Source organism: Dictyobacter kobayashii (assembly GCF_003967555.1).
Classification (GTDB): domain Bacteria; phylum Chloroflexota; class Ktedonobacteria; order Ktedonobacterales; family Ktedonobacteraceae; genus Dictyobacter; species Dictyobacter kobayashii.
The window spans coordinates 634,385-692,055 of sequence record NZ_BIFS01000002.1 but is presented as its reverse complement, the minus strand read 5'-3'; the positions used below and the strand labels follow the sequence as shown (position 1 = coordinate 692,055).

52 protein-coding genes, 3 pseudogenes and 1 riboswitch (2 of these 56 running past the window's edge) are annotated in these 57,671 nt (G+C 51.2%); of the genes and pseudogenes, 31 read left to right on the top strand and 24 right to left on the bottom strand.

The genetic code is table 11. The features are described from left to right. On the bottom strand, positions 1-220 hold the start of the coding sequence (locus tag EL645_RS29760; protein ID WP_161977803.1) for an IS4/Tn5 family transposase DNA-binding protein. It extends 746 nt beyond the left edge of the window; 220 of the gene's 966 nt are visible here — the first part of the coding sequence; it begins with the start codon at positions 218-220; the stop codon falls past the left edge of the window. Positions 221-681: 461 nt separating this feature from the next. Between EL645_RS29760 and EL645_RS29755 the strand changes: the two genes are divergently transcribed. The 4 genes and pseudogenes from EL645_RS29755 (at position 682) to EL645_RS29740 (ending at position 5,518) form a co-directional block, all read left to right on the top strand. Continuing rightward, positions 682-2,448 (top strand): MFS transporter, encoded by a 1,767-nt coding sequence (locus EL645_RS29755; RefSeq protein ID WP_126555510.1) that lies wholly within the window; start codon positions 682-684, stop codon positions 2,446-2,448. Between the two features lie 417 nt (positions 2,449-2,865). Continuing rightward, positions 2,866-3,653, top strand: a pseudogene (locus EL645_RS29750) (SDR family NAD(P)-dependent oxidoreductase). Positions 3,654-3,685: 32 nt separating this feature from the next. Beyond that, positions 3,686-4,678, top strand: coding sequence for a sugar phosphate isomerase/epimerase family protein (locus tag EL645_RS29745; RefSeq protein WP_126555507.1), 993 nt, complete (start codon positions 3,686-3,688; stop codon positions 4,676-4,678). A gap of 54 nt (positions 4,679-4,732) precedes the next feature. Beyond that, positions 4,733-5,518 carry an SDR family NAD(P)-dependent oxidoreductase gene (locus EL645_RS29740; RefSeq protein ID WP_126555504.1) on the top strand — a complete coding sequence of 262 codons (786 nt, stop codon included), beginning with the start codon at positions 4,733-4,735 and terminating at the stop codon, positions 5,516-5,518. Positions 5,519-5,922: 404 nt separating this feature from the next. Here EL645_RS29740 and EL645_RS29735 read toward each other — a convergent pair whose 3' ends face one another. From EL645_RS29735 to EL645_RS29725, 3 genes are all read right to left on the bottom strand, one after another. Then, entirely contained in the window at positions 5,923-6,771 is an 849-nt protein-coding gene (locus tag EL645_RS29735; protein WP_126555501.1) for a sugar phosphate isomerase/epimerase family protein, read from the bottom strand. Positions 6,772-6,935: 164 nt separating this feature from the next. Then, positions 6,936-7,196 (bottom strand): hypothetical protein, encoded by a 261-nt coding sequence (locus tag EL645_RS29730; protein WP_126555498.1) that lies wholly within the window; start codon positions 7,194-7,196, stop codon positions 6,936-6,938. Between the two features lie 199 nt (positions 7,197-7,395). Next, a complete protein-coding gene (locus EL645_RS29725) occupies positions 7,396-8,238 on the bottom strand; it encodes an alpha/beta hydrolase (protein WP_161977802.1) in 843 nt (280 codons plus the stop codon). Positions 8,239-8,331: 93 nt separating this feature from the next. Here EL645_RS29725 and EL645_RS29720 point away from each other — a divergent pair, with 93 nt between their 5' ends. The 4 genes from EL645_RS29720 (at position 8,332) to EL645_RS29710 (ending at position 14,247) form a co-directional block, all read left to right on the top strand. Further along, positions 8,332-8,961: a GNAT family N-acetyltransferase gene (locus EL645_RS29720; protein ID WP_126555491.1), complete on the top strand. Its 630-nt coding sequence runs from the start codon at positions 8,332-8,334 to the stop codon at positions 8,959-8,961. A 362-nt stretch (positions 8,962-9,323) separates the two neighbouring features. Continuing rightward, positions 9,324-10,805, top strand: a complete 1,482-nt coding sequence (locus tag EL645_RS29715) for an AAA family ATPase (protein WP_246035626.1) — start codon at positions 9,324-9,326, stop codon at positions 10,803-10,805. Further along, complete coding sequence (locus EL645_RS43290) at positions 10,802-11,545, top strand: AAA family ATPase (protein ID WP_246035625.1); 744 nt, start codon at positions 10,802-10,804, stop codon at positions 11,543-11,545. The genes EL645_RS29715 and EL645_RS43290 overlap by 4 nt, the downstream gene beginning before the upstream one ends. Before the next feature lie 470 nt (positions 11,546-12,015). Beyond that, positions 12,016-14,247, top strand: a complete 2,232-nt coding sequence (locus EL645_RS29710) for an ATP-dependent Clp protease ATP-binding subunit (protein ID WP_126555488.1) — start codon at positions 12,016-12,018, stop codon at positions 14,245-14,247. A 248-nt stretch (positions 14,248-14,495) separates the two neighbouring features. Here EL645_RS29710 and EL645_RS29705 read toward each other — a convergent pair whose 3' ends face one another. Together EL645_RS29705 and EL645_RS29700 are read right to left on the bottom strand one after the other, a co-directional pair. Beyond that, positions 14,496-14,891: an ankyrin repeat domain-containing protein gene (locus EL645_RS29705; RefSeq protein WP_126555486.1), complete on the bottom strand. Its 396-nt coding sequence runs from the start codon at positions 14,889-14,891 to the stop codon at positions 14,496-14,498. A gap of 149 nt (positions 14,892-15,040) precedes the next feature. Then, complete coding sequence (locus EL645_RS29700; protein ID WP_126555484.1) at positions 15,041-15,520, bottom strand: hypothetical protein; 480 nt, start codon at positions 15,518-15,520, stop codon at positions 15,041-15,043. Between the two features lie 672 nt (positions 15,521-16,192). Between EL645_RS29700 and pulA the strand changes: the two genes are divergently transcribed. Next, positions 16,193-18,802 carry a type I pullulanase gene (gene pulA / locus EL645_RS29695; protein WP_161977801.1) on the top strand — a complete coding sequence of 870 codons (2,610 nt, stop codon included), beginning with the start codon at positions 16,193-16,195 and terminating at the stop codon, positions 18,800-18,802. A 427-nt stretch (positions 18,803-19,229) separates the two neighbouring features. Then, positions 19,230-19,811: a pentapeptide repeat-containing protein gene (locus EL645_RS29690; protein WP_126555479.1), complete on the top strand. Its 582-nt coding sequence runs from the start codon at positions 19,230-19,232 to the stop codon at positions 19,809-19,811. A gap of 28 nt (positions 19,812-19,839) precedes the next feature. Here EL645_RS29690 and EL645_RS29685 read toward each other — a convergent pair whose 3' ends face one another. Next, on the bottom strand, positions 19,840-21,606 hold the full coding sequence (locus EL645_RS29685; protein WP_126555476.1) for an MOSC and FAD-binding oxidoreductase domain-containing protein: 1,767 nt from the start codon (positions 21,604-21,606) through the stop codon (positions 19,840-19,842). Between the two features lie 341 nt (positions 21,607-21,947). Between EL645_RS29685 and EL645_RS45925 the strand changes: the two genes are divergently transcribed. The 8 genes from EL645_RS45925 (at position 21,948) to EL645_RS29650 (ending at position 29,203) form a co-directional block, all read left to right on the top strand. After that, positions 21,948-22,334, top strand: a complete 387-nt coding sequence (locus EL645_RS45925; protein WP_126555473.1) for a KGG domain-containing protein — start codon at positions 21,948-21,950, stop codon at positions 22,332-22,334. 324 nt (positions 22,335-22,658) lie between these two features. After that, positions 22,659-24,032 (top strand): cytochrome ubiquinol oxidase subunit I, encoded by a 1,374-nt coding sequence (locus EL645_RS29675; protein WP_246035624.1) that lies wholly within the window; start codon positions 22,659-22,661, stop codon positions 24,030-24,032. Beyond that, positions 24,029-24,901, top strand: a complete 873-nt coding sequence (locus EL645_RS29670; RefSeq protein WP_126555470.1) for a cytochrome d ubiquinol oxidase subunit II — start codon at positions 24,029-24,031, stop codon at positions 24,899-24,901. The genes EL645_RS29675 and EL645_RS29670 overlap by 4 nt, the downstream gene beginning before the upstream one ends. Next, positions 24,898-25,065: a hypothetical protein gene (locus tag EL645_RS39675; RefSeq protein WP_161977800.1), complete on the top strand. Its 168-nt coding sequence runs from the start codon at positions 24,898-24,900 to the stop codon at positions 25,063-25,065. The genes EL645_RS29670 and EL645_RS39675 overlap by 4 nt, the downstream gene beginning before the upstream one ends. A 59-nt stretch (positions 25,066-25,124) precedes the next feature. Continuing rightward, entirely contained in the window at positions 25,125-25,355 is a 231-nt protein-coding gene (locus EL645_RS29660; protein WP_126555462.1) for a hypothetical protein, read from the top strand. Between the two features lie 59 nt (positions 25,356-25,414). Further along, the gene (locus EL645_RS29655; protein WP_126555459.1) at positions 25,415-25,672 is read left to right on the top strand and encodes a hypothetical protein; all 258 of its coding nucleotides are present in this window, start codon (positions 25,415-25,417) and stop codon (positions 25,670-25,672) included. Positions 25,673-25,824: 152 nt separating this feature from the next. Beyond that, a complete protein-coding gene (locus EL645_RS39670; RefSeq protein ID WP_161977799.1) occupies positions 25,825-26,880 on the top strand; it encodes a tetratricopeptide repeat protein in 1,056 nt (351 codons plus the stop codon). Then, a complete protein-coding gene (locus tag EL645_RS29650; RefSeq protein ID WP_161977798.1) occupies positions 26,864-29,203 on the top strand; it encodes a CHAT domain-containing protein in 2,340 nt (779 codons plus the stop codon). Before EL645_RS39670 ends, EL645_RS29650 begins: the two co-directional genes overlap by 17 nt. A gap of 160 nt (positions 29,204-29,363) precedes the next feature. On the opposite strand, the gene EL645_RS29645 is transcribed toward EL645_RS29650, so the two are convergent. Then, positions 29,364-29,645, bottom strand: coding sequence for a hypothetical protein (locus tag EL645_RS29645; protein WP_126555454.1), 282 nt, complete (start codon positions 29,643-29,645; stop codon positions 29,364-29,366). Between the two features lie 275 nt (positions 29,646-29,920). Between EL645_RS29645 and EL645_RS29640 the strand changes: the two genes are divergently transcribed. Further along, a complete protein-coding gene (locus tag EL645_RS29640; protein ID WP_126555451.1) occupies positions 29,921-30,595 on the top strand; it encodes a hypothetical protein in 675 nt (224 codons plus the stop codon). 138 nt (positions 30,596-30,733) lie between these two features. Here EL645_RS29640 and EL645_RS29635 read toward each other — a convergent pair whose 3' ends face one another. Further along, complete coding sequence (locus EL645_RS29635; RefSeq protein WP_126555448.1) at positions 30,734-31,195, bottom strand: hypothetical protein; 462 nt, start codon at positions 31,193-31,195, stop codon at positions 30,734-30,736. A gap of 293 nt (positions 31,196-31,488) precedes the next feature. On the opposite strand from EL645_RS29635, the gene EL645_RS29630 reads away from it, so the two are divergent. Further along, positions 31,489-32,403, top strand: coding sequence for a helix-turn-helix domain-containing protein (locus tag EL645_RS29630; protein ID WP_126555445.1), 915 nt, complete (start codon positions 31,489-31,491; stop codon positions 32,401-32,403). A 239-nt stretch (positions 32,404-32,642) separates the two neighbouring features. Then, positions 32,643-33,386, top strand: a complete 744-nt coding sequence (locus tag EL645_RS29625) for an SDR family NAD(P)-dependent oxidoreductase (RefSeq protein WP_126555442.1) — start codon at positions 32,643-32,645, stop codon at positions 33,384-33,386. A 93-nt stretch (positions 33,387-33,479) separates the two neighbouring features. Here EL645_RS29625 and EL645_RS29620 read toward each other — a convergent pair whose 3' ends face one another. The 3 genes from EL645_RS29620 to EL645_RS29615 all read right to left on the bottom strand — a co-directional run bounded on the left by EL645_RS29620 (position 33,480) and on the right by EL645_RS29615 (position 37,114). Then, positions 33,480-34,994 carry a glycoside hydrolase family 13 protein gene (locus tag EL645_RS29620; RefSeq protein WP_218032125.1) on the bottom strand — a complete coding sequence of 505 codons (1,515 nt, stop codon included), beginning with the start codon at positions 34,992-34,994 and terminating at the stop codon, positions 33,480-33,482. Positions 34,995-35,085: 91 nt separating this feature from the next. After that, complete coding sequence (locus EL645_RS41580; RefSeq protein WP_218032124.1) at positions 35,086-35,481, bottom strand: early set domain-containing protein; 396 nt, start codon at positions 35,479-35,481, stop codon at positions 35,086-35,088. Positions 35,482-35,899: 418 nt separating this feature from the next. Next, the gene (locus EL645_RS29615; protein WP_246035309.1) at positions 35,900-37,114 is read right to left on the bottom strand and encodes an ISAs1 family transposase; all 1,215 of its coding nucleotides are present in this window, start codon (positions 37,112-37,114) and stop codon (positions 35,900-35,902) included. A gap of 206 nt (positions 37,115-37,320) precedes the next feature. Further along, positions 37,321-37,432: riboswitch (TPP riboswitch) on the top strand. Between the two features lie 147 nt (positions 37,433-37,579). On the opposite strand from EL645_RS29615, the gene EL645_RS29610 reads away from it, so the two are divergent. The 8 genes and pseudogenes from EL645_RS29610 to EL645_RS29580 all read left to right on the top strand — a co-directional run bounded on the left by EL645_RS29610 (position 37,580) and on the right by EL645_RS29580 (position 44,831). Next, positions 37,580-38,365, top strand: coding sequence for an ABC transporter ATP-binding protein (locus tag EL645_RS29610; protein ID WP_126555439.1), 786 nt, complete (start codon positions 37,580-37,582; stop codon positions 38,363-38,365). Beyond that, positions 38,362-39,132, top strand: a complete 771-nt coding sequence (locus tag EL645_RS29605; protein WP_126555436.1) for an ABC transporter permease — start codon at positions 38,362-38,364, stop codon at positions 39,130-39,132. The genes EL645_RS29610 and EL645_RS29605 overlap by 4 nt, the downstream gene beginning before the upstream one ends. Positions 39,133-39,150: 18 nt before the next feature. Then, a pseudogene (locus EL645_RS29600) lies at positions 39,151-39,893 on the top strand (ABC transporter substrate-binding protein); the annotation flags it as partial. A gap of 6 nt (positions 39,894-39,899) precedes the next feature. Continuing rightward, positions 39,900-40,199 carry a hypothetical protein gene (locus tag EL645_RS43285; protein WP_246035622.1) on the top strand — a complete coding sequence of 100 codons (300 nt, stop codon included), beginning with the start codon at positions 39,900-39,902 and terminating at the stop codon, positions 40,197-40,199. 274 nt (positions 40,200-40,473) lie between these two features. Next, on the top strand, positions 40,474-42,774 hold the full coding sequence (locus tag EL645_RS29595) for an ATP-binding protein (RefSeq protein ID WP_218032123.1): 2,301 nt from the start codon (positions 40,474-40,476) through the stop codon (positions 42,772-42,774). Between the two features lie 12 nt (positions 42,775-42,786). Continuing rightward, positions 42,787-43,230 carry a response regulator gene (locus EL645_RS29590; protein WP_126555433.1) on the top strand — a complete coding sequence of 148 codons (444 nt, stop codon included), beginning with the start codon at positions 42,787-42,789 and terminating at the stop codon, positions 43,228-43,230. A gap of 15 nt (positions 43,231-43,245) precedes the next feature. Beyond that, positions 43,246-44,742: a PAS domain-containing response regulator gene (locus EL645_RS29585; RefSeq protein WP_126555430.1), complete on the top strand. Its 1,497-nt coding sequence runs from the start codon at positions 43,246-43,248 to the stop codon at positions 44,740-44,742. Further along, on the top strand, positions 44,694-44,831 hold the full coding sequence (locus EL645_RS29580; RefSeq protein ID WP_371865784.1) for a PAS domain-containing protein: 138 nt from the start codon (positions 44,694-44,696) through the stop codon (positions 44,829-44,831). Before EL645_RS29585 ends, EL645_RS29580 begins: the two co-directional genes overlap by 49 nt. Before the next feature lie 59 nt (positions 44,832-44,890). On the opposite strand, the gene EL645_RS29575 is transcribed toward EL645_RS29580, so the two are convergent. The 9 genes from EL645_RS29575 to EL645_RS29535 form a co-directional block, all read right to left on the bottom strand. Further along, a complete protein-coding gene (locus EL645_RS29575) occupies positions 44,891-45,652 on the bottom strand; it encodes a nucleoside hydrolase (protein WP_281276432.1) in 762 nt (253 codons plus the stop codon). Continuing rightward, positions 45,625-45,798 (bottom strand): nucleoside hydrolase, encoded by a 174-nt coding sequence (locus tag EL645_RS44650; protein ID WP_281276431.1) that lies wholly within the window; start codon positions 45,796-45,798, stop codon positions 45,625-45,627. The genes EL645_RS29575 and EL645_RS44650 overlap by 28 nt, the downstream gene beginning before the upstream one ends. A 55-nt stretch (positions 45,799-45,853) precedes the next feature. Next, positions 45,854-46,045: a hypothetical protein gene (locus EL645_RS29570; protein ID WP_126555424.1), complete on the bottom strand. Its 192-nt coding sequence runs from the start codon at positions 46,043-46,045 to the stop codon at positions 45,854-45,856. Positions 46,046-46,278: 233 nt separating this feature from the next. Then, positions 46,279-47,637 (bottom strand): YyaL domain-containing protein, encoded by a 1,359-nt coding sequence (locus EL645_RS29560; RefSeq protein WP_126555419.1) that lies wholly within the window; start codon positions 47,635-47,637, stop codon positions 46,279-46,281. Continuing rightward, positions 47,625-48,218, bottom strand: a complete 594-nt coding sequence (locus EL645_RS29555; RefSeq protein ID WP_126555416.1) for a hypothetical protein — start codon at positions 48,216-48,218, stop codon at positions 47,625-47,627. The genes EL645_RS29560 and EL645_RS29555 overlap by 13 nt, the downstream gene beginning before the upstream one ends. 75 nt (positions 48,219-48,293) lie before the next feature. Further along, on the bottom strand, positions 48,294-49,187 hold the full coding sequence (locus EL645_RS29550; RefSeq protein ID WP_126555413.1) for a carbohydrate ABC transporter permease: 894 nt from the start codon (positions 49,185-49,187) through the stop codon (positions 48,294-48,296). Next, on the bottom strand, positions 49,184-50,104 hold the full coding sequence (locus EL645_RS29545; RefSeq protein ID WP_126555410.1) for a carbohydrate ABC transporter permease: 921 nt from the start codon (positions 50,102-50,104) through the stop codon (positions 49,184-49,186). Before EL645_RS29545 ends, EL645_RS29550 begins: the two co-directional genes overlap by 4 nt. Before the next feature lie 70 nt (positions 50,105-50,174). After that, positions 50,175-51,551, bottom strand: coding sequence for an extracellular solute-binding protein (locus tag EL645_RS29540; protein ID WP_126555407.1), 1,377 nt, complete (start codon positions 51,549-51,551; stop codon positions 50,175-50,177). Positions 51,552-52,027: 476 nt separating this feature from the next. Next, on the bottom strand, positions 52,028-52,990 hold the full coding sequence (locus EL645_RS29535; RefSeq protein ID WP_371865836.1) for a glycoside hydrolase family protein: 963 nt from the start codon (positions 52,988-52,990) through the stop codon (positions 52,028-52,030). A 238-nt stretch (positions 52,991-53,228) separates the two neighbouring features. Here EL645_RS29535 and EL645_RS29530 point away from each other — a divergent pair, with 238 nt between their 5' ends. Together EL645_RS29530 and EL645_RS29525 are read left to right on the top strand one after the other, a co-directional pair. After that, positions 53,229-54,488, top strand: coding sequence for a glycoside hydrolase family 1 protein (locus EL645_RS29530; RefSeq protein WP_161977796.1), 1,260 nt, complete (start codon positions 53,229-53,231; stop codon positions 54,486-54,488). Positions 54,489-54,530: 42 nt separating this feature from the next. Then, positions 54,531-55,379 carry an AraC family transcriptional regulator gene (locus tag EL645_RS29525; RefSeq protein ID WP_126555401.1) on the top strand — a complete coding sequence of 283 codons (849 nt, stop codon included), beginning with the start codon at positions 54,531-54,533 and terminating at the stop codon, positions 55,377-55,379. Between the two features lie 75 nt (positions 55,380-55,454). Here EL645_RS29525 and EL645_RS29520 read toward each other — a convergent pair whose 3' ends face one another. The 3 genes and pseudogenes from EL645_RS29520 to EL645_RS29510 form a co-directional block, all read right to left on the bottom strand. Continuing rightward, positions 55,455-56,279 carry a sugar phosphate isomerase/epimerase family protein gene (locus EL645_RS29520; protein WP_126555398.1) on the bottom strand — a complete coding sequence of 275 codons (825 nt, stop codon included), beginning with the start codon at positions 56,277-56,279 and terminating at the stop codon, positions 55,455-55,457. Continuing rightward, positions 56,279-57,450: pseudogene (locus EL645_RS29515) on the bottom strand (dihydrodipicolinate synthase family protein). Before EL645_RS29515 ends, EL645_RS29520 begins: the two are co-directional and overlap by 1 nt. Positions 57,451-57,452: 2 nt before the next feature. Then, a protein-coding gene (locus tag EL645_RS29510; RefSeq protein ID WP_126555396.1) for a Gfo/Idh/MocA family protein crosses the window boundary here: on the bottom strand, positions 57,453-57,671 show its final stretch. The gene runs 945 nt beyond the window's last position; 219 of the gene's 1,164 nt are visible here — the last part of the coding sequence; the start codon falls outside the window, past its right edge — the gene reads right to left on this strand; its stop codon occupies positions 57,453-57,455.

Sequence of the window (57,671 nt, the reverse complement as noted above, 5' to 3'; positions counted from 1 at the left end):
CCAGATGTTCATACGAGGTATGCGACGAATGCACAAATCGATAGGCCGCTTCCAAGCCCGCCGGGCTCAACACACCGGGCAGAGACGCTTGTGGATGCTGCGCAAGGTGGAACGCAAGATCGACGGCACGCTGCACACGACGTGGATCGCCCAGTTGGACCGAGCCAAAGGTGGCTTGAGCCCACTGCTGAGACGACAACAAGATTGCTGGAGACAACATCACCTTCTCCTTTCTTTTCGTTCTTGGTCGTTCCAATGGCATGTGCACCAAGAACCGTGGTTTTTCTGCTTCCACGATTCAACGACTAAAAATGTGATAAAAAGTCAGGCCGGGGTGCGGGGTGTCCCCGCCACCCCGGCAGGGAGGACCCTGCACCCCCGGTTTTAGGAGCTTTTTCAAAAGTTTGGGATGAATCATAAGAGCCCCCCATTTCCCTCTCATAGCCTAAAACGAATGAATATATAGAAAATTATATATTGGAAATTATCAATATTCAAGGGTATGCTTTAAAGAGTAACAAAAACGCACGTTTTTATTACTCCCTTCTTAATCCCGCGTTAAGCGCACAAACCAAAAAAAGTTAATTAGCTATTATCCCCTGTCTGAATGAAAAATGTGGAGGAGACACGGTGTGGTGTGGGTGATACATACAGCGTGGTATGGAGTAAAAAGGATAAAATATGTCTCAAACAATGGTCCCAAGGTCTGCTCGTCCTATTGGTCCTAACTACAAATGGATTGCGTTGTCCAATACAACGCTTGGTATGTTGATGGCCACCATCAACTCTAGTATCGTTCTGATTTCATTGCCTGCTATCTTTACAGGTGTTGGCGTCAATCCTCTGGCTCCCGGTGAAACCAATTATCTACTGTGGATGCTGATGGGGTATATGATTATCACTGCCACCCTGGTTGTAACCTTTGGTCGTATTGGTGACATTTATGGGCGCGTCAAACTGTATAATCTCGGCTTCGCCATTTTTACGCTTGGTAGTATTCTCTTATTCCTGACCCCTGGTTCTGGCGATAGCGCAATCATCTTGATGATTTTATTCCGCCTCGTACAGGGTGTGGGCGCTGGCTTCTTGATGGCTAACAGTACCGCTATTTTGACGGATGCCTTTCCCGCCCATCAACGAGGCATGGCCCTGGGTATTAACCAGATGGTAGCGATCCTGGGCTCGATCCTCGGTTTGATCGTGGGTGGTGTGCTCTCCGTGATCAGCTGGCGCTATGTCTTCCTGGTTAGCGTGCCTTTTGGTATCCTTGGTACTATCTGGGCCTATTTGAAGCTGCGCGAAACCTCGGCGATCAGCTCGAAGAAGCAGGGCATCGACTGGTTAGGAAATGTCACCTTCTTCCTGGGTCTCACTATTCTGCTAATCGGTATGACCTACGGTATCGAGCCATATGGCACCTCTGCTATGGGCTGGGGTAATCCAATGGTGATTGCTGCCCTGGTGATCGGTGTTGTGCTGCTGGCCGCCTTTATCTGGATCGAGATGCATGTTGCTGATCCGATGTTCCAGTTATCACTGTTCAAAATTCGTGCTTTTACTACCGGCAATATCAGCGGTCTTCTATCCGGACTGGCCCGTGGTGGTCTACAGTTTATCCTGATCATCTGGTTACAGGGTATCTGGCTGCCACTGCACGGCTACAACTTTGAGGACACCCCACTGTGGGCTGGCATCTACATGTTGCCGCTGATGATTGGTTTTGTGATCATGGGACCGCTGAGCGGCTGGCTCTCTGATCGCTTTGGTGCTCGCATCTTCTCTGCGGTAGGTATGTTCCTGCAGGCTATCGGTTTTGTCTTGCTTACCTTATTGCCAACAAACTTCGCATATCCCGGCTTTGCCGTCATCCTGTTTGTAATGGGTGTCGGACAGGGCATGTTCGCCTCGCCGAATACAACCGATATTATGAATAGTGTACCGGCTTCCGCCCGTGGTGCTGGATCTGGTATGCGTAGCACTTTCCAGAATGCTGCAACTGTTATCAGTATGGGTATGTTCTTCAGCATTGTAACGGCTGGCCTGGCGGCCTCACTGCCCAGCGCCCTGTTCAATGGTCTGTCGCAAGCGGGCTTACCTGCCAATGTAGCGACCGGTGTCGCGCACCTGCCACCTGTCGCGGCCCTCTTTGCAGCCTTCCTGGGTTTCAATCCAATGAAAACCATGTTGCCACCGGCAGTCCTCAATAGTCTACCCCAGGCCAGCCAGGCCAAACTATTGGGTAAGAGCTTCTTCCCGAATCTGATTTCTGGCCCCTTTGTGGATGGTTTGCATATTGCCTTCTATATCGCGGCCGCCATGTGTCTGGTTGCTGGCTGTGTCTCACTGATCCGTGCGCAGCGCGCAATGGTTAATCCCGGCCAGATCGAACATCTTGAAGTGGTTGCTCCCGAGGTTGAGGCCGTCGCGGAGCTGGCAGGAGAGCAGTAGACACCTCACTTTCTCGCTTCCTTCACGTGTGTTCGTGCTGTCTTATTGGAAGGGAGTCGCTGGAGAAATCTCCAGTGGCTCCCTTTTTTTGTTGCTGCGCAAGCATTCTACTGGCTAACATCCCTGCCTATTTATACATAAGTATAGACATTTTTTCCTTGACACCGGAAATTCCACTTATTAGACTTAACAGTACTGAATATATTTCGATGAGGAAATTGATTCAACAAGATGGTGCTTCCCTTCTGTGATGATAAATCCTCCATTGTTTCTGAGATAGACTGTGTACTATTTCCCTTGCCTGCAATTGAATTTGTGTCGATACGCTAAGCATGGATATATCCAGCTGCCCTGGCTTTTCTGGCTGAAGCACTGAAAAATTGTGCTTCAGGCGCAATAGTCTTTGCAGGTGGTGATATGAAAGGAGAAAGTCGTTCAATGTATTTAGAGACTTTTAGGCTGCAGGGGCGTGTGGCATTAGTGACTGGTGGTAATCGGGGGCTGGGCCTGGTGATGGCGCAGGCTTTAGCGGAGGCGGGCGCGGATGTGATTGTGACGAGTCGTCAGCGCGAGCGGGCCGAGGAGAGCGCCGCCCATATTGCCAGAAACTCCAGTAGCCGCGCACTGGGCCTGGCTGTGGATGTGACTCAGTCGCAAGAGGTTGAGTCGATGGTGCAGACTATTATCAAGGACTTTGGGCATATCGATATCCTGGTCAATAATGCCGGGATCAATATTCGCAAGCCCCTGGAGTCATTTGATGAGGAGAGCTGGGACCTGGTCCAGGCTACCAATCTCAAGGCTCCTTTCCTCTGTACAAAGGCTGTGGCCCCTTTTATGAAAAAGCAGCAGTATGGACGCATCGTCAATGTGGCTTCCATGCTGGGTCAGGTGGCATTGCCTGAACGGAGCGCCTACTGTTCCAGTAAAGGTGGTGTGATCCAGTTGACCAAAGTACTGGCCCTGGAGCTAGCCTCCTACAATATCACCGTCAATGCGTTATGTCCGGGACCCTTTGCCACCGAGCTGAATACGCCTGTATTGAATAATCCCGAGGCTAACCAGTTTTTTATCAACCATACGGCCCTGCATCGTTGGGGCGGCCAGAAGAATTGGGTGGAGCGATCATTTTCCTGGCCTCCGATGCTTCTAGTTTTATGACTGGCTCGGCGCTTACGGTGGATGGCGGCTGGACAGCCGAATAAGCTCTTTCAGGTACGATGAAAGCGAGGTTGGTATGCGTGTTGGACTTTCCGTTTATGGCACGACATTTAGTATGGGGGTGCATCCCGCTGCCGGGCGTCCGACGTTGCGCCCACAGCAACTGATGGATCAGGCTATCGCCCTGGACCTGCAGGGTGTTGAATTGCCCTTTGTCTTTCTGGATGGTGCCGATATTGAGGCGCTCAAACAATATGCCCAGGAGCGCCAACTCTTTATTACCCTCGACACTTATGGCTTTGACCCTGAGCATCTCGGTCAGGTACTCGAACTGGGGGCACGCTTAGGCGCCGGCACTGTGCGCACCCTGGTGGGAGGTGCCCGACTGGGAGGTGACCGTCGTGAAATGGTGGGGCATTGGCAAGATTATTTGCAGCAGGCCCTGGCAGGCTTGCGGAAGGCAACCGTTGTAGCTGAACGCCTGGGCATCAATCTGGCCGTAGAGAACCACCAGGATATTGCTTCAGAGGAGCTGCTCTGGCTATGCACCACCATTGATTCTCCACAATTTGGCATTACCTTTGATACCGGTAATCCCCTGGCCACCGCTGAGGAGCCGATAGACTTTACGCGGCGGATCGCTCCATATGTTAAACATGTGCATCTCAAAGACTATTGGATCTACCTGAGCGAAGAAGGCTATCGCCTGGTTCGCTGTCCGCTGGGGCAGGGCGTGATTGATTTTCCAGCCATGCTGGAGATTCTGGACCAGACCGGGCGTGAGATCACGAAGGTAGTCGAGCTGGGTGCCCTGGAGGGGAGGCATGTGCGCGCGCTGGCCGATGATTACTGGCTTGAATATCCACCGCGCTCCGCCTCACAATTTGCCCATGTCTGGCGCTTCGTACAGGACCATGCCCGGCCAGCAGGTGAGTGGAGGACCCCATTTGAGCGCGGCGAATCAGTGGATGCCGTGGTGGCCTACGAACAGCGCCAGTTGATCTCAAGCCTGGCCTATCTGCAAGGTGTATTTCGTATAGCTGAAAAACAGCTGGATGGGCATGCTTGATGAAGTGGGATTGAAAATGATGTCATTGTTGATAGCATGAAAGAGGTTTAACGCATGGCTGCAGAAGATCTCACAGGAAAAGTCGCCCTGGTTACCGGTTCCAGTCGTGGGCTGGGTCGCCATTATGCTCTCCACCTGGCACGTGCGGGTGCGGACGTGATTATCCACGACGTTACTACTCAGGCCGCCTCCGAGTTTGGCGAGGCGCCTTCTGGCCAGGCCGTGGTCGAGGAGATCCAGGCCCTGGGGCGCAGGTCGGCCTTCTTTACCGCGGACCTGACGGATGCCGGGCAGGTAGAAGGTTTTGTGGCCCAGGCACTGGAAAAACTGGGCCAGATTGATATCCTGGTCAATAACGCGGGTGGTGATATCGGCGCCCACACGCCGCGTCCAGAGCCCAATGATGCCCTGGATATTGATCCAGCAGATATTCGTTCGGTAGTTGAGCGCAACTTATTGACGGCGATGTTTACCTGCAAGTATGTTGGGGTCCATATGCGTGAGCGTGGCAGCGGCAAGATTATCAATGTCGGCTCGGCCGCCGGACATGTAGCGGCCCGTAGCGGAATTATTTATGCCGCGGCTAAGGCGGGTATCTCTCACTACACCCGTTGCCTGGCTGAGGAATTGCGCCCATTTGGCGTTAACGTCAACTGCCTCTCGCCGGCACCCACTTACACCGGGCGCTTCCTGGCCACACGCAGCGTTGGCAGCGAAGAAGGACTATCCAGACTACAACGTATCGCGCAGCCAGAAGACATGGCCAAAATCGTCTTATTCCTGGCCGGTTCCCAATCAGACATTTTGACCGGCGAAACCATCGTCTGCTGGTTCTCCTGATCGTTGTACGTGCGGGGCTTGTCCCAATACCGTTGAGATACGAAGCATTTGAGCTCAGAACCATGGGATTGGAGCCTGTCCCCTTTTACCCTCTCTGCACGAACAGGCAGCAAGAAAGGCGATGCGCATAGGTTCGGCCCTCAGCGGCCGATTGCCGCCCCGGTAGGGCGGCCCGGTATCCTCACCACGCGGTTGCTTATCTCTGACACCTCGGCCCACGCGGTGCCCAAGTACGGACCATGCTTTTGGGCACCGCGTGAAGGAAAGAATCCATGCCATGAGGCACCCCAGCGCTGGGATACGGGGCCGCCGGCTCTGCGGAGGGCGGCAATCGGCCGCAGAGGGCCGAACCTATACCATTCTTTTCTCTTGCTGCCTGGTTATTCAATGAAGCTTATTTGTGTTTATGGATGTATATATGGCGCTACGATCTGGCGTTCTCGGCTCAGGCCATTCCATTCGTCGGGATTGGGTCCATCATAAATGAGTGTGTAGGGACCCGAAAAGCCGGCTGCGCGGGTGATGTCCAGGCAGCGAATATAGTCGTCGCTGTCCAGTTCATCGTTGGTTGAGAAATGGGCTTTGGTGTGGCAAGACTCAGCATAAGGGGCAATGGAGGTCAGGTCCTCATACTTGGTCGGGCCAGACCAGTTGCCGAAGTCAAAGCAGAGTCCGAGGCGTCCCTCTAACTGCTCAAATACCGTGTGGATGGCGGTTGGCTGGGAAAGCAGGCCGAACCAGTTTTCCGTCATCAAGCGAACGCCCTGACCTTCGGCCGTATCTGCCAGCTGGCGCAATCCATGCACACTGGTCTGTAAATTCTCGGCTGTAGGCTCTGACTTGCCAGCGATCACACGCGATCTTTTGGCTCCCAGCTGTCCCGCTACTCCAAGCCAGGAGCGGATCCAGGCCAGGTCGCGCTCGGCATGTTGGGGATGGGTGATATCACCTGCATCTACCAGGAGCGAGAAGAGCTCAATCTTTTCATGTTCCAGCGTGGCTCGTAGTTCGCTAAGGTAGCCTGCATCCAGACTGGGTAGATGAAAGTGACAGATCTCCAGGGTTGAAATACCAAAAGCTGCCAGACGTGCTGGCAGCTCTAGCAGCGAAAGTTGTCCGTTTTTACCTACTGACTCCAAGATGGATTTTTCAGCGTCGGGACCGTAGACCGAGTAGTCTCCCAAAGTGCGATGTAAGCTCCAGGTAGAGACAGAGAAACGAAGGGGACTGATAGATTTGTCTATGGGCGTCATGCCGCATCTCCTTTGATCGATAGACTGGGAGGAAAAGTTCCTTTGCATTTCTTCTGTCATTAACTTACTGATGGGATTGAGAAAGCTTGTGAACTTTTCCCTACAATTGTTCTCTGTACCATTGTAGCTTATTCTGACACTATTTGCAGGAAGAAAGAGTCCGATCAGGGCTCATCAACTGGATTTTCTCTCTCATCCGGATCTGTATCTGGAGCGCTGGTCTCTTCGCGCAGTATTTCAGGTACCTCTTCCGTAGCATGGGCCCTGGCTGCTGCTTCGATAGTTTTTCGGTGCTGATTCAGCCAGCTGAGAAAATCAATTGCCTCATGAGGCGAGAGGGTCAGGCGACATCCTTCACCGGTGATGGCAAGCATCCCCTGGTCATGCAACTCCACCACATGCTTTCCTAAATCGCGTGTGCTCATTGCATATTCCTTTCTATCAAGAAAATATGGATGATGATCAAAGACAATCGTCAGCACCATCGTCACGGCTATCTCCAACGCTATAAAGCTACAGCGGGAAGGAAGAACGCAATGCGAAGACCGTCCTATCAATACTATATACCATGTTTCCTTATACACGTACATGCATACTCATCCGTTGCAGTATATTGTGATCTGGTTAGCGTATGTGTTCCGCTTTCAGGTGTTTGTTAAAGAAATTGAGTGTGAGCCGGTAGATGGTTTGCCAGCTGTCTGGCAGGTTGGAGTACATGTGATTTTCGCCCTCGATCGGATGCAGCGTAACCTCTGCCTGTGCCTGAGTGAGGGCCGTATAGAGCTCTTGTGCTTGATTGAATGGAACGATATCATCCTTTGTGCCATGTATAATGAGAAATGGAGGCAGCTTTCCCGGCTGAATATAGCTAATAGGATTGGCTCGTCGGGCCAGTTCTTTGTTTTCTTGTAGCGGTGCGCCAATCAAACGGGCCTCCGGTGAGCCAGGATCGTTATGTGTGCCACCCATTGTTAGCAGATTACTCGGGCCGCTCAGGTCAACCACTGCCTGCACATTGCTGGGATAGGAAAACTCGCTATCGATGCCCTCTAATTTGCGCGCGTAGGCGGATGTTCCTATAAAGGAGGCCAGGTGGCCACCGGCCGAGTGTCCCCAGACACCGATCCGTTCGGGATCGATATGATATTGGGCAGCATTGGCTCTCAGCCAGCGAATAGCGGCCTTTACATCCTGCAACTGGGCAGGAAAAATAGCCTGACCACTTAAACGGTACTGTACATTGACGGTGAAGAAGCCCTGGGCCGCTAGAAATGCATTTTCTGTTCCAGTATGATCTCCGCCCTCCCAGCCACCCCCGTGGATATATACAACCACTGGCATGAGCTCAGCGGGCAGTGGATCAGGCTGAATGATATTTAGATAGAGTGGTATACCTTCCGCACGTGTATAGAGTACGTCTGGAATGCTTTTAGTAGCATAATTGTGGGTGTATGGCTGTTCTGACATAGAATTTATCCAATCTTTACTAATAACATGCATCTGCTTTGATTGAGCTGACGTCTTTACAATTATATAAGTAGTAAACGAAAGGACGTAAGGATGCAGATGAACATTGCACTACTTCATGATTTTATCGTGCGCCCGGTTCTGCTGGAAGATGCTGAGAATGTGGTGGGTTTACTGGCCGCCATCGCGTATGCTGAAGATTCTCAGCAGCTTGAGCCGCTCGCTACGCTTGATGCTAGCTCTGAACATGCTATTGTGGCTATCCAGGCATTCTGGCATAGCCTGGACCTGGCGCATGATACGCAGGTCGTTGTGACGCCCGATGATGTGATCGTTGGCTACATTGATGTGAAAAAAGTTTTTGCCGATGCCGAGCACACAAGCCAATGTGTAAGGATTCATCATGTGTCGGGTGTGCATCCCGCGTACACCGGTCGCGGTATCGGCACCTGGTTGCTGCGCTATGCTCAGGCTTGGACACAGCAGCATGCAGGTGGTGAGCCGATGCGCATCGTGGCCTGGCTTCAGCATAATAATGAACGCGCGCGGCGCCTCTTTACACGCGAGGGTTATGTCTGCAAAGGAGATCATGCCTACGAGGCGGTACAACTGGATGTGCATGTGAACAAGCGCCTGGTCAGTCAATATGATCTCTATGGCAAAGTTATTACCCCCGATGCGCTCACCTTTCTTTGTGAAGGCACAAAGAATATAACCTTATAAAGCCTTTCCCTGAAATTTGTGAAATATAGTAGCCGCCCCGCAGCATATTTGTTTGAGGACTTACAAAAACCTTCGTTTATGATTACCGGATTAGCACTCGAGAATTAGAACTGCTAAATATGGGAATAATTGGATTCAGGAATGTGTTTTTATAAGCACTTAGCAATCTCGTCAAAAGAATGCTAAAGTCGGGAATAAAAGAACCCGAGCGATCGTTAATATAAGTGAATTAGCAGTGAAGATTTGAGAGTGCTAATGCTTTCCCGCACTGCTAAGGGAAGATCGAAAAATTCCTAAAAGGGATCCTGCAAGAGGCAGTTTCCCTGCTACATATAAATGATAAAGTTAGGAGCATACATATAATGAAATGTGAACGCTGCCAGAAAAATCCTGCCCAGGTCCGCGTTGATCAAATGGTGGAGGGGCGCCGTGAGTCTCATTTCTTTTGTCAGTCCTGTGTTGACGAACTGATGAGAGTAATGGAACAGGCTGAGGGTTTTGATGGCCCAGAGGCTTCTGGTGCTCCCTTTGGTTTTACCGCCAATAGCAATACAAATTCCTCTGCCTCTGCTGCCCGTGCCAGTACTGCAACCGCTGAGCGCCAGGAGACCCAGAGTAAAACCCCTACGTTAGATAAATATGGTCGTGACCTGACCGCCGAGGCTGCCGAGGGCAAATTAGATCCTGCCGCTGGCCGCGAGCGTGAGTTACGCCGCATGATCACCATCCTGGGACGCCGGCAGAAGAATAATCCGGTCTTGATTGGTGAGCCGGGCGTCGGTAAGACGGCGATCGTCGAAGGCCTGGCCCGTAAGATTGTCAGCGGAGATGTGCCCGCTAACCTGCGCGGCAAACGTGTCATCTCATTGAACATGGGTGGTATGATTGCCGGTGCATCTTTCCGAGGACAATTTGAGCAGCGCATCAAATCTATTCTGGAAGAGTTGCGTACAGCCCCCGAAGTGATCGTCTTTATTGATGAGTTGCATACCGTAGTTGGTACCGGTGCCGCTGAAGGCTCCGTTGGTGCCGCGGATATGATCAAGCCGGCGCTGGCCCGTGGCGAGTTGCGTTGTATCGGCGCGACGACCCTGGACGAGTACCGCAAGCACATCGAGAAGGATGCCGCCCTGGAGCGGCGCTTCCAGCCGGTCAAGGTCGATGAGCCTTCGGTGGAAGAGGCGATCCAGATGCTGCAACTGCTGCGCCCCAACTATGAGGCCCACCATGGTGTCAGCATCACCGATGAGGCGATTGAAGCGGCTGTCAAGCTCTCTGATCGCTACATCAATGATCGTTTCCTGCCTGACAAAGCCATCGACGTGATGGATGAAGCCGGTTCTGCCCTGGTGCTCGAAGCCAGCGACAAAGGATTAGTCAATCCCTCGATCTTGGAGAAAGAACTGGCAGACCTGCAGCAGCAGAAAGAGGCCGCTGCGGAGGCCGAAGATTACGAGAAGGCTGCCCAACTGCGTCAGCAGGAGCTATTGACCCTGCAGAAGCTTGAGAAAGCCCGCTCAGAGTCTGAGACGACCTTCTCCTTGCTGGTGACGCCTGAGCAGATTGCGCAGGTGGTCGAGCTGTGGACCGGCGTTCCGGTGACCCAGATGCTGGAGAGCGAGCGTAAAAACCTCTTAACCCTGGAAGGGGATCTGCGCCAGCGTGTCATTGGTCAGGATGAGGCGATCAGCGCGGTGGCTCGTTCGATCCGCCGTTCGCGTGCGGGTCTGAAAGATCTCAAACGTCCGATTGGCTCGTTCCTGTTCCTGGGACCGACCGGCGTCGGTAAGACCGAGCTGGCCAAGGCGCTCTCCGCCGAGCTCTTCGGGGTGAGGACCATATGATCCGGCTGGATATGTCGGAGTATATGGAGCCACATACCGTCTCTCGTCTGTTCGGGAGCCCTCCGGGCTATGTCGGTCATGATGATGGTGGGCAGCTCACCGAGCAGGTGCGCCGCCGTCCCTATAGCGTGATCTTGCTCGACGAGGTCGAGAAAGCGCATCCGGAGGTCTTCAACTCCTTGTTGCAGATCCTGGATGATGGACGCCTGACCGATGGGCAGGGTCGCACCGTGGACTTCAAGAACACGGTGGTGATCATGACCAGTAATGCTGGCAGTGCTGACCTCAAGCGTGCGGTCAACATGGGCTTTAGCACCCGCAAGGGTGATGAGGCCAAAGATGAACAGCACGAGGTGATGCGCTCCAAGGCGATGGAAGGCTTGAAGCGAGCGTTCCGGCCTGAGTTCATCAACCGTATCGACCAGATTGTGGTCTTCCACACGCTGGGACGTGAGGAGCTCTACCAGATCGTCGACCTGCTGCTGGCTCAGGTGCGTGGACGCTTGCAGGAGCAGCAGATCGAGCTGACGGTGAGCGACGAGGTGCGTGACTTCTTGCTCAAGGTGGGCTTCGATGAAGAGTATGGAGCTCGCCCATTGCGTCGAGCGATCCAGAGCTACATCGATGATGCCCTGGCCGACGCCATCCTGGATGGCACCATCGCCAGTGGTCAGTTGGCCCAGCTGACCATGCAAGATGGTAAGGTTGCGGTGCAAGTGCCCGCAACCGTCCAGGCGTAAACCTGATATTCCCCTGTGCTTCAGGCAGAAGAGATAATCCAACAATCTCTTCTGCCTGAAGCTATTTTTGGTTTGGCTAACCGATTAGTAGTGGCAGCTCTTCGTGAGTGGCTACATCTAAATCTAGCGCTTACGCGTACAAAATAAAAAGCGGCCCGCTAAAGCTATAGAAGGAGGGAATAAGCGATTCGATCCTCCTGTTATCATAAGCAATTGGCAATCTTTTAAATAGACTGCCAGAAGTGGGAATAATCAATCCTACTCTACCGTTATCATAGATGTATGAATAAATAGTCAGTGCGAGTACGAGAAAATACAAAAAATAAAAGATTGAATTTATTCGATTTGCTCGCCAGTCATTTGTTATAAGATGCTTGTTTCCTCGGAGTGTGTGTTTCATCCCGGCCCATTGGCCTGGTCGAGGAAGCGCAAACTCCATCGAATATATATAGTGAGGAGCATACAACTACATGAAGTGTGAACGCTGTCAGAAGAATCCTGCCCAGGTTCGTGTTGAGGCGATGGTTAACGGTAAACGTGAAGCCCATTTCCTTTGCCAGTCCTGCGTAGAAGAACTTATGGACTCGTTGGACCAGATGGGTGGTTTCGGTGATTCTGAATCCGCCGGTGCTCCCTTTGGTTTTGCCGCTAACAACAATACAAATCCTTTCGCTTCCGCCGCTCGTGCGGGAGGAGTGAATACCGCGACCGCTGAAAAGCAAGCGAAGCGCAGTAAGACACCAACCCTTGATGAATATGGTCGTGACCTGACCGCCGAGGCTGCCGAGGGCAAATTAGATCCTGCCGCTGGCCGCGAGCGTGAGTTACGCCGCATGATCACCATCCTGGGACGCCGGCAGAAGAATAATCCGGTCCTGATTGGTGAGCCGGGTGTCGGTAAGACGGCGATCGTCGAAGGCCTGGCCCGTAAGATTGTCAGCGGAGATGTGCCCGCTAATCTGCGCGGCAAACGCGTGGTAACTTTGAATATTGGTGGTATGGTTGCCGGTGCAATGTTCCGGGGACAATTTGAGCAGCGTATCAAATCCATTCTGGAAGAGTTGCGTACAGCTCCCGAAGTAATTGTCTTTATCGATGAGCTGCATACCGTGGTTAACGCTGGCGGAGCCGAGGGTTCTGTGGGTGCTGCGGATATGATCAAGCCGGCGCTGGCCCGTGGTGAGTTGCGCTGTATCGGCGCGACGACCCTGGACGAGTACCGCAAGCACATCGAGAAGGATGCCGCCCTGGAGCGGCGCTTCCAGCCGGTCAAGGTCGATGAGCCTTCGGTGGAAGAGGCGATCCAGATGCTGCAACTGCTGCGCCCCAACTATGAGGCCCACCATGGTGTCAGCATCACCGATGAGGCGATTGAAGCGGCTGTCAAGCTCTCTGATCGCTACATCAATGATCGTTTCCTGCCTGACAAAGCCATCGACGTGATGGATGAAGCCGGTTCTGCCCTGGTGCTCGAAGCCAGTGACAAGGGCCTGGTCAACCCCTCAACCTTAGAGAAAGAACTGAAGGATCTGCAGCAGCAGAAAGAGGCCGCTGCGGAGGCCGAAGATTACGAGAAGGCCGCCCAGTTGCGCCAGCAAGAATTGCAGGTACAGCAGAAACTAGAGCAGGCACGCAATCAAAGCGATGCCACCTTCTCCTTGCTGGTGACGCCTGAGCAGATTGCGCAGGTGGTCGAGCTGTGGACCGGCGTTCCGGTGACCCAGATGCTGGAGAGCGAGCGTAAAAACCTCTTAACCCTGGAAGGGGATCTGCGCCAGCGTGTCATTGGTCAGGATGAGGCGATCAGCGCGGTGGCTCGTTCGATCCGCCGTTCGCGTGCGGGTCTGAAAGATCCCAAACGTCCGATTGGCTCGTTCCTGTTCCTGGGACCGACCGGCGTCGGTAAGACCGAGCTGGCCAAGGCGCTCTCCGCTGAGCTCTTCGGGGGCGAGGACCATATGATCCGGCTGGATATGTCGGAGTATATGGAGCCACATACCGTCTCTCGTCTGTTCGGGAGCCCTCCGGGCTATGTCGGTCATGATGATGGTGGGCAGCTCACCGAGCAGGTGCGCCGCCGTCCCTATAGCGTGATCTTGCTCGACGAGGTCGAGAAGGCGCATCCGGAGGTCTTCAACTCCTTGTTGCAGATCCTGGATGATGGACGCCTGACCGATGGGCAGGGTCGCACCGTGGACTTCAAGAACACGGTGGTGATCATGACCAGTAATGCCGGCAGTGCTGACCTCAAGCGTGCGGTCAACATGGGCTTTAGCACCCGCAAGGGTGATGAGGCCAAAGATGAGCAGCACGAGGTGATGCGCTCCAAGGCGATGGAAGGCTTGAAGCGAGCGTTCCGGCCCGAGTTCATCAACCGTATCGACCAGATTGTGGTCTTCCACACGCTGGGACGTGAGGAGCTCTACCAGATCGTCGACCTGCTGCTGGCTCAGGTGCGTGGACGCTTGCAGGAGCAGCAGATCGAGTTGACGGTGAGCGACGAGGTGCGTGACTTCTTGCTCAAGGTGGGCTTCGATGAAGAGTATGGAGCTCGTCCATTGCGTCGAGCGATCCAGAGCTACATCGATGATGCCCTGGCCGACGCCATCCTGGATGGCACCATCGCCAGCGGTCAGCAGGCCCTGTTAACGCTTGAAGATGGCAAGGTGGTTGTGCGTGCCCATGAGACTGTGAGCGCGTAAGTCACAATCACAAATAATACATCCTCGATGTATGTTGAGAGCCAGGTTGTATCAAAGCAACCTGGCTCTTTTTTTCTTTTTTCTTGAGCGCCAAAGGCGCTCAAGAAGTTTTATTATGTGGTGCAAAAGTGCGCCCGGGCGCACTTTTGCACCACATAATAAAACAAGGTGCGGGCGCGCCAGCGCACGTCCGCGCAAGAGTGGCACGCTTCCCATGATGATTGGAGTAAGGCGCACTCTGAGATAGCTTAGCTGAGCGTTTCGAGATAGTGTAGGACTGCGCTGGCCTCTTCACCTCCAGCCTGAGCATGCGTGATGAGAGAGATACCGTGGGGACCTTTAGAGTGGAGTAGATGGGGATAGGCTGTGAGGATCGACTGGACGGTATCCAGCTGACCAAGCATAGCAGCAGAGAAGATATCAGTGCGAGCCCCATTTTCAATCAGAAAGAGCGCGATATCTTTGCGCCCCATATGTGACGCGGCTCCTAGCCCAGTCTCCCAGTCGCCACCGCCCCAGTCCCAGGCAGCATTAAGTAATGCAGGCTCCTGTGCCAGCAGCTCTTTAACGCGATTGAGATCACCATGAGCATTCCCTACAAAGTCACTTACCAGATTTGGATCGAGTGCCTCTCGTTTTTCCATTGGCATTCTCCTTTACTTCTCATTTGAAACTGAATAGATGAGCTTGTTGTCTTGTGTTCTCCTTGTTCAAGAAATGGGTTCTTAAGATATTTTCTCTCAAGGAGACACCCTCCTTCTCGTTTCCCTGCTCTCCCCCCTTTATTGCTTAGCTATGATTCTCGTTGTGCAACCTGTTGGCTCTTTGCGCCAAAGAGCACACCAAGAAACCCGAGGAGAGAGAGCCATAACCCAGGCCCGCCCAACAGGATAAGGAAAAAAGTTGCTACGTTAGGAGCTTGCGCCGCTATAAATGAGATGAGCAAAAAGAGTGAGCCATATGCCAGGAACACACCTACAAGCCCTAACCTTGCCACTGTTTGATACCATCGCTTAAGAGCAAGGGAAGAGGGCAGGCAGTTCGTAACTAGTACACTCAATGCAAGCAAGGCCATGATCCAGAGGCACAAGCAAGTGAACAGGAGGAAGCCAGTTAAAGTGGAGTAGCCATCATTCTGGGAAAACAGGTTTCCTTGCAGGAATGCCGGGCCAAGCTCTTTACTCAATCTCCAGCCGCTGATCTGGTTACGGTAGTCACTTTCTCCTGCCCATGAAAAGAAGAAGCTGCTTGTTGCGAGAACAGCGCCTCCCATTGTCAAGAACTTCCTCCCATGAGATGGCATCATCCCTCTCCTTCCTGGTTTAAACTATTCTTTTACAGAAATCTGGTCCATGGCACACTTCAACCGGGCCTCTTTGTGTCCTGTCCATCACCAATTAGTGCTCATGAAAAACGACCTCTGGGTCAGAACATCTTCTTCTATTTTATCATTTTTCATGCCAGGTAGTGTTAACAAATATAAGGGTCTTGGCTGTATGAATTACTCTATAAATATTGAAAGGATGCTATGTCCTTTTTATAATGCAACTGAAGAGACCGACGTGGGCATCCGGCGAAGGAGTCCAACGCACAAGGTTAACACGCTTCCCATGATGATGGGAGTAGTACACCCCCTTTCTTTAGGGGGAAGTGGGAGTGCAGGGGCAGCAGATCCAGATGGAGCGCGAGGGTAATGGCAGGAAGAATGCTATGATATAGCAAATTCATTCTAATGACTTGACTTAATGAATCATTGAATGTTATGGTTATTAAAAGTAAATAGTTTTGTGGTCAACAATTGATCTGTCAACTATATTGGGTTGATCACTCTTTCATGTCAAGAGATATAACATTGAAGCTAGCCGTTCTTTCGTACCCCTCTCATGCTATAGATGAAAGAACAATGGGAAAGCTAGCGCGAGTATTTTCAAGGAAGGAAAAACTTATGATCTCTGGCAAAGAAGGCTTTCAGGTAAAGAAAGCCTGGAAGGTGAGCCTGATGGTTCTCCTTCTCCTGTTAATTGGAGGAGCCGGCCTGACACAAACGGTACGTGCAAGGGCGGCGAGCTCGGTTCCCAATGTCTCTGTCAAAGTACATTATTTTAGACCAGATGGTATGTATAGCAGTTGGAATCTATGGATGTGGACTGTTGATACTACTGGAGCCGGGCATAATGGTGCAAGTTACAATTTCAACGGCACAGATGCTTATGGTGCCGTTGCGGACCTCTCCATTCCAGCTGATACCGGCCAGACAGCAGCAACGGCGCAGGTCGGTTTTATTGTGCGTGAAGGCGACTGGGTCGCCAAGGATATCGATACCAATCGCTTTATTAATATCGCGCAGGGTTCTGGCGAGGTCTGGTTGGTGTCGGGCGATCCCACTGTATACACATCCCTGGATGCTGCCCTGGAAGGGAAGAAGCCACGTGTAGCTAATGCCTTCCTGGAAGATAACCAGACCGTGGTGGCGAAATTAACGACGCCGGTTAATTTTCCTTATGCGCCCGGCGATGTTACGGTCACGGATACCACGACCAACAAGCAACTGCCTGTGAAGAGTATTGTGCCCCACGATAACAGCAGCAGCCTTCAGTCTGATCTTGTGACGATTACACTGGGAGTCGCGCCCGATGTGACGCATACGGTGGAGCTCGCGTTAAAAGACGTCAAGGCCGCTACAATCACTCCGCGCAACGTGCTCAATAATTCTCAGTACACCTACACAGGAAATGACATGGGAAGCCAGTACACTCCCTGGTTCACCAGTTTCCGTGTCTGGGCTCCGACGGCGTCTCAGGTTAATCTACAGCTCTTTAATAGCGAGAGCGGCGCTTTAACTAAATCAGTGAGCATGCACAAGAGCGAAAAAGGCACCTGGCATCTCGATGTTTTGGGTAATCTGAAAAACTGGTATTATCTCTATCAGGTCACCGTTCAGGGTCAGACGCAGACCGCGGTTGACCCCTATGCGACCGGGATTGCCGTGAATGGTACACGCGCGATGGTAGTAGACCTGCGCACGACCAATCCTGCCGGCTGGAATAGTGATCACCATCAGACACCTGCCCACCCCGAGGATGCCGTGATCTACGAAGTGCACACACGCGATTTCACGATTGATGCGAACTCGGGCGTCACCAATAAGGGTAAGTTCCTGGGCTTTACCGAGCAGGGTACTAAGGGACCTGGCGGTGTCTCAACTGGCGTCGATAGTCTCAAGGAACTGGGCGTTACCGATGTGCAGATCATGCCATCGTATGGTTTTGCCAGCATTGACGAGACGCGCTCCGATCAATACAACTGGGGCTATGATCCCCGCAACTATAACGTGCCCGAGGGGGCATATGCCACGGACCCCCATGGTACAGCCCGTATCACGCAGTTCAAGCAGATGGTCGAGAGCCTGCATAAGCAGGGGATTGGTGTCATCATGGATGTAGTCTACAACCATACATTCACCACCAGGATCTCTGACTTTGATAAGATTGTTCCCGGCTACTACTATCGCACGGACTTCTCTGGCTCATACACCAATGGCTCTGGCACAGGCAACGAGATTGCCGCCGAGCGTCCTATGGTGCAGAAATTTATTCGCGACTCGGTTAAATACTGGGTGAATGAATATCATGTTGATGGTTTCCGCTTCGACCTGATGGCTCTGCTCGGTGTTGATACCATGAAGAAAATCTCCAATGATTTGCATGCCATCAACCCTGGTATCCTTATTCATGGTGAGCCCTGGACCGGTGGCACCTCGGCCTTACCTGACAGTCAGCTGTTGACCAAGGGACAGCAAAAAGGGCTGAAGCTGGCGGTATTCAACGATAACCTGCGCAATGGTCTGGACGGCAACGTCTTCGATAAGACTGCCCAGGGTTTCGCGACAGGCGCAACCGGCCTGACCGATGTGATCAAAAAAGGTGTGGAGGGGAGTATCAACGACTTCACAGCCTCGCCACGTGAGACGATCAACTACGTTACCAGCCACGATAACATGACCCTGTGGGATAAGATTGCCGCCAGCAATCCCAATGATAGTGTGGCGGATCGTATCAAGATGGATGAGTTGGCCCAGTCCGTTGTTATGACGTCCCAGGGCATTCCGTTTATGCAGGGCGGCGAAGAGATGCTGCGCTCGAAGGGTGGCAATGATAATAGCTATCAGGCTGGCGATGCCGTCAATGAGTTTGATTGGTCCTTGAAAGCACAGCATAAAGATGTCTTTAATTTCTATGCTGGACTCATTGAGCTGCGCAAGAGCCATCCCGCGTTTCGCATGACCAGCGCCGAGGCAATCAAAGAGCATCTGACCTTTTTGAATAGCCCCGCTAATACGGTCGCATTCCAGCTTAAAGATTATGCCAATAATGATCGCTGGCGCAACATCGTGGTCGTGTATAACCCCACCAAAGCTGCCACTCAACTCACCCTGCCCGCAGGACAGTGGAAAGTGGCATCCGTGACTGAAGAGCTCGATACGCATGCCAGTGCTAATATCTCTGGTAGCGCCACCGTAGCCCCCATCAGCATGGAAGTGCTCTACCAGAACTAAGCCAGCTCTGAGCTGACTTCATGCGCCCCGACCTGCATTTTAACAAAAAAAGTTGGTAGAATGCGGGTCGGGCTTGCCCCCGCACGTACATGTCGTGTTTCTTGTGCATTTTATGCATTCGAAAGGTATTGAGGTCAAGCCTCGAACCTATACGGTCATTATTATTTATGTATATGATTTATAAATGTTGCAATCATACAAAAAATAATGTATAATTATAAGAGTCACACAAATCTTTTTGTGCGGCATTACTCCTCCACTATGTTCCTCATTGATAAAAATGCATTCAGTTTGCTTGTTCCTCTTTTCGATAATATCATTTCTGCTGTAATAGCCTGGCGCTACTACAACAGAGAGTAATGGTTCTTCTTGAACCACTCTTTTATAGAGAGTGTAAGCAACCAGAACGGACAAGGGCGTGAATCTTATGGCAAGCCAAAAGCAGCGTGACCTTCTTTTATCAGGCAAGAAGCCCTGGAATACATGGCGACACGCACATCCTGACGTTCAGGCTGTAGAGCCAGACCTGCATATAGCGGACTTTCACGAAATGGATCTGCGAAGTTTTGATCTGCATGAAGCAGATCTGACTGAGGCTAATCTGCAGGGAACGGATTTGCGTGGTGCGGACTTGCGTGGTGCGGACTTGCGTGGTGCCAATCTGAGCGGTGCTAATATGAGTGGCGTCAATCTGAGTGGTGCTCATCTACGTTGGGCAGACCTGCGTAACGCCAGGCTTTGCTATGCGGATCTAACGAGGGCGGATCTCAGTCATGCCGATCTTCGTGGTGCTTTCCTGGAAGGTATGCACCTCCTCAATGGACATTTCGATGGGGCGAACTTTTCCGGGGCGGATCTGAGCAATGTCGATCTGAGCAAGACGAATCTGCATACAGCAAAGCTGGCGGGGGCTATCTTTGGTACAGAGCATTTGCCCGACGAGCCCCGTCCACCAGCAAAAGAACGAAAATCGGAAAGAGATGCTACCCTGGTTTATCCGGCCGCGTAACCCACTGTTCGTGATCAATGGCTCGCGCTCAGAGATCGATAACGATTTCACCCGTGGGTTGCGAGCAGCAGATCAATACGTTTCCTGCGGCAGGTGGTTCAAGTGGCTCTGGTTGATAGCTTACTGATCCAGCAATCAGGCCACTTTCACAGTTATGGCAGACCCCTGTTCGGCATGACCACCTTACCGGAACGTCGCAGGCCTCGGCGAATTCTAGCAAGCTCTGAAATGCCGGGTCCCAGTGAACCGTCAGACCACTACGGGCGAATGAGATTGATGGGCCTGTACCGGTAGCTCCAACTGGAGGATGCGGTGCTTGTAGAACTGTCTTAACCACACCAGGTGTGAGCGGTGTGCCCTGCCCAAAACTTTCTGAGTGTATCTGATTGCCTGGAATACCCCAATTGGTGAGGCCGGCAGTTAAGTCTTGCAGAAACAATGGCGGCCCACATAGATAAAAGTCCGCGGTGCGGGGCACTCCGATCTCTTCCAGCACTGCTATATTGATGTGTCCTGGAGCATCAAAGTCTTGACCGGGATGATCCTGAACATCGGGCCTGCTATAGCGTATGTGGCTATGGCTATTCGCCAACCTTGCAAGCAACTGGCGCGCCTCCTGGGCAAAAGGATGTTCGTTATGATTGCGTGCTCCATACAGCCACCATACTTCCCGTGACGATATCTCCATGGTAAGCGCATGTAGCATTGACAATACAGGAGTCGCTCCCACGCCCGCGCTGAGCAGCACAATAGGCCCCTCTCCTTGTGGGCGATAAGTAAAGGTACCGCGCGGAGCACTGGCATCTAATACATCGCCAACGCGTACCTGATGATGCACGTATCCGCTGCCTGCACCATGCTCCTCAAGTTTGACGCTCACCCGATAAGATTTGGCATCTGGTGCACTGGAGAGCGAGTAGTTGCGTAGCAGTGGTGGGGTGTCAGGATTGGGGCGCAAACGAAGCACGATGAATTGACCGGGTAGAGCGGCGGCGAGTGGTTGCTCATTCGCCGCTACAAGGACCAATGAGAGGACGCTATCGCTCTCTCGTTCGATGCGAGACACTTTTAGGGGACGAAAGCCTTGCCAGGCCGGAGGCTGACTGCTGGCCGCTGCCAGTCCCGCGTTCCCTCCCGCGGCGCTGCCAGTCGCTACCTGCTCAAGAAGAGCCTCAAAGGAATGTTTCCAACCAGGACTCAACGCTGGGATGCGCAATGCCCGCTCTAGTTGTGCTTGTGAATGACCGGATAGATACAGTAAGGAATTGATCTCAGTGACCGTCATGTGTTCAGGGCCAGTGGCTACTTTCGTAATCTCATTGCCGGCTTCTACCTCGCCTTCTTCCAGGACACGGAAGTAAAAGCCGGGTTTCCGATGCGCGACCAGCAGCGCGGCCATCCTGGGCTCGTTCATGCGGATGCCAACGCGATAGCATGTGACGCGTGGCTGTGTGACCTCAAATAAGGCGTTTCCGATACGGTACTGGTCGCCGATGCAAACCTCGTCGTCAGGCAGACCATCAATCGTGAAATTTTCTCCAAACTGTCCAAAGACGAAATCATTGCGCCCAAGTTGCTGTTCCCAATAATGGTATGAGGCAATCTGATAGACGAACACAGCCCGGTTTTCACCGCCATGACCACCCAGGTCTCCCTGCCCATCTCCATCAATATTGAGCCGCCTCACCATCTGCTTGCCCGGCACAGATTCTTTCCAAACAGCGGTACGTACCACCTCTCCATGCCATGCAATGTCGCGTGGGAGCCCAACATTTACTGATAGCAGTTGCGGCATATCTCTATCCTTTCACCTATATTTAGGTTTCTAATGACGTTCATGATCATTTATCACGACGACTGCTGAGAGAAGGTTTCAGTGTCCCTCAATTACCAGCATCCGGGTCTATCTTATAGAGTTAAAATTTGTCATTTGCTCACTTTTACAGTATGTTTGAGCTCCATTTTATTATGCATACACGTAGAAAGGTAGAGCTTTAAATGATAGATTATCCTTTATTATTTATAAGGCTGAGTATCGGTTTCTTTGAGGCATTCGTATACAATATATAACGATTACATGTGAAACCAACATAATAGCTTGATAAAAGTTAATTGTATTATGGAAGGAGAAATCATATGGCATCCGAACATGAAAAAAGAAGTGATGCTGGACATAAAGGTGGAGAGTCAGTGAGTCATGAGCAGCATCAAAAGGCTGGGCATGCTTCCCACGAAAGTGGACATGCGCACGAATTTGACAGCCACGAAGCTCACACCGCCGGCAGTAAAGGTGGGCACAGCACACATAAAAGCGAAGAGGCTATAAGCCACGAGCAGCATCAAAAAGCTGGCCATGCTGCCCATGAAAGTGGCAATGCGCATGAATTCAGCAGCCGCGAGGCTCGTGAGGCTGGACGTAAAGGCGGCCATGCCGCCCATGAAAGTGGCAATGCGCACGAATTCGATAGCCACGAAGCTCGCGAAGCTGGACGTAAAGGCGGCCACGGCACACATGAGAAATAATATATAGAGCTTATTATAGATTCCCTGGCGCATAGAGGTAAGACAAAGTCTCCTCTATGCGCCATTTTTGTGCTTACTGTATAGCATAATGGTGCATAATGCCTGGTCAGAATGAATGTATCAAGAAACACGATCTGTCAGGTCTTAGCCTGTTCTTACCAGATTATAAGCAGTGGAGTATATCCTCAAAGGTGTCTCGTTTCGTATTAGAAGTAAGCCAGGTAATGGCGCCAGAGATGCGGATGTAAGTGTACTTTGTAGATAAAGGGGGAGCGTTTCTGGGGTGCGTAGCATATTTAAATAAAAGGATTATGATCAAAGCCTATGATTCCTAATCTGCTAGCGGCTCGTGCCCAGATGGGCACTTCCCTCATTTTTCATATCATCTTTTCTGTCCTTGGTGTCGGCTTGCCACTTATGCTTTGTATTGCTGAAGGGCTGGCGCTATGGAAGAAAGATGCAACGTGGCTGGCGCTCTCGCGCCAATGGACCAAAGCTTTTGCTATTTTGTTTGCCATCGGAGCTGTTTCAGGAGCTATCGTCGAATTTGAACTGAGTTTACTCTGGCCAACCTGGACGCAATTTTCTGGCTCTATCATTGGTCTGCCCTTTGCTTTGGAGGGGTTTGCCTTTTTTATTGAGGGTATTTTTCTAGGTATTTATCTCTATGGCGCCAAGCGACTCACTCCCACCGTACATTGGCTGACCTCGTTTCCCATCTGGATCAGTGGTCTGACCTCAGCGTGGTTCGTGACCAGCGCCAATTCCTGGATGAATTCTCCGGCTGGTTTTCAGATTGTGCATGGCCATGTAGTCGGCGTTAATCCTTTCGAGGCAATTTTAAATCCCAGTACACCCTATGAGACCACGCATATGATTCTGGCCTGCTATGTGGCGACAGGATTCGGGGCTGCCGCGGTTTATGCCACAGGAATGCTGAGAGGTAAGCGCGACGATTATCATCGCAAAGGACTCCTGCTCGGCATGCTGCTGGGGGTGATCGCCATTCCATTGCAAATCGTGAGTGGTGATTTTAACGCCCGTTTTCTGGAGACATCGCAACCAACAAAGTATGCGGCCATGGAGGGCGTGCTCCAGTCTGGAAATGGCAAGCCACTCTATCTGGGGGGCATCGTTGATCCTCAGACGGGCAAGGTCTATTACGCGATCGAGATTCCACATGGTGAGAGCTTAATCGCTCATTTTGATCTCAATTCGTATACCCGCGGTCTCGACTCCTTCCCGGCCAATCAACGTCCCGAAATGGCGGCCCTGGTCCACCTGGCTTTTGATGGCATGGTTGGCAGTGGCTTCTTTATCTTACTTGTGGGTGCCGTCTTCTGGTTTCTCTATCTGCGCCGCAAGCGCGTTGTGCCAGAACAGAAATGGATGCTCTGGGCAAGCATACTGGCGGGGCCGCTGGCATTTTTAGCGCTTGAGCTTGGTTGGATGGTTACTGAAGAGGGGCGACAACCCTGGGTCATCTATAACGTTCTCCTTACCAAAGACGCGGTCAACCCGGCCCAGTGGATGAATGTCAGCTTCCTGATTTTTTCTTGCATCTATATCGTGCTCGGGGCAACGCTTGTTGTGCTGCTGCTGCGCCTGGCGCGTCGTCCCAAACCGCCCCAAACCTGGTCAGAGATGGTTACCACTGAACGTAGCAGCAAAAAGTTGGAGGAGGTAAGTGCCTCATGATCTTAGCTTATGCCTGTGCGGTCCTGCTCTGGCTCTCTATGATCACTTATGCTACTCTGGGAGGAGCTGACTTTGGTGGAGGCTTCTGGGATCTTTTCTCCCATGGTTCTGATCAAGATGACAAGCGACAATTAATTGTGCACGCAGTTGGTCCAGTCTGGGAGGCCAACAACGTCTGGCTGATCTACCTGGTCGTGGGACTTTTTACCGCTTTTCCCGCTGTCGCTGCGTTGCTGGCGACGGCGCTCTTTATTCCTTTTACCCTGATACTTATTGGTGTGGTGTTGCGTGGTGCCTCGTTCGCTTTCCGGACACAATTTTTCGGGGCCGCGACAGTGCGCGAAATCTGGGGGCGCGCATTTGGGATTGCCAGTATCATCACGCCCTTCTTGCTGGGTGCCTGTGCGGCGGCGGTGGCGAGTGGACAGATCCGTTTGCAACACGGTCAGCCGCCCGTGGCCCTGTGGAGTGTCTGGCTCTCACCATTTGCACTGACGACCGGTGCTATCGCCGTGGCTCTGTGCGCGACCATTGCCCCTATTTACCTGACCGTCGAGGCTGAGCGTGCTGACAGGAAAGATCTGGCAGAGACTTTTCGCAAGCGCGCCTTTATTGGGGGAACCCTGCTGGCTGTACTTGGTCTGCTTGGACTATTTCTTGCCCCATCGCAAGCTCCGCTGCTCTGGCATGGCATGCTCGATCATGCACTCTGGGCGGTTGGCGTCACGATGCTGCTTGGCATCGCCACTATCGCAGCCTTGTTCTTCCGGCGCTACAAACTAGCACGCCTCCTGGTCGGGGTGGTTACCGGCGCGTTTCTGGGAACATGGGGACTTTCTCAACTTCCCTATATCATCCCCCCGATATGACGGTCGTTGGTGCTGCCAGTCCACCCACCACGCTACAGCAATTTTTTATCTGTGCGCTGATCGGTATGCTGGTGTTGATACCCTCGCTCTGGTTTCTCTTCCATGTCTTTAAAGCACAGGATATCGTACCACCAGTCCATGAGAAAGAGGTAAAAGGCGTATGATCACTATCGTTATTGTCGTGTGTTCTGAAACACCGTATAAGTAGGAAATGGAAGGAACAATGACCCCACTTGCGTTGTTTGACTACGGACTTGTGGTCCTATTTTTCCTTGGCGTCATCAGCCTTCTCTTGCTGGTTGCACTGCCGCATAAACAGGAAGTGGTACCCCCGGAGGCGGTGACTTCCCAGGTAGAAGCAAAACCTGGCGTTTATATCGCGCTGGCGACACTGTTGTTCTTGCTTTTTGCGCTCGCCTTTGTGACGCAAAAAAGGACACCCGGACAAGAATAATTCACCATCCAGCGGCTTCTATGAGGCTGTGAAAGATAGATTTTTCAGGAGAAGCATATATGGCAACGGGAGATAATTCGTCTGAGATGGAAAGCGCGAATATGCGCCTATCTGATCGCTATTGTATTGCCGCAATAATCTTTTTTAGCCTGGCAATCTTTTTTCTCAGTGTGGTCGTCTTCATCTTTAATCCGCAGACCATTCTGGGTATGCTTGCGACAGGCGTTGGCATCTTGTTGATGCTTGGCTGCATTTTTTGTTTCGCCCGTTATAGCCACTACTTGAAAAAAGAAGAAGAGAAGGTATCGACGAACTAAAGAGGTGCTTGTATAAAATTGCAGATCTATGCTATATTGTTCAAGAGCAATATACATGCAAGTCTCGACCTGAGCGTTGAGAGGCAGTGGTTGTACATAATCAATTATCTTAAGAGACACAAATCCCACTATTGCTTAATGAAAGGATTTGTATGGAGCAGCACGATCGACAGAATGCGCCAACATCTGACGATGCTAACCCCAACGAACCTGATGTGGAGGAGAGTACTTCTCCATTGTCCTCGAGCACGTATGCCAATCACTCTCTTCTAATACAGACATGGCTGAATCTTCTAACCGCACGAGAACAGCGGCGCTTTCTAGAAGATCATTGTTATTTGCTTGATGAACACAGTGAGACGATTTTGTATGCTCTGCTCGATCAGGCAATTGGGGACGTGGTGCAGACGAAAAGGCAACGCGAAGCCCTTCTATTGTGGCAGGATGCGCGAAGCCGTGGTGGGACTGCTGAAGCGGTTCGCGAAGCATTTATCAATTTGCATGGTGGATTTGTGCTTGATGTGCCGCCCTGGCTGGAAGAAGTTGACCAGCGCTTGAACGTCTTGCGACAGGCCAGGAGTCCCGAACAGTCTGCGGTGGCACGAGCAGAATTGCTGCAGGAAGCACTGCAGAAAATTCAAGGGGATACTACTTACCCTCCGGAACTTCAGGCGATTCTGAGGCGGGGACTTGCTGATGCCTGGAGACGACATCCAGGAGCCGAACGCAGCAAAGCGATTGAAATGGCCCTTAGCCTTTATACTGAGGTCTCACTCGTCTATACGCTCACGCGCTATCCTTATCAGTATGCACAACTCCAGAAAAATATGGGCATTATATATTTTGAGCGCATTGCAGGCGAACGGAGGGAAAACCAGGAGCAAGCCATTCTCTGTTTTCATGAAGCCTTGCGTGTTTGGACACGCGAGACATTTCCATTCGAGTATGCGGATATGCAAAGTGGTCTTGGCAATATATATACACAGCGCATAACAGGAGAACGGCGAGAAAATTTGGAGCTCGCTATTACCCACTACCACCAGGCCTCGCATATTTTGACCTTCGATAACGTGCTCCCGTCTAGCTATGCAGGCTTGCACAATAACCTTGGCAATGCTTATGCACAGCGTATTGCGGGCGAACGGCGGGAAAATCTGGAGCTCGCTATTGCTCATTATCACGAAACCTTACGTGTTTTGGACACTTGATGAGTTCCCATACTTTTATGCGTTCCTACAGCACAATCTCGGCGTTGCATATACAGATCGTATCGCGGGTGAGCGCGCGGAAAACCTGGAACGTGCCATCGCTTGCCAGCATGAAGCTTTACGAGTGCAAACATTTGACGTATTTCCTTTGGATTATGCTGATACATCCAATGATCTTGGTTCTATTTATAGGCAACGCATCATGGGAGGACAGGATGAAAATCTAGCTCAGGCTATTACCTGTTATCGTGAAGCGTTGCGTATATATACCCTGGAAGCTTTTCCGCGCAAATCACATGAGGTACGACTAAACATTGCCGAGACCGAGGCCCAACGTGGGAACTGGGAGGCTGCGCAACAGGCTTATATGATCGCTCTTGAGGCCGAAGACTTGCTAGTCGCTTTAGGTACTGGCACATTAGGGCGTGATGCGATTCTCAAAGAGGGCCGAGAAGCTGCGACCAGACTGGCGTACGCACTTCATCGTCTGGGACGCGTGAGCGAAGCGGCCGTTACGATTGAGCGGGGGCGCGCGCGTGGGCTTGCCGAAGCGTTGGCCTTCGATGCTGCCGATCCTGCACTCATTACCGATGAAGCACTCCGGCAACGCTATATTAGCGTGCGAGCCGAACTCGTTAGCGCACAAGCAAAGCTACACGCGTCTCCATCACGCGAGTTGGATGAGAATACACGGCGACGCCTGGATCTTGATCATACGGCGGCCTATCGACAGGCCAAAGCTGCATTTGATGCACTGGTGACCGAGATCCGTGCCGCCCATGATCCTGCTGACTTTTTGAATATGTCTCTCAATGCTGAGACCATTCTCAATGCTGCTACACATGTTTGTCGAGGACATGCGCTCGTCTATCTTGTTGCCACCCCATGGGGTGGGATTACAGTTGTCGCTTTGGGGGAACAAGAAGCATCCCCCGCTCGCTTTGTTTCCCTCGCTATACCGGATCTAACGAATACCTTCGTCAATGAATTGATCGAGGTACGTCTGGATGATCACTCTGAAAAGCTTCTTGGCGGTTTTGCTCCGGCCCAGATGGGAAAAGGATTCGAGCTGCTATGCCAGCAGTGGGACGGGGAGACGTTCCAGGAGAAGGTGAAATTGTTACATGCTACGTGTCATTCTCTGCAGAAGAACAGTACATTAAACAATGCCGCGCAGGAAGCGCTATCCTGCCTTCCCTTTGCAGCACTGGCACAGCAAGCGCTTACCTCGCTGAGCCGCGAAGATTATATGTTGATGCAGGCAACCTTTGACGCCTTCTTCCTGCAACAGGAGCTGACATACTGTCTTGAGCGACTTGGTACTACCGTTCTTTCTCCGGTGATGGCATGGCTGCAAGAGCAAGGAGCAACGAGCCTGACACTTATTCCTTGTGGACAGCTTGCTACCTTCCCATTGACAGCTGTTCGCTTACCTGACGGTCGCTCAGTGGGGGAAACGCTTCCCACGAGTGTGGCTCCTAGTGCACGTTCCCTTCTTCAGTCTTCTACTACCAGTTCACGTAGTCCTGAGGCCGGCATAACCACCTTTGGCGATCCCCATGGGAATTTGGACTGGAGTGAGGCTGAAGCCCGCACGGTCTATACCCTGGCGCGCCGCGCCTCCCTCCCGGTTGAGGTGTATCTCAAAAAACAGGCCACCCGTGAGCGGCTCCTTACGGCACTCAGCCAGCGCTGGATCGTCAATGCATGTTGCCATGGTCTTTTTGATACACAGGATTTCTTGCAATCGGCCTTACTTCTCGCCAATAAAGAGCGGATCACGATGGCAGAAATGTTAAGTCATCAGGCTGATTTACGGGGATTGCGTCTTTTGCAGCTCGCAGCCTGTCAGACTGCTCAACTAGATCTTCAGGCGCATGATGAGGTTCATAGTCTTGCGGCGGCAATGCTGCAAGCTGGTGCGCGGGCAGTAATTGCTGCACAATGGGTAGTCGATGATAAGGCGACCTATCTATTGATGGTACGTTTTGCCCAGGAATGGTTGCCACGGATGGAGTATGAGCCTCCAGCAGCAGCTTTAGCACGTGCCCAATCATGGCTGTGTTCGGTGACTAATCAGGAACTTGCCCACTGGCAAAGTGCTTTGCCACGTTCTCTTGGAGCGCTTCCAAATGATGGACAAACTCTCACACAGGGGACGCATCGATCCTGGCGCTATATACCGGTGCGAGGACGATCGGCACGTTGGAAAGACGATGAGGCTCAGCTAATGATCCGTTATGGAGCGGAGCAAGAAGAGCCGACCGCCCAACCTTATGCCCACCCCTACTATTGGGCCGGCTTTCACGTGCTGGGTTGGTAGCGACCGTACAATTGGGTTGGTAGCGAGCGCAATAATTAATCGTGGCGGCATTATTGCATGGTGAAGAATAGTATTAAAAGCATTTTTCTAAACTAAAGACTTTTCTTTGGTTTAGCTTCTTGCGTTGGTGGTGGCAGAGGTATCGTTGACGAAAAATCGATTAGAGTTGCGAGATGTCTTCCTCTATTAGCTTTAAGTTTCTATGCGTCTCTTCGCGCCAGAATTTCCAGATTTCATCTTGTTCCATCTCTGGAACTACTACGCATAACTTTTCGAGTTCAGAGAGAACATTGCGGAAGCGCTTTTGTGCGACTTGTGCTTGTTTCAAGCGTTCTTGATCCTTTTGACTTTGTCTACTTAAATAGAGCGAAAGCATTGCTTGATCAAACAGGACTAAAATTGGTTCTAAAATATATTTCTCCGGTAACGACTGATTGGTCATCTGAAATCCTCTCGTTGCTGCTAAATTACTGTATCGTGTACCGTTGGTGTAGCGCTTTGACTAACAAAGGAAATAGCTCCTTTCTTTTTCAAATATATCCCTCCTATCGCTATTTTCCTAGCCACACCACTGTGTATTCTCTTTGTCTCTGCTTCTCCAGCTACCAATATGAGTTTCTCCGCCTTTGACAAAAGCATTTTTAATTTCATCTACTTATAGAGAAAGAGGATGTTAATTTAGAAGATACTATGTTTCTATTTTAAAGGAGGAACGAGATGACACAGAAAAACGCGGAGCCTAGACGCTGGAATCTTTTTGCCCGCGAATTAGAAGATCTCTTACGCAAGCGTGGGTGTAACCTGAATGACCTGATGCATGAAGGGCTGTTGCATCGGGAAAAAGTGAGACGTTTGAAACAGTCGCTGGTTGTTCCCCGCTTCCACCTTTTGAGTCCGGAGGATTTAGATCTGGTGGTAGAGACATTCCAGGTGACCGGGGATGAACATCTACGTTTGCGCGCAGCGATTCTGGCTACGGCAGTGGAAGAAACGCTGATGGATCGTATCGATGCTGAGAATGCGCTGCAGGCTGCTGAGGAGATTTTTCCTCTCCTGCTCACAGCTTTGCAGCAGCGCTTCAAACAACAGAGAGGGTTAGCCGCTACCAGGAAGGCGCTTATAACGGACGAGGTGACAACGGATGATGTATTGGACCCGCTTCTACAACGTTTTGATCATGCGCTGCTCGCGTTGCATTTGAGCCGGCAAGGGAAAATGGAGGCTGAGCGTATAGCGCAGGCGCGTATCGCCCGCGATCGTTTTCTGCTGGTACTGGCCGAGTTAGAGGCTTTATGTGCTACTGACCCGAGTATGGGACAGGACGAAGCATGGCAAATCTGGCATCAAGAAACCCGGAAAGGTCTTGCCGCGGCCGAGGAAATACTTTCATAATCCCTTTTTATAGAGAAATAAGAGAGAAATATTTTGGCGTTTTCTCAGCATGTATCTAATCCTCACGGCCATAGTAGAAATACTTCTGCTTTGTGTGCAGCAGATTTTCATTGAAAACCCGCTGCACACAAAGCGACATTACTGAACGAGCGAGACCGAGAAATTAAAGGTCGTACCTGTTACGCGATACGAGGCTACCCCGCCGTTGCCATGCTGATAGTGCACGTAGCGGTCGCCAGAATTCGAGGTTCCAAGAATGGCATTGACATGAGGCCGCACCAGCGATCCATCGGGGATGCCCAGACTATCGAGATCGATGGTTCGCTCCTGGCCAACAGGATAGTTGTCGGTTCCACCCGCAGTACCTGTCTCGCCTGTATCGGGATTCAAATACTCAATGGAGAAGTTCATCACAAAGGCTGCACTATTATAAGTGGATATCTTCTGTACCGTCTGGGCATGAGCCGCCAGCTCACGCAGGGCCTGCAGGCGCTGACCAGACAGGCGCTCATGAGCCCCCGCCGTCCCGCTTACGAGAACTATGCAGGCAATGCTACATAGTAATACACACACCAGTCGATAGAATCCAGAGAAACGCATTTCTTACTCCTTCAAATTTTACAAGTAATAAAAACAGAGACAGCATATGTCTCTGTTTTTATTATAAAAAGATGTGCTAATTATTTTATTTAATTTTACAAGTAAAAACGTTGAAGCATGGGATATAAGCCATATCTGCACTAACTGCGCATAGATTTTTGCTCGTCTTCTAACACACGCTCCACACAACATGTGATAATGCTTTGTGTCCTGTTCAATGGAGACCGGCCCGGGCTGTATAATAGAGGGCGGAACAGTCTAGATCCTTGCTTGTTTAGTACGATGGGGGAGTAATGCAACGCCGAAAGCAGATTCTTCATTTTGATGATATTAATCACAGTCATGAAATCATGGGCTTCAGTGGACGTACGGACTTGCCCGACTTTCATGTATACACACTTGAGGAGACCTACCCCTCGACGCGGCAAGTAATGCCGCCCTACACCTTGCGTTTTTACTGTCTTTTGCTGCTTGAGGAAAACTCCCAGGATGCGGTGATTGAACTGAACACTGAGCGTCTGGCCGGGCCAAGTAACACCATTTCCTTTCAATCTCCCGGTCATGTATCCGCCTGGATACGAGGGGAGGCGCAAAAGGGCTTTCTGCTATACTTCCAGCCTGAATTTCTGAGTCAGTATGTGGTCTCACTGCTGGAAGATTTTCCTTTCTTTCGCCCTACTGAACTGCATATACTTCCTCTAACAAGCACCGAGAAAGCTACCCTCCGAGACCATTTTCTACGTTTGGAGCGCACCTTTAAGAATAAACAGCATCCATATCGTGTACCCATGTTGCAGGGTTTGTTATTAACACTCCTGTTCGACTGTAAGGGCCTGTATGAAAGCTACTGTACGCGCCAGGCTCATTCATCCATACACCCTTCACTGGCAGCGCAGTTTCTGCAGGCGCTTGAGCAACATTACCTCACACAGCGTACCGTGCAAGCGTATGCGGACCTGTTGCATGTGACCCCGAATCATCTCAGCCACGCTATCTCTAATGAGATTGGGCGCAAAGCATATGACCTGATTGTAGATCGCGTGTTGCTTGAGGCCAAGAAACTGCTGTACTATACTGATCTGAGCGTTGGTGAGATCGCGAATTACCTGGGCTTTGAGGAAGCGACGCACTTCACACGGCTCTTCAAACGTAAGCTTGCACTCACGCCGCTTGAGTATCGTCATCACGCCACGAAGCAGCATACCTAGAACAAGATCCAGGCTAGCGTAGAAATTGGTCATTTTTGCCTACATCCAGGTTTTTGTTTCGCCTATCACCCCATGTATACTTTTCTTCATACATGAGAACTTTCATGAAGATGAAGGCTTGCGAGGATCAGGAGAAAGAAGTTATCTTGCTCTCTTGCGCATAGAACAGCACACCCAAAGTGAATCAGTGATGAACTTTTACCTGTTTATTAAAAAGCAATAATACTAAGGAGAGTGCTATGGACGATAAGAAACAAATAAGTTCGCCGGTCGTGCTGGTGACCGGCTCCAGTCACGGCATCGGCCTGGAGGTGTGTCGCCAGCTTGCGCGCGCGGGCATGACGGTGCTTCTCACGGCACGCGATTTTTCGAAGGCCAGCATCGCTGCACAGCAGTTGGTTGAAGAGGGACGAGATGTTCGGCCATACGCTCTCGATGTCACACAAGATGATAGTATACGCGCTCTTGCCACTATCCTGGAGCAAGAATTTGGACGGCTGGACGTGCTTGTCAACAATGCCGCTGCCTACGTCGATTGGACAGAGAAGGCGACGACGGCTGATCTACAGGCCGCTCATGCGATTTTAGAAACGAATGTATTCGGGGCGTGGCGCACCACGCAAATATTGTTGCCTCTCATTCGCAAGAGCCAGCATGGCCGCATCGTGAACGTATCGAGTGGAGCAGGGTCTCATGGCGACCAACAATTTGGATTGACAATCAATGGCGGATCGGTGGCAAGCTATGGTATTTCCAAAGCAGCCCTGAACGCGCTCACCTCGAAGCTCGCGGCAGAGCTGGAAGGCACGAGTATCCTCGTCAATGCCGTCTGCCCCGGCCTGACCGCAACCGCTCCTGGCATGGAGGCGATGGGTGCCGGTCCGGTTGAGAAGGGGGCGTCGAGTATCGTATGGGCAGTGAACCTGCCTGACAATGGTCCGACAGGTGGCTTCTTCCGCTACGGGGAGCCCTTACCCTGGTAGCTTGCCGGGCTACACGCCGCAGCGGACTTTGGGCTGTGAAGCTCCTCTCGCTAAAACGCGAGGGGAGCTTCATTGAGAGGCGGATGGGTAGAGCTATTGCGCTAAGATTGCACCATAGTGGCCCTGAACGGTTACGGTGACCTGGCCGTTCTGGACCGTGTAGACCTGGCCGCTAACCCTGTCGGTAAGCTGGCTGCCATCAGTTACGCTTAATTGGTAGACGGGAATGCTCTCGGTGTGCGTGGTCGTATCATTATTGAGCACGACGGCGATGCGATTGTTCTGGTCCATCCGTCCAAATGAATAGATCTTATTCGCATCGTCGGTTGCCAATGTAATGAATGAGCCGGTACGCAGTGCTGGATAGCTGTTGCGAATGGAGATCAATTTTTGGAAGAGGGCGACTGCCGAGTTGCCTGTATTTCCCTGACTCCAATCAAAGGTACGACGGTCATCGGGGTCGGCTCCTCCCTGCATACCATATTCGTCACCATAATAGATAGTGGGAAGACCAACATAGGTCATTTGCAGGAAGGCGGCCAGGTAGGTTTTCCAGATATCTCCGCCTGCGCGTTGGCCGAAGCGCGTAATATCGTGGCTCGACAGGAAGTTTGGCATCACATCCTGAACGGGAGTTGGATAGTTGGCGCGTGTACCGCGTAACCAGCTATCGAGCTGCGAGACACCGATAGAGGCAGAATTGCCGCTATAGTCTTCCCCCGTGATCCATTCCGAGACTGGCTGGGTGAAGCCATCATAATTGGTGGCGCCATCCCATTGCCAGGGACTACCATTGGTCCAGGCGTTGGCGTTGCCCCAGTATTCACCGAAGATAAGCGCATTGGGGTTCGCGCTTTTGACGCCATTGCGGAATTCCTGCCAGATCTGGTGGTTGGTGGCGTCGCTACCATTGTTGCCGCCAGCATCTGCATATTGTGCCGCATCCAATCGCCAGCCATCAATACCATACTGGCGAATCCAGTTCTGGGCGATCGAGTTTGTGTTGCCATAGATCGCATTGCGCACAGCTGACCCACTTGAGCCATAATCCAGTTTGGGCAGACTGCTATAGCCGAGGAAGGTTGAATACTGGTTGGGCCATTGCTGAAACGTATAGTAGGGATAGTATTGGCTGGATTGGCTCTGGTAGGCACCCGTGACGCCAGGATAGGTATTGTACTCGTTGAACCACTGATCCCAGGTACCAGTATGGTTAAACACACCATCCAGTACGATGTGGCCAGCCGGACCATTGGAACTGCTATGAATATCGCTGACAAGCTGGCTGAAGGCTGCATTACCACCCAGTGAGGGATCGACATTATTATAATCCTGGGTATCGTACTTATGGTTGGAAGGCGAGGTAAAGATCGGATTCAGATAAATAGCGTTGGCGCCCAGCGTATTTTTGATGTAGCTGAGCTTTTGATCGATACCCTGGAGATCACCGCCAAAGAAGACCGTACTATTTGAATAGCCGCTGTCCGCGACCGGGCTTGATCCCCATGTTTTGTGCTCAGTTGGTGAGCCCAGATAACTATACTGGTTGGTCTGGACATCATTACTGGTATTCCCATTGTAGAAGCGATCGGGGAAGATCTGATACATCACGCTATTCTTGGCCCACTGTGGCGTGGAGAAATTTGGCAGGATGTAGAAATCGCTGCTGGTGGGCTCGCTGGCAGAGGGGCCATTAGCATTATACCAGGCAGTGGCTGAGCCATCGTTGATCTGAAAACGGTAACTTGATCGAGCAACTGGCCGGGATCGTACCTTTCCAGATATCGAAACGCTGCGTCGCGTCCGTATTGGAGAAGCTCATGGCTACCCAGTGAAAGCTACTATCGGCGGTATCATAGTACTTGATATTGGCACTCGTGATGTCCTGATGAAAGGTCCTCATAGAGAGTGTAAGCGGGGTTGAGCATGTAGGCTCAAGGGCACTGTCATACAAGGGACCTTGATCGCTAAAGAGACCATTCCATTCGACGTTATTATCATGCGAGCTGGCATGAACGACCGTGGGTTGTACAGACTGTAACAAAAAATAGAGGAGACAACAGGCGAGGAGTGAGTAGACGACTTTCTTAGCCATATTCAGGATTCCTCCTAATATAATCACGTGCCATTCCATTGAACGTGATTCTCATACATAGTAATAATAATATAAACATGATTGACAAATCAATAGTTTAACAGCAAACAATTACACAAAATTTTAACGTCTTTATTTATCAGGCTGACAACACGAGCGGCGGCGATTGGCCTGGAGCTGTGCAACGTGTTGTTCAAAGTGCTCTGAATTAAAGTGTTTTCAAAGCTGAGCAGGGCTTTTTCATGTTCGTCCAGAGAGCGCAGGGAGATCACGCGTAAGCGATACGATGTCCATTCTTTCCTGTATGGAGTATGTGTGGTGGGCCGCCGCCCACCACACATACTCCATACTCCCAACCCGGCGCCGCAGGCGCCAAAGAGGAACATAAAAAGCCCTGAGGCTCAGGGCTTCGCAAAAGTCAGAGTAACCAAGCAAGGGCCTCCTCTGGGTGAGATGCAAATCGCCGGATTTGACGAGCCACATTGGAAACCTGATGCATATCCATCAAGGAGAGCACGAGCGAGTTGAGTACGGCAAGCATTTGAGCGACAGGAGGAACGCGAACGCCACATCGGTCTTCTCCCAACGTCACATCACGGCGCCCATGGAGACGATTTTCCACCGCCCAGTGGTCGCGGATGAGGCGGAAAAGCCGCTGGATCGAACACTGTTCTCGGCTCAAGGTCGTCAATCCGTACACGACCTCTACGCTCCTTTTCTCTGCCGTCTTGCGTTCCCGTTGTAATCGAAAGACCTGCCCAACTTCTCCCCATTCTCGATCCAGAAACTCGTTGAGGTCCGGTGAGGTGAGCAGGTGGCGCCGCTCCAGTCGGCCATGACCTTTTTCGACCTGTTCATAGGAGTGCCAGGTGCTTCGATCAGCGTGTGGATCTTCGAAAAAGAGTTCCAGATCCTCTCGAGTCACGGGCGTATTGTCTTTGATGATCAGAATCACCTCTCCTCCTGCCCGTTTTACCATGCGTCCAAACGCATGATAACTTTGAGCAGCATCGACGGTGAAAATGCGCCCTTTGCAGAGCACTTCGGTCAACAGCGGCTTGAGGGCACTGACTTCATTCTGCTTGTCGGCAATTGGACACTGATGCAAGACAATTCCTGTTTGCACTTCATACACATGCAACACATGCCTCTGCGGCTTTTCTCCTCCATAGCTCTGCTGACCGGTTCCCCGCAACACTTTGCCATCAATGGCCACATGAACAGCGCGCTGCTCTGCCAGCATCGCGAGACGACTGGGTTCGTCACCACATCGGCTTTCTGCCTCCTGCCGTAGCAACCAATCTCGAAATCGTTCATTGATCTGCTGGCTCTCCAACCGAGCGAGCGCATATTTGTACGTATTGGCACACGGCATACGCTTCCACTTCACGTTCAACTGCTCGCGCAGCCTCTCTCCTTGGTCTCGCGCCCAATCGCTGGCTCCCAACAGGCTTTTCATCCCAGCCAGTTTGGCCAGGATCAGCACGATGAGCACGTCCGCTAACGCATATTGCTTCCCTCGGGCTGCCCGCTGATCAGGGATCTGCGCACAGATGTCGTACAACGAACGCAGATGCGATGGGCTTACTTCTTGAATGGTCTTGCTTTCCGTTTTCAGTGTGCTATATTCCATGCAGAGTCTTTCCTCGAATGACCTTGATTTTTTTTTCATTCTACTGGATTGACTCTTCTTTTTCACCTCCCCCGGACTTTTGCGAAGCCCTGCCCTGAGGCTGGGGAACTCTTCACAAATAGGTGCGCATGAGGTATACTGCAAGCAGTAAGAAACAGATATGAACACTATTCCATGCACATCGTTTGCTCAATAGAATAAAACAATTTTGCTGCTAGGGGAGTCTACGGACTGAGAAGTTGACGCACGCCTATATGCGTCACGACCCTCAAACCTGATCTGGATCATACCAGCGTAGGGAAGTGGCAGATCTCATTGCCGGCTGACAGCGATCCAGACCTTATGCGTCTTTTGATGTCAGCAGTAGATAGAAGATCGCCGCTACCCTTGGTTGGGGTAGCGGTTTTTTGTACGCCTTGAGCCGATATGTAGAAGATGTGGTCTTACAATATTCCGAGGTGTACGATGCACAAAACACAAGCAGGTACGCAGAAGCTAACCGTCAAAGGGGTGACCAGAACATATGTGGAGGGGAAGCGGCGGGTTGAGGCTCTGACACCAATAGATTTGACGGTCGCCAGGGGCGAGTTCGTCTCGCTGATTGGTCCCAGTGGCTGTGGAAAAAGTACCCTGTTTAATATTATCGCAGGTGTGGATGAACCGACAACCGGTACGCTGGCGATTGATGGGGATTGGGATGGGGAGCGCGCTGGCCGGGTTGGTTATATGCCGCAGCAGCCGTTATTGTTGCCCTGGCGCACCGTCGAAGAGAATATTCTGCTGGGGCTGGATATTCGCCGCCTGCCACGCAAGGAGGCGCTACAGCAAGCGCACGATGTTTTAAAGCGTTTTAGCCTGCACGATTTCGCCGAGAGCTATCCTACCGCCCTTTCAGGTGGCATGCGCCAGCGTATTGCCTTGTTGCGCACGGTCTTATTTAACTCTTCATTTCTATTGTTAGATGAACCCTTTGGGGCGCTCGACGCCCTGACACGTATCACCTTACAGATGTGGCTGTTAGACCTCCTGCAAACATATCATTCTAGCGTCCTGTTTATCACACATGACGTACGAGAGGCTATCCTGTTATCTGATCGTATCTATGTGCTGAGCGCCCGTCCGGCCTCAGTTCTAAGAGTAGTCGATATCGATTTACCGCGACCACGGCGGCAAGAAATGCTGACGGAAGCCGCCTCCATCCAATTGGAGCGAGAGCTACTCTCCCTTCTTGTGAAGGAGCAGCCATTATGACCCTCAAACGCCTGGCGGGCTATGGTCCCGCGTTTGTGCTGGCGCTAAGCCTTTTTCTGCTCTGGGAGCTTGTGGTGCGCGCCGGCCTGGTCGCTAGAAATCTATTACCCACCCCGGTCGCGATTGTACGGGCACTGATCGATAACTGGGATGTCATCTTTGGGCACACGGTACAGACCAGCCTGGAAACTGTGGTTGGCTTATTCATTGCCACCGTATTAGGACTGGTACTGGCAATATTATTAGATCTCTCTCCATGGATTAAGCGGGCCGTGTATCCGCACCTGATTATCTCGCAAACCATCCCGATGGTCGCGCTGGCTCCGCTACTGGTCATCTGGTTTGGTTTTGAGCTGACACCCAAAATTATTGTCGTTACCCTCTATTGTTTCTTTCCTATAGTGGTAGCGTCACTGGATGGCCTGTTGAGTACTGATCCTGAATTGATGAAGTTGCTGCGTAGTATGAAGGCTTCTCCCTGGCAGGCCCTCTGGCTGGTGCGTTTGCCGGGCGCCATGCCCTCCTTCTTCTCAGGACTGCGGATTGCGGCCACATATAGTGTAACGGGCGCGATTGTCGGTGAATATGTGGCGGCCCAGCAGGGATTGGGCCTCTACATGAAGACCTCCGCGAGCTCAAATGCCATTGTGCTGGTATTCGCGGCCATCGTCGTCACGGCTCTGTTAAGTTTATTACTTTTCGGCCTGGTCTCATTGATTGAACGTATTGCCTTGCCCTGGCATCAACGCCTGGGACAAAAACGCTAACTGGAAAGGCTTTTTTAGATGAAATCTCGTACTCGTTTATTGCTCAGCATTGGCATTCCCTTGTTGGTGGTATTGGTGGTGGTGGGTATTTACCTGGCGCAGCAGCAGCGTAGCAATGCTCCTATCCAGTCCACGACAAAGCAGCCTTTGACTACCATGAAACTGGCGCTGGACTGGACGCCGAACACTAACCATACGGGTGTCTATGTCGCCATGAGTAAGAAGTGGTATCAAGAGGAAGGGATTAATCTGCAGATCGTCCCTTATTCATCAAATGTTACCCCGGATGTATTGGTGAGCAATGGCAAGGCCGATGTAGGTGTAAGCTCGACTGAAGAGGTGGTCTCTGATGCGGCGGTAGGCCAGCCAGCCGTCTCTATCGCAGCCATCGTGCAGCACAACACCTCATCCCTGGCGGTGCTGACCAGTTCAGGTATCAAGCATCCCCGCGACCTGGACGGTAAGACCTATGGCGCCTTTGGGTACCCCTATGAATCCGCGGTAGTTAGCCAGATCATCAAGCAGGATGGTGGCAAAGGTAACATCAAGAGTGTGACCCTGGATATTGATCCCTTGCAGGCTTTGCAGAGCCATCGCGTAGACTTCGTCTGGATTTTTGACGGTGCCGAGGGTATCCAGGCCAAGCATCAAGGCATGCCATTAACTACTTTTCCGATCATTAAATATGGTATCGCTGATTACTATACCCCACATTTATCGCCAGCCCTACCGAGATCAAAGCGAAGCCAGATCTGTTGCGCCGCTTTATGAACGCGACGGCTCGTGGCTATGAGTACGCGCGCACCCATGCCAGTGAGGCGGCCCAGATATTAATGCAAGAAACGCCGAAAGGTACCTTCCCTGACCAATCCTATGTACTTGATAGTCAGCAATATCTGAGCGAGCGCTACGCCGACAACGGTCGTCGCTGGGGTTTGCAAGACGCAGCCGCCTGGCATAACTATCCCCAATTTATTCTCAATGCCGGCGGCGTCAAGGATGCCAATGGTAAAGATGTGACCAGTCTCGACCTGAATTCGCTCTATACCAATCAATTCCTCCCTTAAAAGATCATCGCAACAGATGCGACAATAAAAGCGATGTGCATAGGTTAACCTACGCGCATCGCTTTTATTGCTGCCTGGTTACTCAATGAAAGGTATGGGTGTTTGTCCTCATCCATATCGTTCAGAAGTCTCTGTCTGGGTGATGTGTCGTCATTGGGTGTGGTGTCAGCGTGTACTTACTGAATGAAGACGCCAAACATATTTGCAGCTAGTTGCAATGGACTATCAACAGCAGGCTTGGACAAGGAATAATCAAGCATGTTTTGGAGAGGGTATGATGGAGCAGCACGAAGTCAGCACTATATCAACGGTCGATGTCTCACAATGTGATCGTGAACCTATTCAAATACCGGGCAGCATCCAACCCCATGGTGTACTACTGGTTCTGCGTGGGCCAGAATTGACAATCGTACAAGCCAGCCAGAATACGGCAGTCATTCTGGGTATACCGGCTGAGTCACTGGTGGGGCAGCCACTGGGGATACTTTTAAAGGAACAGGATCTGGCGACTCTTGTTACAGTACCGCAGGAGCACATTGAGCGTAATCCATTGTACCTTTTTACCATTGAGCTGAAAGGGAATGAGCAACGTTTTGATTGTATCGTACATCGGCAAGATGGCCTGTTGCTGTTCGAATTAGAGGTTATCCGGGAAGGTGATTATGCAGTTACAAGTCCCAAAGATATTTATAGTACTGTGCAAGCTGTCTTCTCGCGGCTCCAGCATAGCTCTACAATTGTCGCGCTATCCGAACAAGTAGCTGAACAGGTGCGTAGCATCACCGGTTTTGATCGTGTTATGGTCTATCGTTTTGAGCCGGATGGACATGGGATCGTCATCGCGGAAGCCAGGCGCGCTGACCTGCCTACCTTCCTGAATCTACACTATCCTGCCTCTGATATTCCAGCCCAGGCCCGGCGTTTGTACACCCTTAACTGGTTGCGTTTAATTCCAGATCGATCCTATACGCCTGTGCCACTTGTTCCTGCCATTAATCCTGTAACCGGGCAGACCCTCGATATGAGTTTTTCGGTGCTGCGTAGTGTCTCACCTATCCATATTGAGTACTTAAAAAATATGGAGGTAGCCGCCTCCATGTCGATCTCTATTGTTAAAAATAACACGCTATGGGGACTGATTGCCTGTCATCATGAGACGCCGCATTATATTTCTTATGATATTCGTACAGCCTGCGAGCTGATTGGGCGCATCATGTCTTTACAAGTACCTCCGATTGAAGAGCGTGAAGATGCAGTCTACCTGACGAAATTAAAGAACATTCAATCTCAATTGTTGGTGATCCTTTCAGAGCAAGGGACCTCTTCTTTTGTTGATGCGCTTGTCAGTAAGCGGCAGGCTGTGCTCGATGTAGTTAATGCTACTGGTTCTGTTATCTATCTGGATGGAACGTGCCATGTCCTGGGAGAAGCGCCTCCACTGAATGAGATTGAGCAGCTAGTAGACTGGATTGAGCAACAGCCAGAAGCTGAAATATTATTTACAAATTCGCTCTCTCAAAGATATTCTCCGGCCGCATCCTATATGGCATGTGCAAGTGGCATGCTGGCATTAATTCTTTCCAGGGCGCGGCGTCAATATTGGTTCTGGTTCCGACCTGAAGTTGTGCAGACGGTGCAATGGGCCGGGGAGCCAGCCAAGTCCGTAGTTATCTCGGAGCAGAGCGCGCGCCTCTCACCTCGTACTTCATTCGCCAGTTGGAAACAGCTTGTCCAGGGGACCGCTCTGGCGTGGAAGCAGGGTGAGATAGAGATCGCGCTTGAATTACGTATGGCCCTGATTCACATCTTTCTGCGCCAGGCAGAAGAGCTTGCCCGCTTGAATCTCGAACTTCAGTATAGCAATGCTGAGTTGGATGCATTTGCCTATGCCGCCTCGCATGATTTGAAAGAGCCACTACGGGGTATTCATAATTATGCGCATTTTCTGCTAGAAGATTATGGTAGTCAGTTGGACGAAGAGGGTGTATACAAACTGCGTACGCTGGTCTCTCTTTCCCAGCGTATGGAAGACCTGATGAACTCGTTACTCTATTATTCTCATGTAGGACGAGTAGACCTGTCTGTACGTGAGACGGACCTGAGTCTCGTTTTACAGCAAGCCCTGGAATTTTTACATACCCGTTTGCAAGAGAGTAATATGCAGGTGCGTGTGCCTGCCTCACTCCCAAAAGTGGTCTGTGATGGAGCGCGTGTCTGCGAAATATATATTAACCTTATTAGTAACGCCATCAAATACTCAGATAAACCAGATAAGTGGATCGAGGTTGGATCTGTGCCTGCTTCATCTCCTCCTGATGGGCAGGAGGAGCGTCCTCCCATTTTGTATGTACGTGATAATGGCATTGGCATTTCGGCTGATCATTTCGATTCGATCTTTCGCATTTTTAAACGCTTACATGGACGTGAAGAGTTTGGTGGCGGATCAGGTGTTGGATTAACCATTGTGAAGAAGATCGTCGAGCGTCACAACGGCGTGATCTGGATCGAGTCAACTGAAGGCCAGGGCACAACTTTTTATTGGACTCTTGGGCCACTGAAAACGGTGCAGAACTAAAACGGTGCAGACATGAATGAGGAAAACAAGCCTGCGTCTATCCTGATTGTGGAAGATAGCGATGAAGATTTCTTTACCCTGATGCGTATCTTTAAAAAGTTACCGGTTGCTTATCCGGTGACGCGTTGTATACGGGGCGAACAAACGCTGGACCTATTGTATCGCCATGGGGAATATCAACACTTACAGGATGATGCCTTGCCCTCATTGATTCTACTGGATCTCAACTTGATTGGCTTAGATGGGCGTGTTGTGTTAGCGCGCATCAAAAAACATCCACATTTGAGGAAAATTCCTGTGGTCGTGCTGACAACCTCTTCTAATCCTAAGGATATTGAATTTTGCTATGATTGTGGAGCTAATAGTTACTTGCTTAAGCCTGTGCACCTGGATCGTTTTACGAAAACGATGCAAGTGCTCATCAGCTACTGGTTTGATGCGGTAGTGCTTCCGTAGTAAATGGAGTGAATTATGATGCAAGTTCCACAGCAACCGTGGCGCCTTCTAATAGTCGACGATAGTTCTGAAGATCGGGCCGCCATGCGCCGTTATCTTGAGCAAGACCATATTACAAGCTATACTTTTTACGAGGTTGGGACTGGCAGGCAAGCGATGGCGGCATTTCAAGATCGCATATTCGATTGTATTATTCTAGATTATCTCTTGCCGGATATGACGGGAGGAGACTTTTTGGAGCGTCTGCGTGCAATGTTCCCCTCCCTGCTCCCTCCGATAATTATTCTGTCGGGTAAGGGTAGTGAAATAGTCGCTGTACGTTTGATGAAGCAAGGGGTACAAGACTATTTAATTAAGGATCAATTGTCGTCAGAACTCCTGCGTGTCGCAATTGCCAATGCGATCGAAAAGGTCTCTATGGAGAGGTATATCGAGGATCAGAGTCAGGAATTAGCGCGCCGTCAGCATGCCTTTCAAACGCTAGCAGAGAATGCTCCAGATATGATTGAACGCGTGGACCGACAGTTTCGTCATTCCTATGTCAACCCGGCTATCGCTGAGGTAACAGGGCTGCCGATGCAGGCCTTTATCGGCAAAACTGGCCGTGAACTGGGCATGCCTGATGAGATGTGTCTATTGTGGGAAAAATATCTGGGCGAAGTATTTGATACAGGCGATATCAGACAATTTGAATTTGTGTATCCTGGTATGGAAGGGGAACATATTTATCAGGCCCGCCTGGCTCCTGAATTTAGTGTCGATGGTCACCAGGTGACCTCTGTACTCGGCATTAGTCGTGATGTGACTGAACTTAAACATACAGAGATCGCCTTGCGCAATAGTGAAGAACGTCTGCGCATTGCCCTCTGCGAGAATGGGACCTGGGATTGGCATATATCTTCTGATACCATTACCTGGTCCGTCGGACTTGAAACAGCCATGGGCCTGGCACCTCATAGTTTTAAGGGGACATATAATTATTTTCTCTCCTTCGTTCACCCGGAAGATCGAGCGTTTGTGCGAGAGACTGTACGGCAGGCCATCGAGCAAAAAAAACCATTCAGTATAGAATTTCGGATGGTGCGGGCCGACGAGTCTATCCGCTGGACTGCGACACGCGGCAAAGTCTTCTATAACGATGATGGCTTTCCTATTCGTATGCTTGGTATCGACATGGACATTACGGAGCAGAAACAGGCTCAATTGCAAGCCATGCACCAGGCCAGTGAGTTAGAGGCTATTTTTGAGACGATTGGTGATGGCCTGATTATCCTGGATCGTGCTAATGTCCCTACGCGAATAAATCGAGCCGCACAAATCATGTTCGATATCTCTGACGATCATTTGCATGCACCGCTAGCCCCACCAGCCATAACGCTGTTGGATGAATATGGCTCACCATTGCCTATGGAGGCATGGCCGCAGACAAGGTTAATGCAGGGCGAAACCCTGGCCGGGCCAATATGGCTGAGGTACATTTGGGTCGACCAGATGGCAGGATCGTGGATTTAAGCATTACCGGGACCCCTCTTCGAGACGAAGAAGGCATCATCAATGGTGCCATCCTGCTTGTACGTGATGTAACTGCACGCCGCAAATGATGCTATCTGGCATTAAAGACAAGAAATGTACGTGTGGGGCTTGAAACCGATACATTTAATTAGCTCTTCATAGAAAAGACACGAAAATAGCGCTCGAAGAAGCGCGCGGGATCGACCATATGGGCGATTTCATGTTGCGCAGATTTGTCTGTGGTCAGTATTTGCGTCTGACCGAGCAATTCATCATCTTGCAGATGCACTTCGACCACGGTCCGCGTCCACTGACACACCTGTTCGTCAAAAATGCTTACGGCAGCCAAAGGATCGTGAAAAATAATCTGTGGGCGTTCGCGGAACCAGACCTCTGCAAAATCAAGCACGGGATGTAAAAGAGGAGTCTGTATAAAACGCTCGCGTACCTGTTCAGCTGGCATCACCACCTGCATCGTGACATCTAATCCGATTGAGCGATGTTGTGCAATGGGTGTACGGTAGACAATAGCGGCTGCGTGCGGATCGCAGAGCGCATTCCATTCAACCGGTGTCCGCTGTTGTTGCTCAGCCGAGAACGCACCACACATCAACACAAGACCTTTCAGCAGCGACGGAATGGCCGGGTCGACACTGAAAAGAAGGGCGATATTCGTCATAGGTCCAGTCGCCAGCAGCACAATCTCACCGGGATGCTTACGAATGGTCTGCCGCAAAAATTCAATGGCTGACCCCCGAGGAAAATCGGTCTCGTGAGGCCAGCGGACCAATGCCTCCTGCTGCGGCGCCGTGGGCTGATGCTCGTGCTGTAGTAGGAGTGGACGTTCAACACCAGGGTAGATAGGAATGGTCGGCTGCCCCGCTACCCGACAGAGAGCACTGGCAAGCATCGCGCGCTCAGACGCCTGCCCGAGACGGTCGTGATACCTAACAGTTCACAACGCGGCTCCGCAAGCAGATAAGCAAGCGCGACCGCATCATCAATATCTGAGCCAGGATCGGTGTCATAGAGGACTTTGATTTTTTGTGCACTCACTGTATCTTTACTCCATTTTCATTATAAAGTACATCATATTCCATTGGTTACTATCTTAATCCGTGGCATACAACAGAGGGGAACACATACTCCTCCCTGCTGCATGCCTGTCTATATACCGGGCAACGCTAGCCTGGTTGTTGGTGTTATACAGCGTAGCGATCTGGCTATCACTCAAGGCGCTTTGATAGAAGCGTACCTCATCAAGCGTCCCATTCACAAAATCAGAGTCATTGCGATTCCACATGCCTCATCCAGCGACCGAGCTGCCAGCTGCGGGCTCAGTCTTCGTTATCATGCTGGTGGTCACTAAAGTTGCCGATACAATAAGCATTGCCAGTAACGTGATGAGGCAAGGCCGCATCACCTTTCGCCAGATTTTGGACATGTTGACCTCCGTTGCATCAATTGGTGTCTCCTGGATCGACTCACATCGATCGCGAGTCGATCCCCTAGCAATGACAACCTGTCATCGATACATCACTCATTAAGCGATAACCAGTCGTTGGACCTGCGCAAAACGTCCAGCCGGAAAGCTGTCGGCCATGCAACAAGCCACTCTGAGACAGATCCATATTCGCGCCAGCGCGTATGAAATGCTCCCTCATCCTGGCTTCCAATGGGGCGTTGCTTCCCAAGCACCAGCAAGCTTCCATCGGAAATGCCAATAGTCCCATGATCCCACGCCGCACGTGCACGCTGCCGCCAGATATCCTCTCCGGTCAACTGTGCCAGCTGTAGCCAGCCCGGCACACATGCAATTGCATAGGGGTCCAGATGATGATGTTGAGTGGATACCGCTGTACCACCAAAGGTGTCATAGCCTATCTTCCCCAGGACGCTTTCCGCTGAATACTCAACCGTATGGCACCACTGCCACGAGGCAAGATAGTAAGCGGCATGCATGGCTCCATTTAGATAGTGGTGCGCACCTGTCACCTCATATAAGGTAAGGCCAGCATCCATTAGAGGCACGGCAGATTCTTTGTCGATACAGTCAGTATCGAGCGCACCAGCAGTTGTATACCCATCGCGCAACAATGCATCTATATAGTAGGTATAAGCACGTTCTGCGGCAGCAAGATAACGTTCATCGTCCGTATGAACGTAAGCGCTAATGAGAGGAAGTATGAGAAACGCGCCAATAGTCCCTTCCATGGCAAGCAGCACCCCATTATTTGCCCACGCCCGCCCAATACACCCATCAGCCCTCTGCGTCTGCAGTACAAAATTGCAGATACCGAGTGCGGCATCTTTATATTGAGGTCGAGGGCTGCCACATTGCTGCGCCAATTGTGCTGCCTCAAACAACGCCAGCGCCGCACCGCCCAGATTGCAAGCATCCTGGTGTTCCCGCGCATCACCTCCAGTCCTGGTAAAGTCATCTGTCAGGAAGGAAGAACCATCAAGAATAGCATCAAAATGGCAACGCATGAGGCCACCAGGAAGTGCTGCGCCAGCCACCCAGCAATCGAGCGTAGCCAATCCACGCACTAGCGAGTCCCTATCCCCACTGCGCAAAAAATCGTTGAGCAGCGCAACTGCCAGGCTAGCATTCTGACCAGCCCAGCCAATCTCATATTTGTGGTCGGGCCGTTGCCGCCAGCGACCAGGCTGCTTATTCGTACCTTCCGCCCAGAGTAAACCGATTGAGAAACCGCGAAATATATCTTCCTCAGCCCAGAGGCTCTCTTTGGCAAAGTGGATACCCAGCCTCCACAGCTCATCGGGAGAAAACCATGGTGAGGTGGCGTGGTAGTTGAGTTGCCAGGCCACATCGAGCATTTTTTGCCACCCCCGGCGCTCCTCTCCAACCGCTGCTACACTCAGGTATGCCACACACACTCTCTCCTCACCAGGATTGAGCCATAGAAGGGTACTATAACCGGGACTATAGCTGTCGCGTTCGCTATACACATCTGGACACTCCTCCTCTGGCCAGAACAGCGTGTGTATCGTTTCATTCTCGCTGGGAATGAGTGTGCAGGAACAGCCATCAGCAGCAACAGGAACAGCACTAAATAGGGCCACAGACCAGCGTTCCCCTTCAGAATAGGTTGCACCTGGAACGGAGCCACGATGCCAGGCAAAAGATCGGGGTGTACCATTATGAAGAAAGCCTTTAGGCTCATGCCCTGTACCCAGTGGTTGCCATTATAGGAAATGGCAGGAATAAGCATATAGGCAGCGTTATAAGCAGCAACGGCCTCCATCGTTAAACGCACCGATTGCCGAGGTGCCTCGCACTCTAGCTTGAAGTACCGAGTCCAGCGAAACACGCCATCATCTACCGATATCACCTCATCACGATAGCGTACGCTCTCAGAATCCGCAGCCACGAAAGGAGCAAGAGAGACAATATGTTCAGTATCGTGATAGAGTGCGTGCCCTCGCGCATCCTCAAGCCAGTAAAACGACATACAAACCTCCCCCTATGGTATAGAAGATTCAACCATATAGGGGCCAGCCCATACTGACCCCATCAGCATACGTGCTCAGGCACGTAAACCAGAAAACAGTCCACTCTCCACGATACGGCGTTGCCCGAAGTAAAACACAAGCGCAACCGGTAATGTGCTGAGAAGCGCGCCAGCTAGTTGCGGACCGTAATCAGTCGCATGCAACGGCTGTGCTGTAAAGTTTGCCAGGCCCAATGGTAGGGTAAACATCGAATTGTCATTCAACACAAGCAGAGGCCAGGTAAAATCATCCCAGGCCCCAATAAACGTAATAATCAGCACAGCAACGACACCTGGCCACATCGACGGAAGAGCAATACGCCAGAAGATCTGCCATTCAGAGGCGCCATCGATACGTCCGGCATTCAGCGTTTCATCGGGCAATTGTTTCATCATTTGCCGCATCAAAAAAATGCCATAAGGATTAAACACGCTGGGGACGATTAACGGCCAGTAGGTATTTAACCAGCCGAGGTAAAACATCAATATATAGCTGGGAATTAATGTGATCGCCGCTGGCAACATCATCGTCACAATGACAGCCGTAAAGATAGTACTACGTCCAGGAAAGCGAATTTTAGCAAACACATAACCCAGGAGTGCAGAGGTGAACGCGGGGATAGTTGAGCGCACCAGAGCCAGCCACAAACTGTTCCAGAAGTAGATGCCGAAGTTGAAGTTTGTCCATATCGCTTGAAAATTATCTAAGGTCCAGTGCGCAGGAAAAATCGTTGTAGGAATGCTCAAAATCTCAGCATTACTTTTAAAGGCACCAGTAAACATCCAGAACATAGGAAAGCCGATGATAATAGCGAGTATGCAGGCACAGGTATAGAGGAGGCCCGTCGTGTAATAGCGCCGCCTATGTATATTTCTTTGCCACGCAATTTTTGCCATAGCCTCAGGGTCTACAGATTTCTCAACAATCATACGTCACGCTCCCCCTTTCGTGCGAGCCAGAACTCAAGCATCACCAATACGAAAACCAGGGCAAAGAGAATGAAGCTAATAGCTGCTGCATAGCCGATATCGATACTTCCATTACCTTGTCCCAGACCATTATCGATCATGTACTCGACAATCGAACGGGTCGCGTCGATAGGACCACCATTCGTCAACACAAACATCGGCACAAAAACCTGCATACCAGCAATAGTTCCAATGATGCCCTGGAAAATGAGCATTGGTTGCATCTGGGGCAGCGTAATATACCAGAAGATAGGCCAGCCACGTGCTCCATCAACCCGAGCAGCCTCATACAAAGACGTATCGACACCCTGCAATCCAGCCAGATAGATGAGCATGCCACCACCAATTCCCCACCAGATACTCATAGTCGTCACGCTCAATAGCGCCAGGTGCGTATCACCGAGCCAGTCCGGACCTACCAGACCAAAGGAGCGCAGAATTTGATTGAAGACACCGGCATTCACATCGTATAACGCCTTCCAAACACTGGCGACAGCTACCGCAGTCGTTATGCCTGGGAGATAAAAAAGCAGGCGGAATACTCCAACGAAACGGCGTATATGACTGATCAGTAGAGCCAGTCCAAAACTGAACGTGTTTCCAAGCAGTACTGTCACCACCGTATAAAACAGAGTGTTGCTCAGCGTTGTAAAAAAGACAGGGTCCTGCGTAAGCGCATATTGGTAGTTTGCCAGTCCGACAAAAGGACGGTCTGAGGTAATCAGGTCACCATGTTGCAAGCTCTGTACAAACGCCATTACCAAAGGAATACCAGTAAAGATAACCAGCGACAGCAAAAATGGGGTGAGAATGATCCAGGCAAATCTCACTGGTGGTGTTACCCGAACACGGCGTCGTGGCCGGAGGGAGATAGCCATAGTAGTATGATCCTTTCCTGTATACTGATGAAGAGCACGCTCCGCATGGTGTGCTCTTCACCATGCGCAACTACGGCTGAATCTTCTTGCGCTCAGTCACCAGTTTCCCAAAGTCAGAACCCAGGGACGCCAGATACTTGTTCGCGCTCTGCTCTGCTGCAGACAGTGCATCGGCAGGATTCGCATGGGTTCGCGCGATCTGCTGAATGGCCCGTTGTAGAGGAGTTGCAACACCATCTGGATACTGGCCTGGATATATTGCGTTGTTTACGACGACTTTCATCGCGTTTACTGCTGGTGCATTGGCCAGCGTAACAGAGGGACCATACTGTGGCACACCACCATCAAGTGTAGCCAGTTCCAGATTGTGACGTACTGGATCGCTTTTAAGGAATAACCATTGCAAGAACTGGAATGCCGCGTCACGACGCTCATTGCTAGCTGATTTCATAACAGCAAACATGGTTGCCAGCACGCCATGACCAGAAACGCCATCGCGCTTTCCAGTATATGTAGGCAGAGGGAATGCGCCAATCTCGGCCTGTGGATTAGCGGATTGCGCCGCATTAATTCCCCAGCCCCAACCACGGAACATGGCATTACGCCCCTGACCCATGAGAGCCGCTGGATCATCCTGATACGATCCCACCTTATACTTATTAGCAAAATCCGCGTAGGTCTGAATTGCCTGAATCATCTGCTCGTTGTTAAAATTGACCTGATTGCCATCTTCAGTGTAGAGATAGCCACCAAGTTGATAGTAGAGATCCAACACGAGCCAGTCACCGGGATAACCTCCCATGTTGAAGCCATACTGCTTCACCACGCCATTGGTGCTCAGAGTCAAATGTTTTCCGAGTTGCGCACAATCATCCCATGTCTTAGGCGCATCATTGTCTGTCAGGCCAGCCGCACGCCACGCTTTTTTATCATAAATAATAATACCGGTCGCAACATCCATAGGAAACATATACATGCGTCCATCAGGTAAAAGCTGCAAAGGAAGCCAGGGGTAGTCTTTCTTCAATGTATCTATGGGAAATAACGCGTCCGGAAAGGGAACAATGTAACCGGACTTATAATATGAGTAGAGGCTTGCTGGATCGAACTGATCAAGATCTGGACCCTGGCCGACTTTCGCGGCTGCAGCAAGCTTCGTATCATGGTCGCTGGCAAAACCTTGCAATTTGAAAGAGACCTTTGGATTGACTTTCTTATACTCGTCAATCCACTTTTGATATTGAATGCCCACTGCCTGGGGTGCTGGATCAAAGTTCCATAGGCTCAGCGTCGTCCCTGAGCTCGCTGCCGTTCCACAGGCTGTGAGAATCGCTCCACCAAGCGCAGTCGCACTACCTAATGTCACAGCCGTCTTGCCTGCATGATCCAAAAAGCGACGACGGGACATCATGGACGTGCGTACATCTAACGCATCACCGGTAGACATACAATTTTGCTCCTTTGCGTAAATATGGCCGTGAGACAACTAACATACTTTTCCATATCATCTCATTGGCCGTTTTCCTGAATGCATAAAACGCTAAATCGCGCAGACTGGCACTACTCAATATTCAAGGGATGTATTTGTCAAGTGCACGTTCACTCTGGTCGAGTAGTTAGTAACAGTATAAAGAGAAAGCAGTGAAGAGTCTATGGGTAGAATGCCAGATTTTATTTGCCATATACACATTCGTCATAAACACATAGCATATGGAACGGGAACACCATGTCACAGGCAAAGACACATTTAAAAGCATTTCTTACAAAGAATGCCAGTGTAACAATTAGTGTTCCACTCACAGGCAACACAAGTGAGGTACTACTTTCATCCAGGCCTGGATAGCAGGTCGTTCCGACCTGGATGAAAAAAAAATTATCAGAGAGAGAGAACATCAGACAGGGGATGATAACTAGTTTCTCATTTTATTGATGGGTCAATTGAAATGCAACGGTATCACGTGAGCAGGCTAGCAATTCATTGTCTAGCGTCAATTGTGCTACCTGGAGTGAGGTACGTCGAGCACGATAAGGTAGTTCGGTGGGGCTATCCTCCTGCGCGTGCCTGTCTCTGCTCTGATGTTCTTCTGGATGGGTAAAGTAGAAGATATATGCCTGCTCACCCTGAACAAGCACATCAGGATGACGTCCATAAGCGCCATCGTCGCGCCGTACGCCTGGTGTCGCCAGGAAATGTCCAGGCTGCCGTGTCCACATCTGAGCGTCAGGCGAGCGATAGACACCTAAGCCTCTCCATTCATCCGTAAGCATCCAATATACGTCATGCCAGTAAAACACATTTGGTCCTTCATGCGCAACATCAGAGATCACCGGTCCAACAACCGTCCAGTCAAAGAGATTCTTGCTGTCCGCAGCATAGGTATAACTTCCATGCAGCTCATCTTTATACCAGAGCCGCCATATACCCGAAGGCAGACGATACACACAGGCATCAATCACCTGCTGAGAAGAGAGAGGGAGCACAGCCACAAAATGCCAGTCCCAGAGATTCTCGCTCGTCATATGCACAATCCTACGAGAACCACGCCAGTCACTGGGGACCCCCTGGATATAGCTGACATACAAATGATATAGACCATCATGCCAGATAACCTCCGGTGCCCAAAAAGTATTGTGTCCTGGCTCAAATTCGAGTCCACGCAGGATACCGCGGTAGAGCCAGGACTGGCCACCATCAGTAGATGAAGCGATGCCAAGATCACTACCATGGCAATAAGCCACACCTGGAAGTTCCAGGTTTGCACGGCGTTGGGTATAGATGATCCACCACGCCTCCTCTTGACGATTCCAGATCAACGTCGGATCGGCGGCCCCATCATATATAGGATCACGAAATAAAGGCGCAGGCGCAGGATTGAGCATACGCATCATTGTCTCCATTCTTCTCGCCACACACCTCAACTTCTAGTTGAGAAGAGCAGGCTGTAGCACTAAATAACAATCACCAGGATATATCGCAGATATTTGTGAAAAGCCAGTGAACAAAAGTCAACTATTGACTATGTGCTTTATTCATCAGTATAATACCAGCATAAGTGAGAAGCAATCTATGCGCAAAAAACTTTCTAGCATTTGTGATAAGCACATATTTGGAAAGCGCAAACATATGAAGGATCTTTTCAGTCTACCAGAAAGCTCGTTTCCTGCGCATTTCATCTGGGGATCAGCCACGGCTGGACATCAGATTGAAGGCGATAATATCCACTCACAATGGTGGGCATGGGAACAGGCAGGACGCTTCGCCGAACGTTCAGGCAAAGCCTGTAACTCCTATGCCCTCTACAAAGAGGACATTTCGTTGCTGCAAGAGTTAGGGCATCAGGCATATCGCTTTTCCATTGAATGGAGCCGCATTGAGCCTGCTGAAAACCAGTTCGATACTGAAGCGCTCGCCCACTATGTAGATCTTGCACGACGTGTCAAAGAAGCAGGCATGAAGACGTTCGTTACCCTCCATCACTTTTCGCATCCACAGTGGTTTGAAGAGCAAGGTGCCTTTCATACTCTGGATAACCTGCCGTTTTTTGAGCGCTATGTACGTTACGTTGTCCCGGCGCTTGCACCATATACAGACTTCTGGATCATCATTAATGAGTTTAATCTAGGAAATGCGCCAGAGCGTCTGCTAGAGAAGGCAAATTTTATACGCTATCATGCACGTGGCTATCATCTTGTCAAGGAATATTCTACGGCACCGGTAAGTAGCGCCCATGCGTTCCCTTACTATATGCCCTCACGCCCCACCAGCGATTTTGATGTTACTCTTACCCGTTACCGCGATTGGATCGATCACGAATTTTTCTTTCATGCCATTCGCACGGGTGAAATAGTCATGCCCTTCCAGGACGTTGTTTTCGATGCTGATGTTAAAGGCACCTGCGACTATTGGGCTATCAATTATTACACGCGTCACATGATCGATGCCCGCAGAGCAAGTGGAGAAGGCACACGCTATCGACACACCCAGCTCAAATTGATTCCCATGGACTTTTACCTTGAAGAGTTCTTCCCCGAAGGGATTATTCTCAATCTGGAGCGGCTCATAGATAAGCCTGTTTACATCACCGAGAATGGAGTAGCGAGCAACGACGATGCATGGCGTTTGGTGTATCTGGCACTCCATATGACCGCACTCAAGGAAGCCATCGATCGCGGCGTAGATGTACGCGGCTATCTCTACTGGTCCTTCCTGGATAACTACGAATGGGGATCATTCCTCCCTCGCTTTGGTCTTGTTGATGTCGATTTTACAACATTTACACGCTCACCTCGTCCAAGTGCATATTTCTATAGAGACGTGATTGAACACAATGGTTTTACACCGGAGATGCTCCGCCACTACCTACCGTGGTTAGCAGAGCTTTGAACTTTGCATCACAAAAAGCACAAATACAAACAAGAAAAAGCTATGTATAAAAATCTACCAGATCTACGTGAAAAGCATGTCATCGGTCCACGGACACGGGAACGTCGTGTCTCCTACCTGGATTGTGCAGCCTTGCGTCACCATGGCATTGAACTGGCCGGCACCTCTGAGGTCAGCGGAGATTTTGCCTTTGTCAGGCACAACCCGCCTTTCAGGCAGGTCGTTGTCTGCACTGCGGGCCACGGCCAGGTATGGATTGATGACCAATGGATGCAATGTTCTGCTGGAACGGCTTTCATTACACCGGCCCGAAAATTTCATGCCTATCATGCCATCGATAACCAGTTGTGGAGCATTGGCTGGGTCATCTACCCCGAGCCTGCAGACTCTCATGCCTCTGATACTCTGGAAAGACATACAGAGCTCATCCAGGTTGATCCACAACCTCTTATCGTGGCAATCCAGGGACTCTGTCGCGAGTTCAGCGGCTATGCCGATCCACAGGCCCTGGCTCTCTGGTCCCATTTGACACATTGCTATGCGCAACGCATCATCAATCCGATCGCCATCGATAGACGGCTCGAACGGCTTTGGGAAGAGGTTGCTTCACATCTGGCCTATGCCTGGAATATCGATGAATTAGCGCAGCGCGCCGATATGAGTCGCGAACACCTACGCCGTCTCTGTCAAAGCCAGCTCAAGTGTAGTCCTCTCCGCCATGTGACGCGCATGCGCATGCGTGAAGCGGCCGCGATGCTGATTTCACCGGCGATATCGATCAATGAGATCGCACATCACGTTGGTTACGAAAATCAATTTGCCTTCAGCGTTGCCTTTAAGCGTGAAATTGGTATCACACCAACAGAGTACCGAGCAAATGCACGGCGATAAGGTTTGTAGTTCCTTCTCTGCCTCCTCGCACAAAACGTTTTGTGCGAGGAGGCTACGCTTGTGCTGTTTTTATTTTTAAACATGCTCCAGGTAGCGCCGTTTGAGGAGTTCAAGCACGTCATCGCCCGGCATGTCCCAGATGGCCTGGTTAAATATCTCGACCTCGATGGGACCACTGTAGCCGGTGGCGTCTACTGCCTGACGCAGTTTGCGTAGCTCTATGACGCCATCACCCATCATGCCACGTCCGAGCAAGACGTCTGGTAGCGGCACCAGCCAGTCACTGATATGGAAGCCCAGGATATGGTTGCGGGCGCGGGCGATCTGTTCATAGACTGCTACGTCCCACCAGACATGGAAGGTGTCAATGACGACGCCCAGATGCGAGTCATTGAATTTCTCGACGAGCTGATTGGCCTCTGCCAGGCTGGTGATGACCGAGCGGTCAGCCGCATACATGGGATGTAGCGGCTCAATGCCCAGGGAGATATCATATTGATGGGCTACTGGTAAAAGTTGTGTCAGGGCCTCTTCGACCATAGCGCGCGCTGCATGAATATCGCGGTCGGGTGCCGGCCCACATACCAGGACCAGCACCTTCGTCTGTAGCTCGGCGGCCTCCTCAATGGCCCGGAAGTTATCCTGGATACGTGTCTGGCGCTCGCTCGCAGTGGCAGCGGGAAACCAGCCACCACGACATAAGCTGGAGACCTGGATGCCAGTATCATGTACCATGCGGGCAGTCTTTGCCAGGCCGGTGCGCGCAACCTTGTCGCGCCAGAGACCGATGGATGGAATGCCAGCCCGCATGCATCCCTCGATAGCAGCTCGGGCATCCCATTGATCAATGGTGGCCTGATTGAGGCTTAAGCGTGCCAGGTTGATCGACTTCTGTTGCATCAGAATATATCTCCTTCCTGCTCAATGCCCGCCTGGAGCAAGATGTCGCCCATCCGTGTGCTGGCCAGCTCTGGATCAACCAGCAGTTGTGCTTGATCCACCAGCACAAACAGTTGGGCCAGGTGAGTGAGCGAACGGGCTCGCTCCATGCCAGCCACCATTCTGAAGTGTTCCTGGTGTCCATTCAGGTAAGCCAGGAAGACGATCCCAGTCTTATAGTTATAGGTTGGAGCTTGAAAGATATGGCGCGAGAGCGGAACGGTAGGCGCGAGGATGGCGTTGTATTGCGCGATGTTGCCTGCATCGAGTTGTTGCAGGGCGGCTGACGCGGCGGGCGCGATGGCATCAAAGATACCCAGCAGCGCGTGGCTATGCCCCGGGAATCACCCAGCATCAGGTCGGCATAATTGAAGTCATCACCAGTATACATTTTGACGCCCTCGGGCAGCAAGCGGCGCATAGCTACCTCGCGCTCAGCATCCAGGAGCGAAATTTTGATGCCATCGATCTTTTTCGCATGGCGTTCGAGAATAGCCAGGCAGCTTTCCATGGCCGCATCTATATTGTGCGTTCCCCAGTAGCCGGCCAGGGCAGGATCGAACATAGCACCCAGCCAGTGGATGATTACCGGCTGCGCGACCTGAGAGAGGATATGGTCATAGACATCCATATAATCTTCTGGCGTACGCGCACAGGCGGCCAGGGCGCGACTGGCCATCAGGATAATCTGTCCGCCGGCAGCTTCAACAAAGCTACACTGCTCTTCATACGCCTGCTTGACCTGCTCCAATGTTACGGTGGCTGAAGGAGCGAGCTGATCAGTACCGGCCCCGCAGGCAACACGTGCACCAGCATGGGCGCGCGCCTCGCTGATTGAGCGCTGGATCAATTGTTGGGCCTGTGGCCAGCTCAGCCCCATGCCGCGCTGCGAGGTATCCATCGCCTCGGCCACAGCCAGTCCCAATGACCATAAATGATGACGATACGCCAGCGTAGCCTCCCAATCAATTTGATCTAGCGCGGTTGCCTGTGTATCCAGCACCACATGGGCGGCGGCATAGGCTATCCGACTCCGGGGTGTGGGTGCGGTGAGTGGATATGGGCTGGGCGCTCCGGCACTATATGGCTGGAGCGAGCCATCCTCCTGCGGCAATCGTAGTTTACTGGCCATCGCTAGTCCTCCTTTGAACCTGTGAGGAGCGGCACATCCAGCCAGCGGCGCTCGGCCCAGGATTGTAATCCCAGTTCGGCTAATTGTACGCCTTTGGCCCCTTCATACAGGTTCCAGCGAAACGGCGTGTCGAGTACTACATGTTTCAAGAAGAGCTCCCACTGAGCCTTAAAGCCATTGTCAAAGGCGCCATTATCGGGTACATCCATCCAGTTTTCCTG

Coding starts and splice junctions, on each gene's coding strand:
- EL645_RS29755 (WP_126555510.1), top strand. CDS start 682: ATGTCTCAAACAATGGTCCCAAGGTCTGCTCGTCCTATTGGTCCTAAC.
- EL645_RS29745 (WP_126555507.1), top strand. CDS start 3,686: ATGCGTGTTGGACTTTCCGTTTATGGCACGACATTTAGTATGGGGGTG.
- EL645_RS29740 (WP_126555504.1), top strand. CDS start 4,733: ATGGCTGCAGAAGATCTCACAGGAAAAGTCGCCCTGGTTACCGGTTCC.
- EL645_RS29735 (WP_126555501.1), bottom strand. CDS start 6,771: ATGACGCCCATAGACAAATCTATCAGTCCCCTTCGTTTCTCTGTCTCT.
- EL645_RS29730 (WP_126555498.1), bottom strand. CDS start 7,196: ATGAGCACACGCGATTTAGGAAAGCATGTGGTGGAGTTGCATGACCAG.
- EL645_RS29725 (WP_161977802.1), bottom strand. CDS start 8,238: ATGTCAGAACAGCCATACACCCACAATTATGCTACTAAAAGCATTCCA.
- EL645_RS29720 (WP_126555491.1), top strand. CDS start 8,332: ATGCAGATGAACATTGCACTACTTCATGATTTTATCGTGCGCCCGGTT.
- EL645_RS29715 (WP_246035626.1), top strand. CDS start 9,324: ATGAAATGTGAACGCTGCCAGAAAAATCCTGCCCAGGTCCGCGTTGAT.
- EL645_RS43290 (WP_246035625.1), top strand. CDS start 10,802: ATGATCCGGCTGGATATGTCGGAGTATATGGAGCCACATACCGTCTCT.
- EL645_RS29710 (WP_126555488.1), top strand. CDS start 12,016: ATGAAGTGTGAACGCTGTCAGAAGAATCCTGCCCAGGTTCGTGTTGAG.
- EL645_RS29705 (WP_126555486.1), bottom strand. CDS start 14,891: ATGGAAAAACGAGAGGCACTCGATCCAAATCTGGTAAGTGACTTTGTA.
- EL645_RS29700 (WP_126555484.1), bottom strand. CDS start 15,520: ATGGGAGGCGCTGTTCTCGCAACAAGCAGCTTCTTCTTTTCATGGGCA.
- pulA (WP_161977801.1), top strand. CDS start 16,193: ATGATCTCTGGCAAAGAAGGCTTTCAGGTAAAGAAAGCCTGGAAGGTG.
- EL645_RS29690 (WP_126555479.1), top strand. CDS start 19,230: ATGGCAAGCCAAAAGCAGCGTGACCTTCTTTTATCAGGCAAGAAGCCC.
- EL645_RS29685 (WP_126555476.1), bottom strand. CDS start 21,606: ATGCCGCAACTGCTATCAGTAAATGTTGGGCTCCCACGCGACATTGCA.
- EL645_RS45925 (WP_126555473.1), top strand. CDS start 21,948: ATGGCATCCGAACATGAAAAAAGAAGTGATGCTGGACATAAAGGTGGA.
- EL645_RS29675 (WP_246035624.1), top strand. CDS start 22,659: ATGATTCCTAATCTGCTAGCGGCTCGTGCCCAGATGGGCACTTCCCTC.
- EL645_RS29670 (WP_126555470.1), top strand. CDS start 24,029: ATGATCTTAGCTTATGCCTGTGCGGTCCTGCTCTGGCTCTCTATGATC.
- EL645_RS39675 (WP_161977800.1), top strand. CDS start 24,898: ATGACGGTCGTTGGTGCTGCCAGTCCACCCACCACGCTACAGCAATTT.
- EL645_RS29660 (WP_126555462.1), top strand. CDS start 25,125: ATGACCCCACTTGCGTTGTTTGACTACGGACTTGTGGTCCTATTTTTC.
- EL645_RS29655 (WP_126555459.1), top strand. CDS start 25,415: ATGGCAACGGGAGATAATTCGTCTGAGATGGAAAGCGCGAATATGCGC.
- EL645_RS39670 (WP_161977799.1), top strand. CDS start 25,825: ATGGAGCAGCACGATCGACAGAATGCGCCAACATCTGACGATGCTAAC.
- EL645_RS29645 (WP_126555454.1), bottom strand. CDS start 29,645: ATGACCAATCAGTCGTTACCGGAGAAATATATTTTAGAACCAATTTTA.
- EL645_RS29640 (WP_126555451.1), top strand. CDS start 29,921: ATGACACAGAAAAACGCGGAGCCTAGACGCTGGAATCTTTTTGCCCGC.
- EL645_RS29635 (WP_126555448.1), bottom strand. CDS start 31,195: ATGCGTTTCTCTGGATTCTATCGACTGGTGTGTGTATTACTATGTAGC.
- EL645_RS29630 (WP_126555445.1), top strand. CDS start 31,489: ATGCAACGCCGAAAGCAGATTCTTCATTTTGATGATATTAATCACAGT.
- EL645_RS29625 (WP_126555442.1), top strand. CDS start 32,643: ATGGACGATAAGAAACAAATAAGTTCGCCGGTCGTGCTGGTGACCGGC.
- EL645_RS29620 (WP_218032125.1), bottom strand. CDS start 34,994: ATGTATCAGATCTTCCCCGATCGCTTCTACAATGGGAATACCAGTAAT.
- EL645_RS41580 (WP_218032124.1), bottom strand. CDS start 35,481: ATGGCTAAGAAAGTCGTCTACTCACTCCTCGCCTGTTGTCTCCTCTAT.
- EL645_RS29615 (WP_246035309.1), bottom strand. CDS start 37,114: ATGGAATATAGCACACTGAAAACGGAAAGCAAGACCATTCAAGAAGTA.
- EL645_RS29610 (WP_126555439.1), top strand. CDS start 37,580: ATGCACAAAACACAAGCAGGTACGCAGAAGCTAACCGTCAAAGGGGTG.
- EL645_RS29605 (WP_126555436.1), top strand. CDS start 38,362: ATGACCCTCAAACGCCTGGCGGGCTATGGTCCCGCGTTTGTGCTGGCG.
- EL645_RS43285 (WP_246035622.1), top strand. CDS start 39,900: ATGAACGCGACGGCTCGTGGCTATGAGTACGCGCGCACCCATGCCAGT.
- EL645_RS29595 (WP_218032123.1), top strand. CDS start 40,474: ATGATGGAGCAGCACGAAGTCAGCACTATATCAACGGTCGATGTCTCA.
- EL645_RS29590 (WP_126555433.1), top strand. CDS start 42,787: ATGAATGAGGAAAACAAGCCTGCGTCTATCCTGATTGTGGAAGATAGC.
- EL645_RS29585 (WP_126555430.1), top strand. CDS start 43,246: ATGATGCAAGTTCCACAGCAACCGTGGCGCCTTCTAATAGTCGACGAT.
- EL645_RS29580 (WP_371865784.1), top strand. CDS start 44,694: ATGGCTGAGGTACATTTGGGTCGACCAGATGGCAGGATCGTGGATTTA.
- EL645_RS29575 (WP_281276432.1), bottom strand. CDS start 45,652: ATGCTTGCCAGTGCTCTCTGTCGGGTAGCGGGGCAGCCGACCATTCCT.
- EL645_RS29570 (WP_126555424.1), bottom strand. CDS start 46,045: ATGTGGAATCGCAATGACTCTGATTTTGTGAATGGGACGCTTGATGAG.
- EL645_RS29555 (WP_126555416.1), bottom strand. CDS start 48,218: ATGTCGTTTTACTGGCTTGAGGATGCGCGAGGGCACGCACTCTATCAC.
- EL645_RS29550 (WP_126555413.1), bottom strand. CDS start 49,187: ATGATTGTTGAGAAATCTGTAGACCCTGAGGCTATGGCAAAAATTGCG.
- EL645_RS29545 (WP_126555410.1), bottom strand. CDS start 50,104: ATGGCTATCTCCCTCCGGCCACGACGCCGTGTTCGGGTAACACCACCA.
- EL645_RS29540 (WP_126555407.1), bottom strand. CDS start 51,551: ATGTCTACCGGTGATGCGTTAGATGTACGCACGTCCATGATGTCCCGT.
- EL645_RS29535 (WP_371865836.1), bottom strand. CDS start 52,990: ATGCGTATGCTCAATCCTGCGCCTGCGCCTTTATTTCGTGATCCTATA.
- EL645_RS29530 (WP_161977796.1), top strand. CDS start 53,229: ATGAAGGATCTTTTCAGTCTACCAGAAAGCTCGTTTCCTGCGCATTTC.
- EL645_RS29525 (WP_126555401.1), top strand. CDS start 54,531: ATGTATAAAAATCTACCAGATCTACGTGAAAAGCATGTCATCGGTCCA.
- EL645_RS29520 (WP_126555398.1), bottom strand. CDS start 56,279: ATGCAACAGAAGTCGATCAACCTGGCACGCTTAAGCCTCAATCAGGCC.